This is a genomic window from Pyramidobacter piscolens W5455 (genome assembly GCF_000177335.1).
GTDB lineage: Bacteria > Synergistota > Synergistia > Synergistales > Dethiosulfovibrionaceae > Pyramidobacter > Pyramidobacter piscolens.
Genome location: NZ_ADFP01000135.1, coordinates 1 through 54844, shown reverse-complemented (window position 1 = coordinate 54844; position 54844 = coordinate 1). Strand labels below are relative to the sequence as shown.

Sequence of the window (54844 nt, the reverse complement as noted above, 5' to 3'; positions counted from 1 at the left end):
CGGTGTCGATGTTCAGTTCCTGCATGACGTGTTTGACGGCCGTCAGGGAATCGGAACGGTCGTAGATCACGAAGCTGGGGTTGTAGCCCCGGTCGCGCAGCAGCTCGCGGTTGCGGAAAAGCAGGTTCAAACCGTAGGAGTGAAACGTGCAGATCTGGGCGCCGCCCAGCGATCCGCCCAACAGTTTTTCGACGCGTTCGCTCATTTCCCGCGCCGCCTTGTTGGTAAAAGTCACCGCCAGCACGCGCCACGGTTTGACGTTCTGCGCGGCGATCAGCCAGGCGATCTTACTCGTCAGCACGCGGGTCTTGCCGCTTCCCGCCCCGGCCAGCACGAGCTGCGGCGCGCCCGTGAAGGTCACGGCTTCGCGCTGAGCCTCGTTCAGGCCTTTTAACAATTTTTCGGAATCGGTCATCTGCGTTCCTCATACATTCCCGGCCGTCCCATCATACTTCTCGACAAGACTTTTTCGCCTCGCGCCAGTCGTACAGCATCTTGATCCAGAACTCCAGGCCTTCGCCGCTGACGCTGGACAGGCGCAGGCGGCGCGCCTTGGGGTTGAGGCGCGTGACGTCGTCCCAGTAAAGCGTCTCGTCAAAATCGACGTACGGTTTCAGATCGATTTTCGTCAGCACGACGGCGCCCGCTTCGGAGAAAAGCAGCGGGTACTTGAGCGGCTTGTCGGAACCTTCGGGCAGGCTGGAGACGGCCACCTTGCAGTCTTCGCCGATATCGAACTCGGCGGGGCAGACCAGGTTGCCCACGTTTTCCACGAAGATCAGATCGAGTTCGTCGAGCGGCAGCTGTTCCAGCGTGTCGGCCACCCAATTCGCTTCCAGGTGGCAGCCGCCGTTCGTGTTGATCTGCACGCTGGGCGTGCCGGTCGCCCTGATCCGCTGCGCGTCGCGGTCGGTGGCCACGTCGCCTTCGATCACGGCGCACTTCAGATCGAGGCCGGTCAGCGTCCGCTCCAGCAGCATCGTTTTGCCGGAGCCGGGAGAACCGATCAGATTGACCATCAGGACTCCCTTTTCGGCGAGAAGCTCCCTGATTTTCTGCGCGTAGCCCAGATCCGCCGCCATAACGGCCTGCTGTACGTCAATTTTTTTTCGTGTCATCGTCTTCCACCTCGATCGAATCAATGTTCAGTTCCATGCCCTGCTCCATCTGCGCGTCGGGCGAACCGCAGAAGGGGCACAGCACGCTCATGCGTTCTTCGCCCCACTTGCGGCCGCAGCGCGGACAGCAGACGAGAATCGGAACCGCCTCGATGTCCAATTCCGCGCCCTGCAGCCGCGAATCCCGAGACGCCGCCGCAAAGGCAAATCTCATGATCTCCGGCACGACCTGACGCATGGCGCCGATGCGCAGCGTCACTTTTTCTATTCTCTTCCAGCCGTTCTCTTCCGCCAAAGACTCGACGGAATCGATGACCGCCTTCACCAGCGAGAACTCATGCATCAGTCCACCTCCCAACTTACTTATTCTACTACACGGCGGCAAAAAAATGGCGGCGCCGGCGCGTTTTGTCGCAAATCATTGTTCTCCGAAACGCGGAGGCTGATATAATAGCGTTGCTTCGCTTTCATTCCAGAACTATGCCAGAGGTCATTCACGTGCCCAAACGCCATTTCACCGCCCGCCAACTTTTTTCTTCGCAAGGCGACGCTGCGGCCGCCCCGCGGAATGCGCCCCGCCGATGAGCGCCGAAAAGTTTCATCTCGAAGCCGCCGAAGCGCTGACCGCATGGTACAATTCCCACAAGCGCGACCTGCCCTGGCGCCTCGACCGCGATCCCTACCATATCCTCGTCTCCGAAGCCATGCTCCAGCAGACCCAGGTCGAACGGGTGAAAAGCTTTTACGCGCGCTGGATGGAACGTTTTCCCACGCTGACGTCGCTCGCTTCGGCAAGCGAAGACGACGTTCTGGCCTGCTGGCAGGGGCTGGGCTATTACAGCCGCGCCCGCAACCTCCGCCGCGCCGCTCGGCTCGTCAGCGGGGCCGGACTGAAAACGCTGCCCGCCGACGAAGAATTCCTGCGCTCGCTCCCCGGACTGGGACCGTACACCGTCGGCGCCGTCTGTTCCATCGCTTTCGACTTGCCGGTCCCGGCCATCGACGGCAACGTCAGGCGCGTGTTCTCGAGGCTGCTGGACATGCCGGATGACCCCGCCAGGGCCAAAGGGACGGCGCTGATCGCCGCCCACGCCGCGGCCATTTTGAAGCTGGGCTCGCCGCATATTTTGACTCAAGCGTTCATGGAATTGGGAGCGACCGTCTGCACGCCGGGAACGACCTGCCAATGCGGCCAATGCCCCGTCAGCCGCCTGTGTGCCGCACAGGCGGCCGGCACGCAGGCGCAGCGTCCCGTCAGCACGCGCCGGAACGTTGTCGAGCGGCGCCGCGGCGCGGCGCTGCTGATCCTCGTCCCCCATGGCTGCGCCGTGCGCCGCCGCCCCGCCGGCGGTTTGTGGTCCAGATTTTACGAGATCCCATGGCTCCGCGGCGAGGCGGACGAAAGCGCCGAAAGCTGTCTTTCCCGGCTGACCGCCGAGCTGCGGCTTACCGCCCCATGTCTCGACCTTGAGCTGGAAGAGACTTTGAAGTTCACGTGCTGGCAGGTGCGCCTTCATCTGTGGAGCTGCCGCATGCTGCAGCCGCCGGCCGGGTGCGATGCGTTTTCCGCGGATGAGCTGGCCGATTTCCCCATGCCGGCCGGCTTGAAGCGCCTCGTTCAGAAAGCGCTCGGGGAATCCGGCGAGAAGCAGCTCGAACTTTTCCCGCCGGTTCGGTAAATTGCCGTTTTTGTTGAAGCGTGCCCATTTCATTCCAAGGAGGAATTTTCCATGAAAGTCATCGTCTATGGCACCATGAACTGCCCCGACACCGTCGACGCGCTGCGCGAGTACAAAGCGCGCGGCGTCGATTTCGAATTCCGCGACATCGACGCCGACATCAAGACGCTGAAAGAGTTTCTCAAACTGCGCGACACGGAAGACGTCTTCGCCGAAGCTCGTCAAGAACACTTCGTCGGCGTCCCCTGCGTGGTCAGGGAAGACGGCTCGCTCACCCTCGACTGGGAATCGCTGCTGTAAAAATTTCCGCACGCCGAAAAGTCCGCATACGAAAAGGCCCTGACGTTTTTTTGCGTCAGGGCCTTCAGTTTTCTGGCTCCTCGAGCAGGACTTGAACCTGCGACCTAGTGATTAACAGTCACCCGCTCTGCCGACTGAGCTATCGAGGAATTCATTAAGAATGGAAAGAATTATACTCTTCACGCGCTCCGTGTCAAGAGGCAGACATGAAAAAAGCAGCCCGGCGCACATGTACCGGACTGCTTTTCTGTCGAAAAAAAATTAACGCTTGCTGAACTGGAACTTCGCGCGGGCGCCCTTTTGACCGAACTTTTTGCGTTCGACCATGCGCGGGTCGCGGGTAAGGAGCCCCGCCTTCTTCAGCACGGGACGAAGATCGGGATTCATCTTCAGAAGCGCGCGGGCCAAGCCGAGGCTGATCGCGCCGGACTGGCCGGTGAGGCCGCCGCCCTGGGCGTTGACGAATACGTCGACCTTGCCCTCGAGCCCCGTCACGACCAGAGGAGACAGAGCGCCGCTCAGCCAGTTGTGGCGAGGGAAGTACTCGGCGGTCTCGCGGCCGTTGACCAGGAACTTGCCTTCGCCGGCGGCGATATGGACGCGGGCGATCGCGTTCTTGCGGCGCCCCGTACCCCAGTAATAAGAAGTAGCCATCGAATCTCCTCCTTCTTTACAGAGTGATCGTCACGGGCTTCTGGGCCGCGTGAGGATGATTGGCGCCGGCGTAGACTTTCAGCTTGCGCCCGAAGTTCAGATGATTGTGTTTGGGAAGCATTCCCTTGATGATACGCTCAAGCAGGCGCACAGAGCTGCGCTTCATCGCCTCGCCGTAGGTCATTTCCTTGAATCCGCCGGGAAAGCCGCTGTAGGAATGGACCTTGGAAGTCTCCAGTTTGTTGCCGGTCAGGCCGACCTTGTCGGCGTTGATGATGACGACGAAGTCCCCCGTATCGACGTGAGGCGTATAGATGGGCTTGTTCTTGCCCGTGAGGATCAGAGCGACGCGCGAAGCCAAACGTCCCGCGGGGACGCCGGTGGCGTCGATCAGAAACCAGTTCCGCTGAACGGTCTCTTTGCGAGCCATGAATGTCCGGTTGCCGGTCATTCGAAACACTCTCCTTTTACATTCTTGTTTTGAGATACTGCATGAGATCGGACCGCCGGGCTCTGGGGAACCCAAGATGATCCAGTGTTTGGAGCGCAACCGTCACTTCATCGATCAGAGGCCGTAGGGAAGTGTGTGACAACTCTACCAGAGCTCGAACGAGGAGGCGCGTTTCTCACAATTGGATATTATACTCTCACAAGCAGCGGATTGTCCAGTGGTCCGGGCAATCTGCCTCGTTTTGCCACGGGTTTTCCGTCAACTTCTTTGAGATCGAGCGTCATGTCGATCTGAGCGCCGTGGCAGATGTAGCTGCCCACGCCGAAAGTGTCGGCTCCGGCCTCGGAAAGGACGCGGATCCGCTCGGGCGTCAAGCCGCCCGTCGCGACGATCTTGACGTGTTTAAACCCGGCCATGTCGAGGCGGTAACGGACCTCGCGGATCAATTCGGGAGTAACGCCGCCGCGCTCGCTGGGCGTGTCCAGACGAATGGCGCCAAGATGCGGCCCAAGCGCCTGGGCGACGCGGAGCGCTTCTTCGCTCTCGTCCTTGAACGTATCGACGAGCACGACGCGCGTTTCGCCGGCCGGCGTGATCTCGTCGTACACTTTAGCCAGTTTGAGCGTGTCACCGGCCATCAGGATCGCCGCGTGAGGAATGGTGCCGGAAGGGTTCTGTCCCAGCAGTTTGGCGCCGAGGATACAGCTGGCCCCGGCGCAGCCGCCGACTTTCACGGCGATACGCTCCATCACGGGCGCGACCGCGGGATGAACGTGCCGCGCGCCGAAACAGAGTACGGGCTTGCCGTCCGCGGCTTCGACGCACTCGCGGGCCGCCGTCGCCCAGCTGGTCGAAGACGCCAGCATGCCCAGCAGCGTGGTCTCGTACATGCCGAAAGCGCCGTACGGCCCGGTCAGGCGCATCAGCGTATCTTTCGGCTTGAAAGGCGTGCCCTCGGGAACGGCGTCGATGCGGACGTTTTTCCCGCGGAGAAGGCGCGCCGTCTCCTCCGCGCCGGCGAAAATGCCGCTGCGGCGGGCGAATACCTCCGCCACGACCGGGGTGTTGAGAAGCCCCATATGGTCAAGCAGATCGCGGGTCCTGATGAAATAAATGTCCGTGGTCAGACCGTTGAGAATTTCCTCATGCGTTGCGCTGGGCAGACGGTCAGGGGAAACTTCTACCGACGCGACGTCTTTCAAAGTTTCGATGCTTGCAGTTGACATTGAACACGGATCTCTTTCGTATTTAGAGAACGATCAGAACAAGGGAATTGAGCATGAACAGAGCGCAGACGACCACGGTGATCTTGGACAGGCCGGAAAAGCGGGACCACTGGTTGGCCGTAGGATCGGCCAGCGTTGCTCCGCCGAAGATACCGCCGCGGCCCTGTTTGCGCGGCTGAAGCATGACCACGATCATCAGCACCACGCACAGGAGAATCTGGACAATCGCAAGAAAAGTTTTCACTGGAGCGCACCTCCGAAAATTTTTACTGAGTTTTTCGTATCCATCTTACCCGATGAATTCCGAATGATTCTACCACAAAATTCCGCCGGGGGAAAATCGTCCAGCGGGGCGACCTCAAGAGGCATGTCTGCGCGCCTGACTTTTCAGCTTTTCAGGCCGTGCAGCATTTCGATAAAAGCCTGCGACGCCTTGGCCCGGTGCGACAATTTCGCTTTCGTCTCCGCCGGCAGCTCGCCGAACGTCAGGTCATATCCTTCGGGAATGAAAAGCGGGTCGTAGCCGAAGCCGTTCCCGCCGCGCTTCTCCTGAATCACGCGGCCGTTGCAGTAGGCCAGCGTCCGCCAATGAACGCTTCCGTCGGGAAAGGCCAGCACGAGCGCCGCAGCGTAGCGGGCGAAACGGTCCGACTTGTCGGCCATGTTGGCGATCAGCCACTGGCGGCAGGCTTCGTCGTCTTCGCCGCCGACACGCGAAGAATAAATGCCCGGCCGCCAGTCCAGCGCGCGCACTTCGATGCCGCTGTCGTCGCTGATGGCGGGCAGCCCCGTATGTTTTGCCCAGGCGCAGGCTTTCAGCGCCGCGTTTTCCAGAAAAGTGGCGCCGGTCTCCTCCACGTTCAGCGGGCGTTCGCAACCGCCGCCGAAGATCAGCTCGATCCCGAGCGGCGCGAGAAGAGCGCAGAACTCTTCGTACTTGTGCCGGTTGCCGCTGGCGATCACCAATTTTTGCAGTGAAACGCCGTCCATCACGATCATTTACGGACCTCCTCGTCAGCCCACCGCAGCACATGCCGCTGCAGCGCCATCAGTTCGTGGATCCCCGCCGACGCCAGATCGAGCATCCCCGCCATCTCCTCGCGGGAGAAGACGCCGCCTTCGCCCGTTCCCTGCACTTCGATAAAATCGCCCTGTCCGTTCATGACGACGTTGAAATCGACCTCGGCGGTGCTGTCTTCCTCGTAACACAGATCCAGCAGCAGCTGCCCCCGCACTTTTCCGACGCTGACGGCCGCCACCGGTGATTTGAGCGGCAATTTTTCGAAAGCCCCCTGTCCGCGCAGCCAGCGCAGCGCGTCGACCAGCGCCACATAGGCGCCGGTGATCGAAGCGGTGCGCGTGCCGCCGTCCGCTTGGATCACGTCGCAGTCGAGCGTGACGCAGCGCTCGCCCAGCGCGTCAAGATCCACGGCGGCGCGCAGAGAACGGCCGATGAGGCGCTGGATTTCCTGGCTGCGTCCGTTGATCCGCCCTTTTGTGGAATCCCGCGGCACGCGCGTCATCGTCGAGCGCGGCAACAACGAATATTCGGCCGTCACCCAGCCTTTGCCCTGTCCGCGCAAAAAGGGCGGCACTTTGTCCTCCACCGTAGCCGTGCAGAGCACTCTGGTGCGCCCGCAGGAAATCACGCAGGAGCCTTCGGCGTAAACGTTCCAGTTTCGTTCCATGGTCACGGGGCGAAGCGCGTCAGCCCGTTCTCTCGTCAAAGTATGAATCTCTTTCGCCTCCATAAACGATGGACAGTTTTTCTCTGTCCTCGGCAATTTTGAAAAATACAAGATCAGCGCGCACGAGCGTTTTCTGCGCGCTGACCTCTCATTCAGCCGTTCGCGTTTTCCAATCCCCAGGGGTCGGAAAGGCGAATCGAGCCGACGTTCTGCACCCAGCGGCCTTCCTGAAGGAAATAGACCTGTTTGACCGGCAGGAAATTCTCCACGACCGTGCGCACGATTCCCGTCAGCATCAGCAAAGCGCGCTCTTCGGACATCTTTCCCAGGCCGGCGGCGAAGCCCTGCGGCAGATCAAGATAAACGGCGATGCCGTCGCGATAGACGTGTTTCGCTTCGATCACGTTGGCCCAGCTTTCCGAAGATTCCCGGAAGACCGCGTTCACGGCCTGGACGATCTCGTCTTCCTGCACTTCGGACAGGACCTTCATGCTGGCTTTCACCATGCCGTCGCGCCCGAGCGGGTATACCACAAGCTCTTTGCGCGGCCCCACGACGCTGTCGTTCGAATCCCCGGCCGCCAGGAGACGCTGCAGGTCCTCCGTATTGGAGACGATATTTTCCTGTTTGAGCACGTTCTTGCGGTCAAGCATCTTCAAAAACAGATCGGCCCCATAATAACCTGCCGCCAGAAAGATCACCATCACGCTCAGCTGCGCCAGCACGCGCAGAAAAAACGGCGCGCGCCGCCGCGGCTGATAATATTCCTCACGGTCGGGCATTCGCGGTCGGCGCGAGATTTCATCGTTCACTGTCGATCACTCCTCAAATAGGATCTCTTTCCCAAGAACTTTCGGGAATTAACGGTTGATGAAATTTATTATACCTGATGCAATCGATTCCGCCATTCGCTGCTGATACGCCGGCTGCGCCAAACGCTTCGCTTCCGACAGCTCAGTGATGAATCCCGTCTCGATCAGCACCGACGGCATGACCGCGCCGCGCAGCACCCAGAAAGGCGCCTGAGCGACCCGCTTCATGTCCAGCCGGCTCTCCTGCCCCGCTTTGAACAGCTCCTCGGCCAGGTCGGTACTTTCGTCGATCTTGGCATTCTGCTGCATGTTGCCCAAGATCGACAGCAACATTTCAGTTCTCTTGTCCGACGATCCCTTCTTGCCGGAACTGTCCTCGGCTATCTCGGCGTTTTCGATTTTCGCCAGCGTCATGGCGTCTTTGTCGGTCGGCAGAGCCATGATGTAGATCTCCACGCCTTTGGAATGGCGCCCTTTGGGCAAAGCGTTGAGGTGGATGCTGATAAACACGTCCGCTTTCCAGTCGTTCGCCATCTGCGTGCGTTCCCGCAGCGTGGGATAGGTATCCCCTTCCCGGGTCATCCGCACGGTCACCGCTCGCGAACGCAGTTCTTTCGCCACCCGCTTGGCAATCTGCAAGGCGAGGTCTTTCTCCCGATAGCCGTGCGCCATGGCGCCGGGATCCTTGCCGCCGTGTCCCGCGTCGATGACGACGAGCTTCTTGCCCTTGCGGGAGCGCGGCGCCGGAGAAGGCGGCTTTTTTTCACGGGCTTTGTCCTCTCCGCCTTTTGCGCTCAGGATCTTATCATCCTTCTGACTTCCGTCCCTCGCGGAAAATTTCTCGTCCTCGTTTCGACGCGAGGTTTTGTCGTCCAGTTTGAAATCCATGACAAGACGGTAAGGATCGCTCAATATGAAGACTTTGACCGTTCTGCCGGGAAAAGAAAAATCCAGCCGCGCCGTGGCGTCGTTTTTAACCGACAGGGTTATGTCGGAACGCGCGGATTTGAGCTCGCGCCTCCGCGAGGCATTTATCGGCGCAAGCACCACGGTCAACGTTTCATCCTGAACAGTATACGAAGGTTCGGCGGAGCCCTCGAGATCGATGACAGCCCGCGCATCGGCATGATCGCCGCCCCATCTCAGCGCCTTCAGCCGGGGAAGGTCCTGCGCCTTTTGCTGTCCCTGCCGCAGGGATTGCCGCTGTGACGCGTCGTTGGCGGGCGTTTTCTTCCGATCGACCGTTTTCCGCTCCGCCGGGGGCGTTTGCCGCTTTCCCGTTCCTGACCATTGCAGCGCCGCGTTTCGCCCGTTTCTCTTCAGAAATTGCGAGAACACGCTCAATACCGTGTCAGTATCAACCCACCAGTGCCCGTCCTCCATGCGCGCCCGTGCCGGCAGAGCGACGACGCTGTAACCAATCCACACGACCGCCGCGCCGCGCACGAAGCGCAGCCCGACGGGAGCCTGCACGACCAGTTCCTCTTTTTCCTGCCGGGTCTGATATCCAAGGCCTGACGCTATCTGATCCACCGCCGCCATGCGGAGCGAATGAAACTCCCTCACCTCCGCGCTCCCGGATACTCCGGCGCCGGTCCACTGCCACATGTTTGCGCCGGCACTCGGAACGGCCAGAAGGCAAAGGAAAACGACAAGCGCGAAGTTCAAACATTTATTTTCCAGCCACCGCAATATCGTCCACCACCATTGTGCAGCCGCCGAAACGGTCGTAGAACCGTAAATCGCCGCCTACTTCAATAATTTTATGCAGGAAATCGCACAGATTTCCGGCGATCGTCACCGCGGAGACGGGACGAAAAACGCCGTGCTTACGATACAGCCCTCGCGCCGCCAGCGAAAAATCCCCGCTGACCGAGTCAACCGTATGCAGCCCCATCAGCTCAGTGACACAGAAGCAGTCGTCGTAAACCGCCGCAAGTTCCTCCGCCGAACGCGTTCCAGGCACGACGAACAGATTGCTCACGTCGACGTCGGGCAAAGAAGAAAGCCCGCGGCTGCCGTTCCCCGTCGAAACTGTTCCGAGACGTTTTCCGTATTGCAGATTGCTCAGCCAGGAAACGAGACGGCCGTGGTCAAGCAGAACCGTCCGCTGCGTGGCAACGCACTCGGCGTCGCAGGCGGCCGTTCCCATGCCGCTATAAAGCCGCCCGTCGTCCACAAGCGTCACAACGGGGGAAGCCACCCGTTCCCCCATTTTATCGGCCAGAAGCGTCAGCCCCTTGCAGACATTCGAGGCGAAGAACAGCTCCGACAGGGCGCCCAGAAAGGAAGCGACGACCTCCGGCTCAAGGATGAGCGTATAGCGCCCCGTCGGCAAAGGCTCACCGTGCAGCGGGCGTACCGTGCGCGCGACAGCCTCGTCGACCGGCAACCGGGAAGAGAGCGCCGCCCGAGAACGCCCGTCCACACTTGTTCCGCCAATCTCGACGGCCTCGCCGTCCTCCGCCAGCAGAGTGACGCCAGTTTCGCCGGTAGCGGAGCGGCCGTGACAGGAAACGCCATAGCTGTTGATCGTCAGCGATTCTTCCCAGCCGATAAAAATACTGGCATCGCGCACCTTGCGCACGCGCCGGTCGAGAGCTCGGGCCCGACGACTCATTTCCATACAGAGTTCGATCTGTTCCCGGGGATCCCACGCGACCAAATCAGGATCATAAACGCCCAGATCAATCGCCGGAGCCGTCGGCTGCGTCCTCGCAAAAACGACGTCGTCCTCCGCGGCTCCATGCCGCGCATTGCGAAAAGCGTCTTCACACAGCGCGGCGGCGGCGTGGTCGTCGATATCATAAAGGCTTGCCACGCCCTGGCGATGCTCCCGGTCCAATATGCGCAGCCCGAGACAATCGGAAATCGAAGCATGACTTTTTTCCAGCGCCTCATCGCAGACCGAAAACGAGCGACTGCCGTAACTGCACCAGACACATTCCGCCGCCAGCGCTCCGCCGGCTTTGGCACAAGAAAGCATGCGTTCGAGCAAACGCTGGGCCCTGTTGATATCCATCCGGACGACCCCTACATCCTCAATCCCAAACGAGCCCACGGCAAAAGATCTTCGGGGACCGACACGCCGAAATGGTACCCGGGACGTCCTCTGCCATGGTAATCGGAGCCCGCCGTGACCTCGAGACCGTTCGCCGCCGCCAGCGCTTTGTAGGCCTCGCTCTGCTCCCTGCTGTGGTGCCCCGAATAACATTCAAGCCCCCAGAGTCCAAGCGATTTCAGCCAGCGCAGAACATCCGGCAGCTCCCGGATATCCGGGCACGTCTGCACCGGATGCGCCAGCACGGAAAGGCCGCCCGCACGATGAATCGCGCGGATCGTTTCTTCCGGCGACAAACTGACCTTGTGAACGTACGCCTTCCCTTCCCGTCCCAAATACTCCGAGAAGGCCGTCGGCACGTCGTGGACAACTCCCTTGCGGATCAGCGCATAGGCAAAATGCGGACGTCCGATAACGCCCTTCCCCGCCTCATCCTGGACGTCCTTCAGCGTTATCGGGATCCCCAGTTCGTTCAACTTGGCAAGAACCCGGCGATTGCGCTCCTCGCGATAATATTGGATTTTTGCCAGCGCCGCGCGGAACTCTTCGTCCTGAGGATCATAATTATAGCCCAAGATATGCAGCGTCCGCGGATATTCTGCAGAGATCTCCACTCCCGAAACAGCTCTGATGCCCAACTTGCGGCACATCGACATGAAGGCGGGAACGCCTTTCATCGTATCATGATCGGTCAGCGACATCACCGCCAGCCCGCGTTTTTTGCCAAGGCGCGCCAACGCTTCGGGAGAATCGCTCCCATCAGAGCAGAAACTGTGAAAATGCATGTCAACGCGCATCATTTATGTTCGTCCGCCTTTCGCGAACACACTTCCCGTTTCAAGATGCCCATGAACGACGGCAACCGCGCCGCAAAACATGGTATCAACTCCTTTCGTCGTCCTGCCGAAAAGCCGACAAAACGACCGACTGCGTTAACTATAACAGAATTTAAGCCATTTTGCGAAAGGGAACCGGGCGCTCCGCCATAAATTGGTATTTTCTCCTATTTTAAGCTCAGCGCGAGATTCTCTTCCCGCGAATCCCGCCGGTACCGCGCAAGAGTCGGTAAAAAGCCCCGCTTCGGCCGAAAAAGAGCAAAAAAAACCACGACTTCCGTCGTGGCGAACTGACCATGGTGGGCCGCAGAAGATTTGAACTTCTGACCTCTCGGTTATCAGCCGAGTGCTCTGACCAACTGAGCTAGCGGCCCTCTCTCTTGAATACACGAGGATTGTACCACAAAATTCTCATTTGTGAAGCCCTGAAATCTACTTTTCCTCCGAAGATAAAGCTCGTCATCATGCCCGGTCGAAAACAATCAAATCACAGGAGCAACGCGACGGCCGCAAACCCAGGAGAGCGCTCGAGACTTATGCCGATTCCAATTAAAAAGCATAACCCCAAATCGGTACCGCTTCTTCAACCCTCCCCCAATCGTCGCAAAAAGTCCCGCACGATCGTCGGACCTTGCGGGGCTTTCAAATTCTCGTCGGATCCTCGGGCGCCTTGGCTTTTCTTTCGATATTGACCGCGCGCCGTTTTTCAGATAAACCCATTTGATTCACGCGAGACAACGAATGAAATTAAGTTCACCCATTTTGTATAAAACATCAATGCGCAAACGGCCGTTTTCGTGTATTATGTGCATCATTGAGACGGGATCGTCGTATCCCGTCCGATTCTTTGCGGAGGTGAATTTTTATGGAACTGAGAAAATTGAAAAGATCTTTTATAGGCGTCATGTTGGGCGTCATGGTCGCGGGCAGCTTGCCCGCTTTTTCCGGAACGTTGCCGCCTGAAGCGCTGACCGCCGACAGTCCCGTCGCCGATCTGGTCGAGAAAGTCGGTCATGCAGTCGTCAATATCGACGTCGAAGGCACGGTCACTCGCACGGTAAACCAGGGGCTGCCCAACGATCCCTTCTTCAGGGAATTCTTCGGCGACATGTTCCGCGAGTACACGCGCCGCGTTCCCATGAAGGGAGCCGGAAGCGGCTTCGTCGTCTCCAAGGACGGGCGCATCCTCACCAACAACCACGTGATCGACGGCGCCGACAAGATCACGGTCACGTTCTTCGACGGCAAGACCATGGAAGCTTCGGTGATCGGACGCGATCCGACGTTCGACATCGCCGTGATCAAGGTTGACGGCAAAGACCTTCCCACGCTCGAGCTGGGCGACAGCGACAAGATCCGCGTCGGCGAAACCATGGTCGCCATCGGCAACACGCTGGGGCTGGGGCTGGAGCCCACCGTCACGGTGGGCGTCCTTTCGGCGCGCAACCGCAGCATTCACTTGCAGAATTTTAACTTCGACGGCTTCCTGCAGACCGACGCTTCGATCAACCCCGGCAACAGCGGCGGCCCCCTGCTTGACATGCAGGGACGAGTGATCGGCATCAACACGGCCATCATCCCCTCGGCCCAAGGGATCGGCTTCGCGATTCCCATCAACATGGCCAAGCAGGTCATGAACGACATCGTCGCCTACGGCAAAGTCCGCCGCGGCCAGATGGGCGTCTATCTGCAGCCTATCACCGAAGACATCGCGTCGGCTTTCGAGCTGAAGAACACCAAAGGCGCCCTGATCGCCGACGTGGTTCCCGACTCCCCCGCCGAAAAGGCCGGCCTGAAGCGCGGCGACGTCATCGTCAAGCTCGACGGCAAAGAAGTGGAAGACAGCGTCAAGCTGAGCACCTCGGTGCGTCAGCGCATGGCGGGCGACAAGATCAATCTCGAAGTGCTTCGCAACGGCAAGACCATGAACTTCTCGCTGACGCTTGCGGAAGTGGACACCACGGTCGCCGACGCCAGCACGGCGGAGAAAATCGGCTTCACCGTGGCAACGATCACTCCGGAACTGCGCAAAGAGCTGAAGCTCTCGGAGCGCGACAGCGGCCTGGTCGTCACCGAAGTGGAAGAAAAATCCCTGGCGGCTCGCTCCGGCCTGCGCCGCGGCGACATCATCCTCCAGGCCGGCGGCCGTGAAGTGAACAACTCCGGCGACCTGTTCAAGATTATCGGTTCCACCAAGAGAAACCGCGTCCCCCTGCTGATCCGCAGATACGGCCGCACGCAGTACCTGCCTTTGAACGTCAAATAATACTACTTCTCAATTAAAAGGCTGAACACAAGGACGCTGCGAGGGAGATTCACAAAGCGAGCTGCGCAGACTGCGTAGCAGTCGAGATAGTTCTGAGCGACTGAACTCCCTCGCAGCGCCCGGCAAACTATGTTAATGCTTTTTATCAAGAAATAGTATAAGCTTTCCGGTTCCACAAACGAACGCCGGGATGCGGCGGACTTTTTCGTCTCCTGCATCCCGGCTTTTTCTGTCGAAGCGATAGGCGCGGCAAACAAAACGATCCCCGCCACTGGACTCGTTTTTTCCGAATCCAGCGGCGGGGATCACGTCATACTTTCAATGCGCGCTCTTCAAGACAGCGCTGTAAAAGATCGTTTCTACTTTTGGGCAGGCTGAGCCGGAGCCGGTTTGTTCACCGTCACCGTGGGCAAAGCGGCGAACTTGGGAGTGCGCTTGTTCATTTCCTTCATCACCGCGCTCGTCACGTCGAGCTTGGGGACTGCGCCAAGAAGCAGCTGACGGCTCACGACCGCCTGAACCTTGGGATTTTTCTTCTGCCACGCCTCCGTTGCCGCCATCAGTTCCGACTGCAGAACCGCCAGCACGGCATTGCGCTCGACCGCCATCTGCTGCTCCAGCGCGGCCTGTCCCTGCCTGATGATCTCCTGCGCCTCGGGCGAGTTCTCCCGGCCGCGGTACAGAGCCACCAAGTCGTTGTATCCCTTCTGAAGCACTTTCTGCACCTCGTTCAGGTGCTCCTGTCCCTTCTTGCCGGGAGTCGACTGAGCCAAGATCCTCTCCGCATCCACCACCGCGATCTCCGTGGCCGGGGCCGTTCCCGCCGCCACACCCATCAGCAATACCGCCAGAAAAATCGTCATCACTCGTCTCATCGTAAACCCTCCACACAGAAAAGAATTTTAATTTTCACATCACATTGTACCACAAAGAAGAGGGCGGATCTCAACCGCCAATCCGCCCTCTTCGCCTTGAAGGTCAGTTCGTTTTTTTGCCGCTCTGCAGCAGACGCTCCAGCTTCTCCACGCGCGCGTTCACTTCGGCCATCTGCTCGGCCTGGCGCATGTTGGTCTGCCGCAGCGAGGCCACTTCGGCCTGCAGCTCGGCGTTTTCCTTCTGCATCACGTAGACGCTGCTGATCGGACCCTTACGGTAGCGCTCGGGAATCTGATCCTTGTCTTCTTTCCTGCCGATCTTCCAGGTCAGTCCGGCGTTGGCCATCGACTCGCCGTGGTGGGTGACGGACACGCCGGCATGCACCATGAAGTCTTCCTTTAGGTAGTGCGCCCAGCCGAGGGCCAGCGCGTACTCGCCTTTGTACGCTCCGAAGCCGGCCATGATCTGGCTGGGCTCGACGGGGTCGTACTGCATCGGCTTCAAAGCACTTAGCGCCGAGCCGAGCGCGCCGACGTTCTTGATGTCGCGCCGCAGGCTGCCCATCTGGTTGTAGACGTTGCCGAAGTTGTTGTAGATGTTGTTGATCTGGTTGTCTACGGCGCTCAAAGCGTCGCCGACGTTGTGATACGTGCCGCCGCGGATGATGTAGGTGGGGGCGGAAACGCTGCCGTCGTTATTGACGGTCAAGCCGTACTTCTCGCCGCCGAGGTGGGTGGCGATGCTCGACGAGACGCCCCACAGCTGCGAGCCGTTGACCGCGTCGGTACTGGTCTGAGTGACGTCTCCCTTGGCGACGTTGACGATCTTGTGGCCGGTCGCGTCGAAGCCTTTGGCGGTGACTTTGCCGGCGAAGGTGGGGGCGTCGACGACGCCGATCTTGATGGCGCCGCTGTCGTTGCTCAGATTGATGTTGCTGCCCGCTTTGAAGTTGAGGGTGTTGTCGGTCTTGTTGACGGTCTTCACTTGCGTTCCGTCGATCTGGGCGTCCCAGCTGGTCATGGCGTTGCCGGAGATGTTGGCGATCTTGTCGTCCACGGCCTTGAGCTGGTCTTCTGTAGCCGCCTGACCGGAGGTGATGTGAAGGGGATCCCAGGTCTTATTGGTCAGCCCGTTGACGGTGCCTTTGTTACCGCTGTTGATGGTGAGCTGGCCGGTGGTCGTGCCGGAAGAGTCTTTGACGTCGAATTTCAGTTCGTTCTTGAGGCCGACGGTCAGTTTGCCGCCGTTTACCTTCGTCTCGGTGTTGACGCCGTCGCCGGCGACGTGAAGTGTCTCGCCGAGTTTCTTGTTGACGGTGCTGCCGTCGTCGGCCTTGAAGGTGAGGCCTTTGTTCACCGTGGCGCCGGTCTCGGCGATCTTGGAGTCCAGCGCCTTGAGCTGCGCCACGTTCACCGCGTCGGTGTCGGCGCTGCCGGCGGCCACGTTGGCGATCTGCCGGGTCGCGTTGGCGTTCCCCACGGAAACGGCTCCGTAGGAGCCCTTCACCGTGCCGCGCACGAGCGTGTCCATTGCCGCGCTGCTACCGGCAGGCACGTAGACGTTCGACAGCATTTGGCGATCGGCCGCGCTGAAAGCCCCCAGCGCCACGCCGCCGTCGACGGAAGCGTTGGCGTTGTGTCCCAGGATGACGGCGTTCGAGGCGTTCGTCGCCGCGGCGCTGTCTAGCGAGCCGATGATGACGTTGTGGCTCTTGCCGTCCATGCGGCGCCGGTCGCCCAGGACGATATTGAACTCGCCGTTTTTGACGGTGTTCTCCGAGCCGATCACGGTGACGCGACTGACATTCTCGCCGACGTTCTTGTAGCCGTTGAGCAGGTTGAGGTCGCTCAGTTTATTGCTTGTGCCGGTCAGCGTATTGTTGACGCCCATCAGCTGGGATCGGCGCGTCCAGTCGGCCGTGTTGCCGCCGCCGATGGCCAGTGTCGCTCCGCCGCCGTTGGAATCCTTTATGGCGGTGCGGAGCTTATCCGCCAGATCTTTAGCCGAGGAACCACCGTTGGACGGAGCGGAAATGTTGGCAATGGAGTTGGTGATCTCGTTGCCGGCGCCGAATACCAGAGAACCGTTGGAATTGAAGGTTCGGTTCGCCGTACCGACGACGCTGTTCGCCACGCCGGAATACCTAGAAGACGAGGTTGCCGATTCAACGCTGTTCAAAGAACCCATGACCGTCGCGCCGAAGTTCTGTCCGGCATACGTTGACCAATTACTGCCGTTGTATCTCCCGGAAATAATCGAGTAAGCGCCGCTCACCGTGGAGAACGCTCCCTGATTGTAGCTGTTGGTCCCGACGGTCGTGGCGTTGACGTTGATTCCCGTCGCTCGCGTGTTGGCGCTGTCGATGTCCACGTCTCCCAGCTTGCCTTTATAATTGTGGGTGCCCACCATCAGGCTGCCCGTACGGGCAAAGGTATTTTCGCCGATGGCGATGCCGCCCGCTTCCTTGGACGGATCCGCAGGAATACTCGGATAACCGCTGAAGGTTGTCTGCCCGAAAGCAAACAGTCTTTCCTGGTTGCCTGCCATGTTTTCCACTCTGGCGTTCTGGCCGATAGCAATGCTGCCGCTCTGATCGACATAATTGTCGATGTATGACTTGTTGCCGATGGCGATGTCGCCGCTGCCTCGGCCGCCGTTGCTGTCCTTGATCGTCGCTTCCATACCGATGGCCACGCTGTTATGGCTCATGGTATTTGCCTTGACGCCGGCAGCCAGAGAATTGTCGCCCTTGGCTCCGTCGTTGTTGTAATTGCTGCCGTTTCCCGTCTCCGTGGATCTGACGCTGTAATAATGCGTTTTCTCCGCATCGGCGGCCGCTTTTATCTGCTTCAGCTGCGCCACGTTGACGGCGTCTGTATCTTCCGTGCCGGCCGCCACGTTCGTAATCTGGCGGGTGATCTTGGTGTTCCCTGTCGAATCGCCTACGGAAACGGCTGCCGCCGTGGATTTCCATACGCCGGTGGCGTCGGAATTGTGGTTCGCGCCCAAAGCGTCATAACCAACGGCGCCCTTGTCCACTGAAGCCACGGAACCCGCGCCGAGCCCCACGCCGCCAGCCTTTTGTACGTCTGCATTATGCCCGATGACAACAGCGTCAGAAACCTTTAATTCTTTTTCCGCATCGGCAGAACCTAAGACAATGCTGTGGTTTGCACCGGTCAGCTTGCGTTTGTCGCCCAAGAGAAGCGCCGTCTTAGTGCCGGTCACTGTGTTTTCGGAGCCGATGACGGACACGTGCTCGACGTTAGCAGCGGTGTTCTTGTAGCCGTCGAGCAGGTTGTACTTGCTGACCGCGCCGCTTGCCCCGGTCAGTTTGTTGCCGACGCCTATCATCTGGGACGACTGGGCATATTCGGCGCTATTGGCGCCGCCAACGGCAAGAACGGCGCCGCCGGCACTTTTTGCTGTTCCGTCCATCAAGGCCTTTTGCATATCGACGACTGAATCAAAATGCTTGCTGTAAGCGGAAGTGTCGAAGCTCGCGCTGGATTCTTTCACGCTGTTCCCGGCGCCGATCACAATGGCTCCATTACTGTTGGTCACCTTATTGGCGACGCCATTGATCACGTTGGACACTCCGCTGCTGGATGAACCGTTCATCGATTCGTTCGAATTCAGAGTGCCGACTATGGTAGCGAAAGCGTTTTTAGTTGCGTTTAAAAAATTTAAGGGACTAGACGCATCATATTGACTGCTTTGAACATTGTAGCTGCCGAGAGTTGTCGCAAATCCGCCCCCGGTGTAAGAATTCGTGCCCAGCGTTGTGGACGCCACGCCGAACTGTCTTATTTTGTCCGCCGTTGTGTCGCCGATCGCGATGTTCCTCGTCTCCAACGTGTGGGCGCCGATCTGGATGGAACCGGTACGGGCGTAAGAATTGGTCCCCACGGCGATCCCTTCCGGCAAATTCTTTTTGGCACCGTTGTTGGAATGAATGTTCATTCGTCCCCAAAAATCAGGGCCGGTTACCGTCTCCCCGAACGAAAGCACGGCTTCCTGCGTGCCGCCGCCGATGATGACTTTGGCGTTTTTGCCTACGGCGATGTTCGTCCCGTCGTTGGCGGGGCTGATATCGTAAGCGATCGGATTGGCGCCGTTCGAAACGATATCGTTCGCGTCCTCCGCTTTCGACGGCACGGCCTTCATCAGCATCAGGCCGAGCGCCACGGCCGCCAGCGCGCCGCCTTTTACGACGGGCGAGCGGCGTTTTTCACCAAGAGGGGCGTCCCCTCCCCCGCCATAATTCGCTTTTGCTTCAATCTTTTTTCCCATTCGTACCAACCTCCACTTTCAAGTTCAAATTAACGCAATTAAGCTGCGTTACAACCTCAACCCAACTTCATCCCAGTTTCAATCTCGATCATTTTAACAGGCAATACCTTCACAAGCAAGTATCTTCCGATATGTTGCTCATAGATTTCTCACATTCAATCTGCCATTCGTCGGCTATCATCCAGTCGATCGTTACGAAGTCGGTCCACGCCGGGCATCTTTTCATGAAAAACGCCGTTCGGTTTGTCAGATAATCTCGCCATTTTCCGACAGCTGTACGAAAAAATTTTTTTTCTAAAAAAGTGAGGGACCGCGCGCTGAAAAAATAGCGCGCGGTCCCTTGTGTTTTGCCGTGAGTTTTACATTTTCTCTTTGAAACAACCGTCGTTTTTGTCCGTCCGCTCGACGTTTCGCGCGTCAGAATGACACTTTCGGGGCCTGGGCTTCGCCGGCGTCGCCCAGTTCGAAGAAATCGGCGTGACGAAACCCGGTCAGCGCCGCCACCAGCGACGAGGGGAAGGAGCGTACGGCCACATTGTACTCGCGCACGGCGCCGTTGTAATAACGGCGCGCCAGCTGCAGGTCGTCTTCGAGGCGGCTCAGCTCGCCCATGAGGTCGCTGAAGGCACGGTCGGCCTTGATCTGGGGATAGGCTTCGGCGACGGCAACGAAGCGTCCCAAAGCGGCGGTAAGGGCGCTCTCGGCGGCGGCGATTTCGCGGGGCGAACCGCTTCCCTGCGCCGCGCGGGCCTGCGTAACGCTGAGCAGCAGTTCTTTCTCGTGCCCAGCCAGGCCCTTTGCCGACGCGACGAGATTGGGCACCAGATCGTGGCGGCGTTTCAGCTGCACGGAAACGCCGCTCCAGCCTTCGTCCCGGCGCGAACCGAAGCGCACCAGCCGGTTATAGACGGTCACGCCCCACAGCCCGACTAGGGCGGCCGCGATAACGTAAAAAACGCTTGGGTTCATCGAGAAACCTCCTTTGCAGAGATGGCGATCCTTTCAACGGAAGTATACCAAAAAAGGGCGCCGGCCGCAGCGTTTTTCCTTCCTCTCCACAAAAAAAACGGAGCGAGACAACGATCACCGTTTCTCTCGCTCCGTTTTTTTGTTCCGATCAGGCGTTCTTTTTCGGGACGCCCAAAACAACGTCCTTGTGCGAACTTACGTTCGGCTGCGAATCAGGCCTTCAATTTGCCGTCGTTGTCGAAGTCGTCCAGGGCTTTGGAAACGACCTTGGCGAGGCCGATCAGGGCGATCAAGTTGGGGAACACCATGATGCCGTTGAAGAAATCGGAAAGCTCCCAGACGAGGTCGAGCTTGAGGACGGAACCGACGACGACGAAAGCGACGACGATGAGACGGTAAGGCGTCAGCCCCTTGTTGCCGAACAGGTACTTGATGTTCTGCTCGCCGAAGAAATACCAGCCGATAATCGTCGAGAACGCGAAGAAGAGCATGCAGATGGCCACGAAGGAAAGTCCCCAGCCGCCGAGGCCGACCTTGAACGCGTTCTGCGTCAGCGAGATGCCGCTGGTCTTGCCGTCGAGGACGCCGGTGACGAAAATGACGAAGGCCGTCATGTTGAGGACGATGAACGTGTCGATGAAAACGCCCATGATCGCGGCAAGGCCCTGCTCCGCCGGGTGCTTGACCTTGGCGACGGCGTGCGCGTGAGGCGTGGAGCCCATGCCGGCCTCGTTGGAGAATAGGCCGCGGGCGACGCCGTAACGGACGGCTTCCTTGATCGTCGCGCCGATCAGGCCGCCGGTCGCGGCCTTGGGATCGAAAGCGCCGTCGATGATCATCCAGAACATATGGGGGATCCGCGCGCCGAAACGAACGAGGATGTACAATCCGCCGAGGATATACAGACCCGCCATGATGGGCACGATCTTTTCGGTCAGAGAGGCGATGCGCCCGATGCCGCCGAAGAACACGTAGGCGGAGATGGCGCCGATGACGCAGCCGACGATCAGGCGGTTCGTGCCGAAGGCGTTGCTGAACGCGTCGGCGATGGAATTGGACTGCACCATGTTGCCGATGAATCCGAGGGCGATGATGATGGCGATCGAGAAGAAGATCGCCATCGGCCGGCAATGAAGACCTTCGGTGATGTAGTACGCCGGGCCGCCGACCACGTTGCCGAGGTCGTCTTTGCCCTTGTAGGTCTGGGCCAGAACGGCTTCGGCAAAGATCGTGCCCATGCCGAAGAACGCGGCGATCCACATCCAGAAGATGGCGCCGGGGCCGCCCATGGCGATGGCCGTGGCCGCGCCGGCCAGATTGCCGGTGCCGACTTGAGCGGCAATGGCCGTAGCCAAGGCCTGGAAGGAGCTCATGCCTTCCTTGCCGGCGCGCTCGCCGAAGAGCGTCAGGCCGCCGAACACCTGTTTCCACGCCTGACCGAACTTGCGGATCTGAACGAACTTGAGCCGAAGCGTAAAGTACAGTCCTGTACCGCAAAGAAGAGGAATAAGGCAGTAAAGTCCCCAGATAAAACCGTTCGCTTTTGAAACCAGTGCCGTTAGTTGGTCCATATACGAAAGCCTCCCTAGAATTAATAAAAACAGCAAGTCACTGCAACGGAATTTCACCTGATTGAAAGCCCTGCACAAACTTTGGGCAGAAAGTTGTGAAAAGCTTACAAACCATACTGGTATTATGCGTTTTCTTTCACGAATTTACAACAGATACTTTACGGCAAAAAAATCTTTAGAATTAAAAATATATTCATGTTTTTAATGCATCCACGAAGGAAATCGCCCCGTTTTCTTCGCCCAAGGGCATCGCTCCGCTTTCGCGGATATTTAAGAAAAAAGTTCTCGGGCTGGATCCGTTCCGACGAAAAAACTGTATACGATTTTTTACTATACGGTTTTTTCCTTAGGGGCATCTTCGGGCAAAATTCATCCTCGCAAAAAATCCTGCGGCATAAAAAATGCGGATGAGGTAGAATGAAGTTTGTACGAGTCGCCGTTTTTATTTTGCACCATCACACGCAAATTTTCAAATTCATATTTTCGGAGAAGGAACCTCAAGGAGATCCCATGGAAAAGACAAAGTTCGCCGCGGCGCTGCTGCTGACCGCCGTTTTCGTCCTGCCGGCGCGCGGCGCCCCGACGGGAAAAGCGCAAACGCCGGCGGCGGTTTCGAAATCGGACAAGCGCACGGGGCAGGGACTGCGGGCCTGGTTTGGCGGGCGGGAGCGGGAAGCGGAAGAAATTTTTTCCCAAATCACGCGGGAGAACTCTTCCGATCCCGTTCCCTATCACGCCCTGGCCATTCTTCTCTCCGACCGGCAGCGGGATTACTCTCGCGTCACCGAGCTTTACAACCGTCATAAAGCGCTCTCCCCCGAGAGCGGCGACGCCTACGGCGCCATTCTGCCGATCCTCGACGAATACGCCCGCAAAGGCTGCGTGCAGGCGCAGCTGCTTCTCGCCCGCGCGCAGGACTGGGGACTGGCGGCCGCGCCGGACGGAATCCATCCCATGCTCTGGCTGCGCCGCGCGGCTGACGGGGGCTACGCGCAGGCGCAGCGGGAGCTCGGTCTCCTCTACGAGACGGGCGAAAGGCTCGAGAAGGACACCGCGCGGGCCGTCGCGCTTTACAGCGAAGCCGCGGCGCAGAACGACGCTTTTGCGATGAAGTTTCTCGCCGTGCTGTATCTGAACGGGAACAACCCCGCTTACAGGAGGACGGCTTTCGAGCTTCTCAAGCGGGCGGACCGGGCGAATCTGCCCGAAGCGCAGCTGCTCCTCGCCCAGCTTTATCAAAAAGGGATTTTCGTGAAAAAAGACGCGAAGCAGGCTGTGCGGTGGTACGAAAAAGCCGCCCGGAACGGCAGCTCGGAGGCCATGAATATCCTGGCCTGGCGCTACGAGAACGGCGAAGGCGTCACGAAGTCGCCGACGCAGGCGCTGCAATGGTACAAGGCCGCCGCCGAACGCGGGGAGCACAACGCGCTCTTTCGTCTGGGCGTTCTGTATTACACGGGCAAACACGTCGCGGCCGATCACGCGCTGGCCTTCGAATATTTCAAGAAGGCGGCGGAGCTCGGCGACGTCGCGGCATGGTACAACGTGGCCTGGCTGAACAAAACAGGCGACGGCACGGCGCAGAACTTTCGGGAGGCGAAAACCTGGTTCGAACGCGCGGCGCTGACGGGCAACAGCCGGGCGCAGGTCAATCTCGGCGTGATGTACGCCAACGGCGAAGGGTTCCCCGTCGATCTCGAGGAGGCCTGCTTCTGGTTCGAGCTGTCGAAACTCTGCGGCAACGAGGACGCGCAGCAGGGGCTGGATTTCGTCGCGCCGCAACTGGACGAGGCGGCCAAAGACCGCGCCCGGCGCCGCGCGCAGCGGACTTTCAAACGGATGCGACGGCAGCGCGACGAACAGCCGTAAGGCTCGGCTTCTCCCCCGCCGCGCCGATCGACGAGCGGGACGAAAGAGTTTTTTTCCGGCAGAAAACCTTTCGAGCCGCAGAAAGACGAAGAGCGGCCGGAAGCCGATGAAATCCAGATCATCGGTTTCCGGCCGCGCTGATTGTTCCACGTGGAACATCGCGGCACGGGGGTATTCCGCGCTCTATTCAAGGCTGACGGAACGGTTCTCGCGGTCGGCGACGACGACGCGGCACGTTCCGCCAAGACGGCGCCGCGCTTTTTCCGCCAGCGTTTCCAGCGCGCGGCGCAGATCCTCGCGGCGTTCCGGAGCAACGGATTCGATGACCAGAAAGGCGTTGACCGTGTCCTCGGTCAGCATGGTGCGCTGGCCGTCGCGCCAGTTCCAGCAGCGGCATACGGCGCCGGCGTCGTCGCGGTAGCAGACTTCGCCGGGCAGCGTCGGCTCTTCCGCCTCGTCGCCAAGCGCCAAGAAAGGATCGCCGCCGGCGCTGACGTCGAGGCGCAGGTCTCCCCGAAAGGCGTCGAGATCCTCGCCGCCGACGGGAAAGCCCCAGGCGAGCGACACGGCGTTGTAGATGTCCACCAGCGGGTTGACGCTGCCGAGTCCTTTGCCCTTCTCCACCCGCTTCAGCAGCGCTTCGATCGAGCTGCGCGCGCCCTTTTTCGTCTTGAAGAGCTTGAAGGCGTCGCGCCAGACCGCCACGACGGGGCATTGGCTGAGCGTTTCGCCGGTGAGGAATTTCCTCGACTCGTTCAGCGCGCCCTCAAGGTCCGCGGCGATGGCGGCGGCGTCTTTCACCCTGTCGGCATGGTTTTCCAGCCCGCGGGCGACGACGATGCCGATCTCGGCTTGGGGAAACAGGTTCCAAAACGGTTCCGAAGCGATAAAGCGGGGCATACGCGCATCTTCTCCTTACGTTCGCACGTTCCGTGACGCAGAGCGGCACGACTTTTTCAAGTCGTGCCGCTCTGCGCGTTCAACTTTCGCGGTAAATTTATTGGCGTTCGCAGAGCTCAAGCAGCACGCCGCCGGTCGATTTGGGATGCAGAAAGGCGATCATCGCGCCGCCCGCGCCGCGGCGGGGCTTTTCGTCGATCAGGCGAACGCCTTTTTCCTTCAATTCGGCCAGAGCCGCTTCGAGGTTCTCGACGCGGATCGCCACGTGGTGCAGGCCGCCTCTGCCGCCGTTTTTCTCCATGAACTTGGCCACCGGGCTGTCGGCGCTGGTCGGCTCGAGGAGTTCGACTTCGGTGTCCTTGATGGGCAAAAACGCCGTCTTCACTTTCTGGTCGGCGACTTCCTCCACGCCGTGGCATTTGACGCCCAGCGTGTCCTGCCAGAACGCGAGCGCTTCGTCGATGCTGGGCACGGCGACGCCGAGATGATCGACCACTGTAAGATTCATTTTCATATCCCCCTTTGAATGATCGTGGAACTTCGTTTCGCCTATGATAGCAGAAAAACGCCAAAGCTCAAGAAAGAATCCGCTTCGAGCTTCGGCGTTTTCTGCTATCCGGCGGGGCGAACGGACCGGGCGGCTATTCTTCGAAGAAGCGGATCGCCGTTCCCAGCCGCGGGCCGATCCACGGCGCCGCCCAGAGCGCGAAAAGGAGGCCGATCAGCAAAAACGGCGCCAGCGGCAGCGCGTCTTTTCGACCGACGCGCTTCGCAAGCAGCAGAACCAAGGCGGCGACGCCGCCCGAGACGATGCCGCCGTACAGAGTCAGCGCCGTCAGTTTCCAGCCCAGCAGCGCCCCCAGTCCCGCCATCAGGAACGCGTCGCCCCAGCCCATGCCGCCGCGCGTGACCAGGACGATCAGCGCCAGCGGCACGGTCCCGGCCGCCATACCCAGAAGAATTTCCTTCGCTCCGGGCAGAAAGCCGTAAGGCAGGCGCAGCGCCAGCGCCGCCGCCAGAGAAGCGGCGACGGCCCGATCGTAAATGTAGCCGTCGCTCAGGTCGGTCAGCGCGTGAAACTCGGCGAAGCACAGCGCCGCCGCGGCCAGCGGCCAGTCGCGGCGCAGCGGCCACCTCGAAACGAGCAGAGCCCAGGAAACGGCCGTCAGGACGGTGCAGCCGGCGAAGGCGCTCCGCCCGGCAAGGAGCTTTCTTTCGTCGTCCGCCGTCCGGCGCGCGCACGCGCACACGAAGGCCCCGGCGACGGCTCCGCTCAGGGCGGCCACCCAGCAGAGCGTCATCGCTTTTACTTGAACAACGGCAGCAACGCCTTGAACTCCGGCGTTCCCGACCGCCCCAGGAGCTGATAGACGACCGTTTCCACCGGCAGCACGGCGACGCCCGCCGCCAGCAGGTTGCGCATCGCCAGCTCGTGGTGACGGCGGTTGCGGCTCGTGCACGCTTCTTCGACGACGGCGACGTCGTAGCCGCGTTCCTTCAGCTCCATGGCCGTGGAAAAAACGCAGATATGGCTCTCGATGCCGAAGACGACGGCCGTCCTCCGCCCGCAGCGCGCCAGCGCCGCCGCAAAATCCGGCGCGCCGAAGCAGGAGAAGCTGGTTTTGCCCAGCGCCGCCGCGGAACCGAGCAGCTCGCGCAGCGGCGGCACCGTCGCGCCCAGCCCTTTGGGATACTGTTCGGTCGCGAGGACGGGGATCTTCAATGCCGCCGCCGACTTCAGCAGGCGCTCCGCCTCGTACAAGACCGGCTCGATCCCGCTCATCGCCGGCGCCAGTTTTTCCTGCAGATCGATCATCACAAAAACGCATTTTTCCGCGCGCAGACACACAGGTTCCATGTTATTCCTCCTCGGAGCATAAATTTTCGCGTGACTCGTGACTTATTATCCCATACATTTCACGTCGTGAGAACAAAGTCGATTTTTTGTGATATGCTTATCAGTTGAAAAGTTCTCGCCCTGCGGAGGTAAAAAAATGGACAAAAATTTTCCCGACAGCCCAACGCCCCTGACTGTCAGCTCGCTGATGCGCAGTATGCTCAATCCCGATTATCCGTCGCACATCGTCAGACTGCTCAACCAGGTCAAAGGCTGGCTGACCAAATCGTTCCGCCTGGACGGGCTGGATCTGCCCTACTGGGAGGCGATCCGCGAGGATCCCGACATGTTCTTCGGCGAACTTTCGTGGCTCGAAGCGCAGGCCGCCCTGCTGCCCGCCATAACGCCGCCGGCGCCGCGCCCCGAAGCCGCGGTGCTCTCCCTCGGCGAAGTCGATCTCACCGACGCCATGCGCCTCGCCGTCGATTACAGTCTGATCTTTTCGCGCGAGGTCTGCCGCCGCGTGTGGATCGTTTCCGACTGCTGGATCCCCTTCGACGTGCTCGAATACAGCGACCACATCAAAGCCATGGCGGAACACGGCATATCGCTGCGCTTTCTCGTCGTCACGCCCTGGGGGTGGGTCGAGCTGCCCGTCGCCGCGCTGGGCAAGGTGCAGCTGCCCGGCAGTTCGTCCTCCGACGGCGGCGCGGGGAGAAACAGACGGCGCCGCAACGACGACGATTGATCCGCCAAGATCCGTAAAATTGCATCATTGACGAAAAGGGCGCGATGTTGTACAATTCCCGTCGTGTCCGGGGTGTAGCGCAGTCTGGTTAGCGCGCCTCGTTCGGGACGAGGAGGTCGGAGGTTCGAATCCTCTCACCCCGACCATTTTCGGATACACAAGCCCCGGCTTTGGCCGGGACTTTTTTTGTCCGGTTCTTTTGAAGGGCTTCTTGACTAAAGCTGACGATCGGGTTAGAATTTGAACGCGAAGGAGTGACGGCCATGGAACCAAAGAAAGACCATGTGGTCGCGCTGAACCGCAAAGCGCGCCACGACTACTTCGTTGTCGATACCTTCGAATGCGGCGTCGTGCTGACCGGCACGGAGATCAAGTCGGTGCGCACCGGCAAAGTCAATTTGAAAGACGGCTACGCCAAGTTCGAACGCGGCGAGCTGTGGCTCATGAACGTCCACATCTCCCCGTACGAAAAGGCCAGCTGGTACCAGCACGATCCGCGCCAAAACCGCAAGCTGCTGCTCCACAAGTCGGAACTGCGGCGGCTCGGCGCCAGGGTCAAAGAAAAAGGCTTCACGCTCATCCCGCTTTCCATGTATCTGAAAGAAGGACGTATCGCGAAAGTCGCGCTGGCCCTCGCGCAGGGCAAAAACGCGCACGACCGCCGCGACGCGATCATCGAACGCGACGCCAAGCGCGCCATCGCACGGGAGCTGCGCAACCGCGGCAAAGAGTATTAGCCGATCGTTTGTCGTCCGCTGTTCCACGTTCATTGGGGGCGATCAGGTTCGACTGGTATGGTGGAAGTCTGAGAGCAGGCCGAGCGACAGGCGTTACCTGTCACAAAAAAGAAACGACAACAACTACGCACTGGCTGCTTAACCAAGCAACCGCCCGAACAACTGAGAGCGCCCGCAAGGTTGTAAGGGTCAATCACTGCGAGCGGCGTATGGTCCCGGAACGTAGAGAGGCGGCGGCTGTTTTGTCGGTCACAGTCCCGTTTCTGCGCAGTAAAGAAATCGACTAAGCCTGTAGCCGCTCATTCATACACACCATGTCAGGACCGGGGTGCGATTCCCCGCGCCTCCACCAGAAAAAAATTCCACGAAGAGTTGCATAGAGAACAAGGCCGGACGTTGTCCGGCCTTGTTGTTGTCAAACGAAAACAAGCGCAGGACGAGCGGGAAAATCTTCCTCCCGCCCGTCCTGCGCTTTGTGCCAAAGGCTCGCAAATTATGACAGTTCCGAAGTGACCTGCGCCGCGATCTCCCGCAAACGGGCCACTCCGCGCGTGACGACGTCGCCCGTCAAACGGTTGGTCGGCCCGGAGAGATTCAGCGCCGCGAGGACCTGCCCGTTTTTGTCGAAAATGGGGACGCCGATCCCCACGCTTCCCTGCCCCATTTCATCGTAGGAGACGGCGTACCCTTTTTCGCGAATTTCCCGCAGCTTCTCCGGCGAAATGCCGGGCTCGGACTTCATCACCGCCGCCTGCACCTTGGGCGGCAAAAACGCCAGCAGCGCCGTCCCGCCGCCGCCCAGCGTCAGCGGCAGTTCCTCTCCGACCAGCACGGTCTGACGCAGCGGATGCGTGCTTTCGATGCGGTCGATGCAGAGGCGCTTGAAGTTATGATAAATATACACGGAAACGTTCTCGTTGAATTCCCTGTGCGCTTTGACCAGATAGGGGTGCGCCGCAAGGCGCAGTTCCTCTTTATCGTCCACAAGCTCCCCGAGCATTTTTACCGTCATGCCGGGAAAATACTTGCGGTTCTCGGGATTCCTCGACAGGAACCCTTTTTCCGCCAGCGTCTGGATCAGCCGATAGGTGCTCGTCGTGTTGCGGCCGACCGTCCTGGCGATCTCCGTCAACGAAAGCTCCCGATGATCTTTCAGAAAGCACATGAGCACGTCGAGCCCATGTTCCAAAGTTCTCGACGTCGCCTCGCTTTTAATTGAATCCGCCATTTTTTTCCACTCCTTCGAGAATACCATCGCGCCATAATCGTTTCAACAATCACCGGCATTTTTTTCATTATATGAAACCAGGTCGTGAAAAGCAACAATGGCTGGCCCCCAAACTTTGCCGAATTCCTGTTCCGTTTCCCGGCAATTTGGACGAACACAAATCCGTCCTTGATTCTTCACCAAAAGGGCAATACAATTCTATGCTGTATGGTCTCGCCTTTAAGCCAGGCCCATGAAGTCAAGGAGGATATCACAGTGAACGAAGCGACGCGGACGGAACGGAAAAAAGTGATTCTCAGCGGCATCCAGCCGACGGGAATTTTTACGCTGGGCAATTACATAGGCGCGGTGCGCAACTGGGGCAAAATGCAGGAAGACTACGACTGCGCCTATTTCATCGCCGACCTGCACTCGCTGACGGTGCGCCAGGAGCCGGCCAAACTGCGCAAGCAGACGCTGGACGCCTTTGCGCTGCTGCTGGCCTGCGGCATCGATCCCGAAAAGAGCCTGGTTTTCATTCAGAGCCACGTACACGCTCACGCCGAACTGAGCTGGATCCTGTCCTGCTACTCCATGTTCGGCGAGCTGGCGCGCATGACCCAGTTCAAGGACAAATCGGCCAAACACGTCGACAACGTCAACGCCGGGCTGTTCACCTACCCCGCGCTGATGGCGGCCGACATCCTGCTTTACCAGGCCGATTACGTTCCCGTCGGCGAAGACCAGCGCCAGCATTTGGAGTTCACCCGCGACGTGGTGACTCGCTTCAACAACATCTACGGCGAGGTGTTCCGCATGCCCGACGCCTACATTCCCGAGGCCGGCGCGCGCATCATGTCGCTGCAGGAACCGACGAAGAAGATGTCCAAGTCGGACACGAACGTCAACGCGTTCATCTCCATCCTCGACGAGCCGAACGCCATCGTCAACAAGTTCAAGCGTGCCGTCACCGACAGCGAGACCGTCGTCTGTCACCGCGAAGGCAAGGACGGCATCAACAACCTGATGAGCATCTACTCGGTCGTCACCGGCGAAAGTTACGAACGGATCGAACGCGATTTTGCCGGCAAGGGCTACGGCGATTTCAAGCTCGCCGTCGGCGAAGCCGTCGCGGAAGAGCTGCGCCCGATCCGCGAGAAATTCGCCGCGCTGACGGCCGACAAGGCGGCGCTGGAAGCGCTTTATCGCCAGGGGGCGGAAACGGCCGCCCATATCGCCGAAAAAACTCTGGGCAAGGTCAAGAAAAAACTCGGCCTGCTGCCCCGCTGAGCCGCAAACGGCATACAAAAAATCCGCGCTCCCCGACGTGCCGGGAGCGCTGATTTTTTGTATGCCGTTTTTTCACCACCACAGGCGCGAAAGGATCAGCGCCGTGCCGACGACCGTGACCAGCAGCGAATGGATCTCGCTTTTCAGCAGGATGGAGGCGTCGTACCCGCCGGCGCCGACATGGGACAGCGCTTCGCGGGAAAAGTTTTTCGGGACGAAGCGCCCGACGCGCTTTTTGTAATCCTCGTACTCCCGACCGAACTTCCGCGCCAGGAACGCCTCTTCATGAGGCACGATCAGCACGCCGTAGAGCACGTAAAACGCCGCCGCAAAGACGAGCGTGGGGACGTTGCCCGACATCCACGCCCAGCCCAGCCCCAGCAAACCGTTGGCCACGTACAGCGGATTGCGGACCAGCGCGTAGGGCCCCCACGTCGCCAAGCGCTGCGCCTTGACTTCCTCGCCGCGGTAGAGCGTGATGCAGCCCACGCCCCAGAAGCGCAGCAGCTGCCCGAGGAGCACCAGGATCAGCCCGGGAACGATGCGCCCCGGCAGCGGGCGCGCCAGAACGAGGATCACCAGAAACAGCACCGTCCAAATGCCGCCGCGCTGTTTGAACGCCCAGGCGCGAAGTTTCTGCAAAGCGTTATTCTCCATCTTTTTGCTCCTCTTCGATCAGTTCGTCACCCGAACCGCTGATGATCTTTTCCGCCGTGCCCCAGCCGATCATGCGGATGGCGACGATACAGCCCATGAAGATGGCCAGGTATTCCGTGAAGAAACGGCAGATGACGGCCATGATCCCCGCCATGTTCTCCGGCATCAGCAGGCTGAAGATCGCGGCGCCGCCGCCCTCGGCCACGCCGCTGGCGCCGGGCGTGGGGATGAAGTAGAGGATGAACATGAACATGGCCTGAGCCAGCACGGCGTGCAGATAATGGACCGGCAGCCTCACCGCGTGCATCAGCAGCGGCAGCACGGAGAACAGCGCCACCAGATGACAGATGGAGAGCAGAAACGCGCCGAGGAAATACGGCAGCCCGGGGCCGACCATGCGCTTCACGTTTTCGGAATAGCTGTCGATCTCGGAACAGGTGACGCGGTAAGCGCGCAGCACGCGGAGCCGGCTGAACCATTTGAACTTCTTCAGCCAGAGGAACATGGCGCAGCAAAAGCGCTTGATCACGCCGGCCTTGAGGATGCTGAGGATAAAAACGACCCACATGACCACCGACAGGATCCCCACGTAAAAGAACACGCCCTTGACCAGCACGCCGCCGGCCGCCAGCTGCGGCACCGTCAGAAAAGCTACCGGCGCCGCGATGCTCAGCAGAAAGGTGCTGAACAGCGTACGGATCAGCGTAATGGCGATGCCCGAGCCGACCGGCACGCCCGACCTGTACAGCACGTAGACCTGGAACGGGCCGCCGCCGACCTGCATGGGCGTCAGCGCGCAGCCGAAATAGTGCAGCCAGGTCAGCACCAGCCCGCGGACAAAACGGATCTTATAGCCCATGGCCCGCGCCGTCAGGCAAAAACGCGAAGCGTCGCAGCTCCAGGCCAGAAAGACCAGCATCAGCACGTACAGGATGTTGATCTTCCTCATGTGCATAAACGCGTGAAGCGCGTGCTTGTCCACGCTGACGCAGATGATCAGAGCGCCGACGCCCAGCGTCAGGAACAGAAAGATCGCCAGACCTTTTCGCAAACTCATTTTTTGTCCTCCCCCGGCGTCTCGGAATCTCTGGCATCTTCCGACTCGAACCAGTCGTGAAGCTGTTTCAAATCGTCCAGAAAGGGCGGCAGAACCCCGCGCTTCCATTCATTCTCATGCCAGGCCTGAGCTTCCGCAAAACGGCCGTCGACCATAAGATCCTGAAAAGTTTCCACGCCCCGACGCAGCGGCGCGGCGTCGGGAAGCGCGCCCTCGTACTCGGGATACGCGTCGCGGAAGCCGTCCGACACCTCGCCGATCCAGTCCAGCGAAGCGTAGATCCCATCCAGCATAGAAAGCTCGAACGCTTCGGTGCCGTCGAGAATCCCCTGCAATCCTTTGAAGACTTCGAGCAGGGAATTTTTGATCTCTTCAAGGAGCTCGACTCCCAGCCCCCAGGGCGAGTTGGTCAGGACGTCCACATCGATGCCGTCCGGGACCGTCAGCAAATCTCCGTCATCCAGCGATTCGCCGTCCGAAAGCATGTCGACGATCACGCGCCCTTCGGCGGATACCTTTTCACGCAGCGCCTCGAGCTGTTCCTCTCGCGACAGCGATTCCATATGCGGAAAGGACCACTCAGTTCCATCGATCAAAAATCTCATAATATCCCCCTACAGGAATGGACTCTACATCGTAGCAATTTTAGCACACATATCAACTCCGACGGGAAAAATCAAAAAATATATGCTAGAATTTTCTGGCCTGCACAAGGGGGAGAGTTTCCATGGACGAAATCAAAGGAAAAGGTTGCTCCGGATCGCTGCGGATCAGCGCGAAAATCCGCCGGCTGACGGGAAGAGCCATTTACCGGTACGACATGATCACGCCCGGCGACCGCATCGCCGTCGGCGTTTCCGGCGGCAAGGACAGCCTGCTGCTGCTCCACATCCTCAAATTCATCAAGACCTACAGCCCGGTCAAATACGACCTGCAGGCTTTCAGCGTCGACATGACCAACGGCGCATGGGACCCCGCGCCGTTGCAAAATCTCTGCGACGCGCTGGAAGTGCCTCTGCACGTGATCCCCTACGCGATCGAACACATCCTCGACGTCAAGCGGGAAGAATCGCCCTGCAGCCTCTGCGCCAACCTGCGCCGCGGCATCCTCAACGCCGCCGCCCAAAAGGCCGGCTGCAACAAGCTGGCGCTCGGGCACAATCTCGACGACGTCGTCGAAACCGGCCTGATGAATTTGCTGCGCAACGGACGCTTCCGCAGCTTCCAGCCCAAACTCTGGCACGACCGCGCCAAGATGTGGCTGATCCGCCCCATGATCTATCTCAGCGAATTCCAGATCCGGAACGAGCTGAACCGCCTCGGCGTCGCCACCTTCCAGCACTGCTGCAAGTACGGAGCCGACACCGAGCGCTCGCGCACCAAATCGCTGATCGCCGAGCTCAAGCCGCGCTTCCCGGACCTCAAGCAGAGCATCCTCCACGCGCTGGAACACCACGCCCCCGCCGACCACTGGACGGCGACGCCGCGGCTCTACGCGGGCGTGTACGAGTCGGACCGTCCCGTTTCGGATTCGCGACAGCTGTTGGATTTTTAACAACTGTCAACAGCAGCAGACGGACCGCCGGAAAGAATTTTCCGGCGGTCCGTCTGCAATTATGGATAATGTCACTCGATCGAAAAGACCGCGCTCGTCGAGCCGGCTTCGATGTCTTCGAGCGTTTTCAGGTACGTGGCGTAATCCGCGCTGCCGCACAGTGCCAGAGCGTAATTCTTTCCTTCTTCCACGCCGGGCTGATCGAAGGGATCGACGCCGAGCGCCAGGCCGACCAGCGCCGTCACCGTTTCGAGCAGGAAGATCAGGCAGCCCAGGCAGAACTCGTCCGCCCGCTCCAGCTCGATCTCGCACAGCGGCAGCCCGTGACGTTTCAGAGAAGCGACGACGCCGCGGCGCTCGCAGTCCAAAACGCGCTCCTGCGGCACGCCGTCGAGGTAGCGAGCCTCTTCGAAAAGCTTCTCCGCCGGGATCGTCAGGCGTCCTTTCTCGCCGGGCTTTTCGCTGAGGAAGAAAAAGAACTTGTCGTCCGGCCCCGAGGTGTAGAGCTGCAGCTGCGAGTGCTGGTCGATGGAGCCCAGCGCCGCCTGCGGCGTCAGGCCGCGGCCGTTTTTGCCGAGGCTTTCGCCCCAGAGCTGTGCGAACCACTCGCTCACCGACTTGAGCCGGTCGCCGTAGGCCCAGAACACCGTCACGCTGCGGCCGGCCGCTTCGCCGCGCAGCACTTCCCGGGCGATCGCCGTCGCCGCGCCGCCGGGAGTGTCCGCCAGCAGCGCTTTTTTCATCGCCGCCGCGCCGTCCAGCAGCCGCTCCGTGTCGATGCCCAGCGCGCCGGCGGCCGCCAGCCCGCAGGCGGACAGCACCGAATAACGCCCGCCCGTGTCCGCGGGAAAATCGAGGCAGCGCGTTTTTTTCTCGGCCGCATAGGCGCGAAGGAATCCTTTCGCCGGATCCGTCACGGCGAAGATGTGCTTCTCCACGTCCGCGCCGAGCGCCGCCGACAACTTCTCCCTGAAAAACAAAAAGTTGCTCAGCGTTTCCAGCGTGCGGCCCGACTTGCTGACAACCAGCAGCGCCGCGCGCCGCGGCTCGAGCTGCGCCCAGATCGCCTCGTTGCTGCGGGCGTCGGCGTTATCGGCGACAAAAAGCTGCGGCTGCCCGCTTTTTCCGGAAAAAGGATACAGCGGATCGCAAAAAGCGTTCATCAGCATCTGCATGCCCAGAGCCGAGCCGCCTATGCCGATCAGCACGATCTGCCCGAACTGCGCCAGCTCGCGCCCCATCTCCTTCAGCGCGGAAATATCCCGCTCGGGCAGGTTCATCCAGCCGTAACCGTTTTTCTCCCGACAGGCGCCGTCAAGAAGCGTTTTCCACGCGGTTTCGAGCCCCGCCTTGAAATCCGGCAGCTCGTTTCCGACCCTTTGTGCCTCGGTAAGACGAATTTTCAGCATGACTCTGTCCTTCCTCTCGCGAATGTAGAGAGCAATCCGCCGTCATGGAGACGTTAAAAAGATGTCTCTTTTTTCTCACAAAATGCGACACTTCTGATCTTTTGCTGTGTTTTTTAGCATAATGAGGAATTGTATTTCGCTTTCGCCCCGCTTGTAAAACGTAACTGCCGTTGTATAATCTTTCACAAGGGAATAACTGTTTCAGGTCTGACACGGAGTACGTACGTTTATTTTACACATTCCGGCCTGTTTCAGCCATAGGGAAATTCCTGAAGCCATCTTGAATATTTATATCGATAGGGGGACATTACATGTTCAAGATTCTTTCCAAGAGCGCCTTTGCGGCCAACGAGTTCGACATCTGGATCGACGCGCCGCAGATCGCTCGCAACGGACACGCCGGGCAGTTCTGCGTCCTGCGCGTGAACGAGACGGGGGAACGTATTCCTTTGACTGTTGCCGAGTACGACCGCGAAGGCGGCCGCATCCGCATGATCTTCCAGACCGTCGGCAAAACCACCACGGCGCTTGGCAAGCTCAACGAGGGCGACTGCATCCACGACATCCTCGGGCCTCTGGGCACGCCCAGCGAAGTCAAGAAGTACGGCACGGTTCTCATGATCGGCGGCGGCGTCGGCATCGCGGCGCTGTTCCCCATCATCAAGGCTTTGAAGGAAGCCGGCAACAAAGTTATCACCATCCTCGGCGGACGCACCAAGGACCTCGTCATCATGATGGACGAGTGCGCCAAGTATTCCGACGAACTGATCGTCACCACCGACGACGGTTCCTACGGCGTCAAGGGCGTCGTCACCACGGCCATGGACATGCTCGCGCAGCGCGGTGAAAAGATCGACTACTGCTGGGCTATCGGACCTTCCATCATGATGAAGTTCGCTTCTCTGAAGGCGAAGGAACTGCAGATCCCCTGCTGGGTCTCGCTCAATCCCATTATGATCGACGGCACGGGCATGTGCGGCGGCTGCCGCGTTACCGTCAACGACAAGATCCGTTTCGCCTGCGTCGACGGCCCCGAGTTCGACGGCTGGGGCGTAAACTGGAACGAATTCATGACCCGTCTGCGCCAGTACAAGGATGAAGAGAAAATCTCTCTCGAAAAGTACAAAAGCGAGGTTGGTGAATAACATGGCCATTTCTCCGAAAAAGACCCCTATATCCGAGCAGGATCCAAAGGTCCGCGCCCATAACTTCAAAGAAGTCTGCCTCGGCTACACTCCCGAAGAGGCGATGCAGGAAGCCGCGCGCTGCCTGCACTGCAAGAACGCCCCCTGCATTAAGGGCTGTCCCGTCGCCATTCGTATTCCCGATTTTATCGCCGCCATCAAGGAAGGTGATTTCGAGAAGTCTTTCGACATTCTCAGCCAGTCCACCGCTCTGCCCGCCGTCTGCGGCCGCGTCTGCCCTCAGGAAAAGCAGTGCGAAGGCGTCTGCACCGTAGGGCGCATGAAGGACCGCTCTACGGGCCTGAACAACGAGCCCGTCGCCATTGGTAAACTTGAGCGTTTCGCCGCCGACTGGAAGGCCTCGCAACCGGCCGTCAAGCCCACTCCCGTTCCCTACAATGGCAAAGGCAAAGTGGCTGTCATCGGTTCCGGCCCCTCCAGCCTCACCGTGGCCGGCGATCTGGCCAAGCTTGGTTACAAGGTCACCATTTTCGAAGCCCTGCACCTGCCCGGCGGTGTTCTGATGTACGGCATCCCCGAGTTCCGTCTGCCAAAAGCGATCGTGCAGCACGAGATCGACAACATCCGGGCGCTCGGTGTCGACATCGAAGTCAACGTCGTCGCCAGCCGCACCGTCACCGTCGACGAGATCCAGAAGAATTTCGACGCCGTCTACATCGCCACCGGCGCCGGCACGCCCAAGTTCGCCGGCACGCCCGGTACCAACCTGAACGGCGTCTTCTCCGCCAGTGAATATCTGACCCGCATCAACCTGATGCACGGTTACGAATTCCCCGCCTACGACACGCCCGCCAAGAAGTCCAGGCACGTGGCCGTCATCGGCGGCGGCAACGTCGCCATGGACGCCGCCCGTTCGGCCCTGCGCCTTGGCGCCGAGAGCGTCACCGTGCTCTATCGCCGCTCCGTGGACGAACTGCCCGCCCGTATCGAAGAATATCACCACGCCGTCGAAGAAGGCGTCAAGTTCGAGTTCCTCACCGCTCCGACGGAGTATATCGCCTACAGCGGCGACGACAAAAACGAGATGGGCAAGCTGGTCGGCGTCAAGTGCCAGCGCATGGAGCTGGGCGAGCCCGACGCTTCCGGCCGCAGAAGCCCCAAACCGATTGAGGGCAGCGAGTTCACGCTCGAGATCGACACCGTGATCGAAGCCATCGGCCAGAGCTCCAACAAAGTGCTGCTGAACGCCTGGCCCGAGCTGAAGACCAACAAGCGCGGCTACATCGAAGCCAACGAAGAAACCGGCGGCGCCACCTCCATCGAGGGCGTCTACGCCGGCGGCGACATCGTCACCGGCGCGGCCACCGTCATCCTCGCCATGGGTGCCGGCAAGACGGCCGCCAGGGCGATCGACGAATACCTGACCGCCAAAGCTGCGAAGTAATTTTTCCCCGTCCCGTGCAGCGAGAGCGCTTTCCGCGCCCTCGCTGTTTTTCTCTGCAAAGGAGCCGATTCCATGAGTTGCTACGGTGAAACCGGTTACAACGCCAACGACGATCTCAAAGACTGGAAAGTTCTCCGCCAGGAGACACTTGAACTGGCGCGCTCGAAAAACGACCCCGCGTTCTTGGATTACGTCGACGGCGTCAGCGACAAAGCCTGGGCGCACATCCTCGAAGAAAACTTCTTCACCCCCGAAAAGGCGATGGAACGCCTGTGGGGCTTCTACCGCACCGACATTCTGCCCTATCGACACAAAGATCAGTAGCAAGAGCGGGACTTTCACCCGAACCGGTGAAAGTCCCGCTCTTGCTACTGATCTTTGCGGACATTGATTTGTTTCATCGTTCATTTCCAATCATTCTTATACTATTTCTCAATTAAAAGGATGAACGCAAGGGCGCTGCGAGGAAGTTCAGTCGCTCAGGACTACCTCGACCGCTGCGCGGTCTGCGCAGCCCGCTTTGTGAATCTCCCTCGCAGCGCCCTGCAAACTCTGTTAATGCTTTTTATCAAGAAATAGTATGAGGCTCTTGGCGTTCATTTTCGGTTTCGTTCTTACGCATGACCAATGCAGCAAAATCCTTCATAAAGTACCCCGGTCCCCTGTATTCCGGGTCAACTTTCTTAAAGAAGCAGGTCGGGATCTTGACCTGCGCAAGATTTTTGGCGATACACGGCTCGCACCCTCTGCTGTGGTTGTTAGGATGGTTCGGGAATTTCACGTCCGTACACGTGCAAAACAGAACCCGATTTTGCGTTTTCTCGTCCCCGTTGATCATATGCTCATCTTCATTGCGCCCAGGACGTGCGGTCAGTCAAAACCATTTCGCCTCTTCGTCGGGAAAGACCGGTTTTTCTCCGTTTCGATAAGGATCGTAACGTTTTTTGTTGCAGCCGAACTCCTTCAAAAAAGCGATTTTGTTCCCCGGCGACCACTCGATGAGAGACATTCCCTCAAATTCTTCGACCGTGCCGCCGGCCATTTCATCCTTAAAGTCCCATTCGACGACCGTTGTGGCACCGCTGTGGAAATATCGCCTGATATCCCACCGCAGGACTCGCCCGCGCGTGTTCCACTCGCGGAACCATTTTCCGATCTTTTCGAGGCCTTCATACTGAGGCCCCCAGCTTTCGATGTAAAGGGCGTCTTCCTCGAATACCGCGCCGATCCCGGAACCGTCCTTGCGAAGCCACATGGCAAACCAGCGTTCGACTGTTTTTTCCCTTTGGTCCGTTATGTTCATGAGGCACCTCCGTTAAGTTTTTTATGGTATCGATGATGACGGAAATATTCTTCTTGAGCTGGCCGAAACGGGCCGTATCATAAGTGCACATCTCACATACAATTATTGGATCCGCGGATATCCTCCGGCGTCCCCTCGGCAATGATCCTTCCTCCGGAAAGTCCGCCTCCCGGCCCCATGTCGATAATGTAATCAGCATTCCGAATGACATCAAGATCATGCTCAATCACGATCACAGCAGCGCCAAGATCGATCAGGCTGAGGGAATATCCCTCTTCGACCTGCATGCGCGTCGAGACGCGGACATAGCCGAAGGCCTTGAGCTTCTTTTGTTTTTCCATAGTTTTTGTCTCTGTTTAAGTTTATGTTTTATTTAGCAACACGATACCATGGTAGACATCGGGCAATGCTCGCATCAAGAGCAATCAGTCAATCAATAGCCACGATACTCATATAGCATGTCGGACAATTCCTCATTCATGTGTATAAAACGTATCATGTACTCCTCAGTGATATAAAACTGCCTGCCGCTGCTGCGTTCCTTTGTTGCAATCACCTGCTCACTTTCAGGCGATGTGCAGCGAAACCCGTGGATAATGCGATTCCGCATTTCAACAATCTCCGCGAACTTGTCGGCAATATCTGAGCCGACTTTCTGCGTAATTGTCTTCGCTATGTAGGGCTTCAAGTGCCCGATTCCTTGTCAATCAGCTTGAACCATGAATACGAATCATCCGTATGCAAGATGTTCTCAATCACAAAGCTATTGTTTGAACTGAACACGCTAAGCGCCGTCCCTAGAAGTAAACGGTATCGCTCCGTAGGTAATGACATTCGCGTGAGTGACGTATCGTACATACCATCACCTCCTATTCAAAGGCTTGCTCAAGCTGTTCAATACGGGATTCTGATGTTACAAGGATTTTCGGCATCATATAGTAACTGAAGCGTTCTCCGTCCCTGTTATAAAAATAAACAAATTCCACTTTTGCACCTCCTCTCTTTTATTTTTGGGCATAGAAAAAGACGATAGATGGTTAAATTTCTATCGTTTTAAATCTTTGATATTCAGTTTTGCTTGCTCTACAAACCTATGAATTATTTATTTCTTTTTTTGCATAGGTAACGGCAAGTCATCATACATAGCATCAAACAAACCAATTAGAAACTCTTTATTATCAACATCATCTACTAGAAGCATTTCTTTTGCTCCATCATACGGCAACTCATACACTGCATTTGGCATATAATTTATCGCAGATTGCACAGGTTTAACAAGTAATCTATCATCATATATTCCACCAATAATTTTTCCATTGTAATAAATAATAAATTCTCCCATCATGGCTTTATAACTAATACTATCTAATTCAGATACTTGTTCTAAAATAAAATCTAAGTATTCTTTGCTTGAAGCCATTTTTATATCTTCTTCAATTATTAGAATTTCAATAGTCCATTTTCATCAAACTTAAAATTTGAACCCCATGCAACTTCCCAGTAATATCCATCTAGATCAGAAAAATATGCATGATAACCACCCCAAAAGGTGTTTTGTGGTTCTTTTACAATTCTTCCACCAGCATTTCGCACTAATTCTATTACACTATCAACATCTTCTTTGTGTTCAACATTGTAAGCTAATGTAATTCCGGAAAATCCATTTCCCTTTGGTGGATTATTCTCATCAATATCTTTTGCTAATTGTTCCAGAGGAAATAGTTCAAATTTTGTTCCTGGAGTATCGAAAAAACATATTGGCGGATTATTTTCTTTACAGTTAGTCTTATATCCTAAACCATCTCTGTAAAACTTTATTGACCTTGCCATATCTCTAACACCTAAACAAATACAGGTAATCTTATTCATTACTACCTCCATAATTTCTAATTAACTTTCATCTAAATAAACTGGGATTTGTCTTTCTCATCTGGCTTTCGCGGGTTTCTTTTCCGGAAGTTCAGCATACATACCATCCAGAAGTTCCAGAATTAGAGCCTTATCATCAAAACTATCAAATACATGCATCAGGGTCTTTGAACCTTCATACGGATAACGCAGTTCGGAATCTGCAAGCAGTCTGTCCGATGTCGGCGTTCTCTTTAAAAACAGTTCATTATTGCAAATGTCACCTATCAGCTTACCATTAAAATATACAAGGTATCCGCCCATCATAGATTTTATGACAATATCGCCGGATTCAGAAAAACTATCGCGAACATATTCATTAATTTCATTCACCTTGATTGTCCCCCTCCAAATTCCAGTTTGTCTATCCCAATCCTCAAAATCCCTGATATTTCAAGGAAGTTCGCTGTTCCAACGCTCCGATTTCGACTACTTTCCCTTGTTTTTGCCCTTATCCGGCAAAACAAGGGAAAGCTTTTCTTTTTTACTCGCCGACCACTTTATCCAGCAGTCTTGCGGAGGTGCGTTTTGCTTCCTTTGTCACGTGTGCGTAGATATTCATTGTGGTACTCACATCCGCATGTCCTAGAAGCTCCTGTACGTCCTTCGGCTGTGCGCCATTTGACAGCAGGTTGCTCGTGAACGTGTGTCTGAGTGTATGGAAATGGAAGTCCTCAAGGCCCAGAACTTTTTCCTGCGCTTTCCGGCACATAGTGCTGACCGTACTTGCGGATTCATAAGCCCCGTCTGGACGGAGGTAGACAAAAGAGAACTCCTTGTAGTCCTCCGGTACTTCTTCCGTCATCCCCAGTGTGTACAGCTCGTAGTAGCTGCGGCCCTTTTCCTGTACCTCTTTGCAGTAGTTCAGACTGTAAAGCTCCCCGTACTGAAAACGGTTTTTGTGCTGTTCAGTCCTGGCCCTTTTCAGAATTTCCGCCAACGCGTCACAGAAGTCCACTGTGCGTATCTTGCTCCGCTTGGTGGGACCGATCTCCGTCTTGTGTCTTGCCCCGTTGTAGCGCATACTGCGCCGCACTGTGATGACCTGTTCTTTCAAATCAATGTCCTGCCAGGTCAGCGCACATACTTCTCCGATCCGAAGTCCGGTGAAGTAGGCGATCTGAATGGGCAGAAGCGCCGGATTGTTTTTCTTTTTGAGCCAGTCCGTCAGAGCAACATACTGCCCGTAGGTGATGGTGGGAACCGCCAGCTCGTCACTGTTGTCATCCGAGAACAGTTCGCAGCTTTCCTGCTTCTTCCGCATGACCACATACTGCATGGGATTGTAGCTTAAGAGCCGCTTGGGGAATACCGCGAACCGAAATGCGCCTTGCAGCACCGCCGAGAACAGCCGCATATAGCCTTTGCTGATGGGTTGTACCTCTTTTCCGTTCGCATCGTTCCCTCCGAAGGAGAGCAGATCAAGGAACGATTGCAGATGCTCCGGGGTAACGGTTTTCAGCTTTCTCTCTCCGCTGGGAAACTGCTTGATGCGTTCCACCGTTTCCTGATACGCAGATACCGTTCCGTTGCTTAAGCTGCCGGGTTTCAGTTCTTCCTCTACCTAGCATCAGCTGGCTTCTCTGTACCGGCTGGTATTAACCAAGTCTTTCCCTTCTTAATTGCACCATCTATACGTCCTTCAGAACAAAGGACACCAATTCTTCTGGATGTAATATCCCAGATTTTTGACATTTCTACGGTTGTCATGTACTCCATAGCATGTTCTCCTATTTTCTCTCTTTCGACTTTTCTTTCCTATATCTTTCTCTCATCGTAAAAAGAAATTTAGAATTCTTTTCTATATTAGCAATCATATAGTTCATAAAAAGCTCTGAATATCTAATAACAACTGGTTTCTTTAATCTGTATACATATCTCTGGTTGTCATTTAAGTGGTTCACAGTTGTAACACACATAAGATCATGCGCCTGTAATTTGCCTTTTAATGGGAATACAGAATAATCAAACTTTTCTTGAAGCCGGTGATTCACATCTGCAAATACATATGGATGTGTCTTATCTACATCTTTAGGTGTGTCAACAAATAGCAAATGTGTCCTCTTATCTCCCTCTTTTCCAAACAGCATATCTGCATCATTTGGATTCTTTACAATTGCAGCTTTATATTCAACTGGGACGTACATTCGAGCCTTTGTGTTATCAATATCTGATTTTCTAATCTCTCTATCTAGGGTTTGCTGTTCTACTACAAAATCAATAACATTCTTATCGTACTTACCCTTTAATGTTTTTACATCAACTATCTTATCTACAGTCAGAGTAAATAAAGATAAAATCGGGAAATCAAATTCTTTATTAATATCTATAGCAAACCACTCTTCAAGACATCCACTGTAATTGATTGCCGACGATTGAAAATATGAGATATATATGCTTTCTAGTTCTGAAATCATGAAATGCACAGCTTCATTTCTCAATTCAGAAATCCACTCTATATTTCTTCTAACAGGATCTATTTCATTCTGAAAAACATATTTAATGCATTCATCTATGCTCTTCGTGTCTTGTCGATTTCCATGTTTAGTTTTACTGTAAATACATTTCACATCGCCAGATAGTTGTATCATTCTTGCTTTAAGAATAAGCTCCCAAGCATTAGTCATGTAAAAAACAAAACCTTCAATTCTACAAACAGATCCAATTCTGTTATATGTATCAATTGCTGAAATATATGATTTTTTACTATGCTCAAGTAACTGTTTTATACATCTTGCCCCACGCATATGTCTTCTCCTCCCATTGTTTTTATTATATTCTTTTATCGGAATAATAATACGAGTACATCATCCCAATTTAGTCATTTCCCTTCCAAATAACTAAATTGAATTATCTATAACCAAATTATAATCCACCAGCTCACTTCTACAACATCATCAAAATGTCATATCCACGACCCGGGGGATCCATCATATTCATTTTTCCGTTCCAAATGCATTTCTGACGCCGAAAAAGCCAGTGTTCATGCGAGTTTCAGAACAAATTTTCCTAATGTGCCGTGACAAATTATAATAGACCACTATATCATCTGAAAAGCCTTCAAAGCCTCCACAATAGCATCTTCCTTCTCCTTAGGACACTGTGGATGTTTTGCATCCTCCGACTTTGGCAGATTAAAGTTCTCTACAAGTTCTAATCCACACTTCCTCTTCACCTGCGCTATATAAAGACTACTTACCTTCATCCCTTCATTATGCTCAGCCACATACTCCTTAATCTCCTCGTAAGTAGCCTTGCTTTCTGCAGAAGTGATATCTATCTCATCCATATCCAATGTCACACTCACATGATGCTTCGCCTCGTGGAGTTTGGACAATAAACATACCGTCTCCACATGACAGGTCTGCGGGAACATGTCGAAGACTTTGAGGCTGTCCATGTCGAGGACGTAGCCGGCGTCGCGCAGGAGGGCGGCGTCGCGGGCGAGGGTGGCGGGGTTGCAGGAGATGTAGAGGACGCGCGGCACGCGGCTGGCGGCGATGGTCTCGATCAGGCTTTTGTCGCAGCCGGCGCGGGGCGGATCGACGACGACGCAGTCGATGCCTTCGAGATCGGCGGGGGCAACGACGTTTTCCGCCGCGCCCTGAAGCACGGTCAGCCCTTCGATCCGGTTGGACTCGCCGTTTTCCCGGGCCAGCGCGACGGCGGAGGCCCATACTTCCACCGCCCTGATGGTCTTCGCTTTCCGAGACAGGAACGCCGTCAGCGCGCCGACGCCGCAGTAGAGTTCGAGCAGGTTCTGTCCTTCCGCCAGGCTGGCGGCATACGCAAAGAGCTGTTCCGCCTGCCCCGGGTTCGCCTGAAAGAACGACGTGCCGTCGTAATCCAGTCTGAAATTTCCCAGCCGCTCCGTCAGGCGGTCTTCGCCTTTGACGAGCACGGACTCTGCGCCGATGATGACGTTGCCCTCGTCGGGATTGACGTTGACGACAAGCCCGCGCAGTTCCGGAAAGCGCTCTTTGAGATGATCGTAGAGCCGTTCGAGCGACTCGAGCGCGCCGCCCTCGGGCCGGGCGGCGGCGACGAGGATCAGCAGGAGTTCCTCGCCGTCGCGGGCGCTGCGGATGACGACGTGCCGCAGCCAGCCGCTGTTGCTCTTTTCGTCGTAGCAGCAGAAGCGGCCGTAATTGATCATGTTCTTGACGACGGCGTACAGTTTGTTCGCGCGGTCGCAGATGACCGGGCAGCGGTCGACGGGAACGATCTCGTGCGAGCCGCGTTTGAAAAAGCCGACGTCGCCGGCACGTCCGCGAGCGCGCACGGGGAAGGAGGCTTTGTTGCGGTAACGCCATTCGTTCCGTGAGGGCACGCAGGGGATCTCGCCGTCGATCTCGAAGCCGCCGATGCGGCGCAGGGCGTCGGCGGCCAGCATCGCTTTGATCTGACACTGCAACGTATATTCGGCGTGCTGGAGCTGGCAGCCGCCGCAACTGCGGTACCAGCGGCAGGACGGTTCGCGGCGCTCCGGGTTGGCTTCCACGACGCGCTCGACGCGCGCCTGAATGTAGCTTTTCTTTTCCTGCCGCACGGCGATGACCGCCGTTTCCCCCGGCAGCGCTCCCTCCACGAACACGGTCCGCCCGTCGGCGGCCCGGCCGATCCCCTGACCGGCGGAGTTCATTCTGTCGATATAAAGTTGTTCCATGTGGGACCTCCCTTGTTCTCTTTTCTTTCGCCCATTATACCCGTTCCGTCGGGAATATTCTCCCGGCCGATGCGCGCACGGCACAAAAAATCCTCCGCCCGAAACAGAGCGGAGGATTTTCTATTTCTGCGCCCGGAACTTACTGCATATGGGCGGGAGCGTCCTTGAACATGCTGTAGCCTTCGTCGAAGGCCTTGGAATTCAATTCTTCCGTGCCCTTGGGAACGCGGTCGAGCATGGCCTTGCGGACGGCTTCGGGTTTCATCATGCCCTCGAGCTCAAGCACGCGGGCGATCATGCCGAGAGCGACCATGTTGGTGACGATCTCGCGGCCGATCTTGTCGCGGGCCGTCTGGATGATGGGAAGCTGATAGATGTTCGCATCCACCACCGGCACCTCTTCGACGGCAAAGCTGTCGAGAATCAAACGGCCGCCGTGCTTCACGTCGCCGGCGTACTTGTCGGCGGCGCCGCCGGTCAAACAGATCATCAGATCGGGATTGATAGGCTTGGGGTAATCGATAGGCTCGTCGGAGATCACGACTTCGGCTTTCGCCGAGCCGCCGCGGGCCGCGGGGCCGTAGCTCTGCGTCTGCACGGCGTAAAGGCCGTCGCAGAAAATGGACGCGGCTTCACCGGCCATGATGGCCGCGGTGATGACGCCCTGGCCGCCGGAACCGGCCAGACAGATTTCAAAACGTTTGGACATGGAAGCGCCTCCTACTTAGCCATAACGCGCTCAAGAAGAGCCTTGTACTGATCGGTGTACTCGGCGCGCTCGGTATCGACGAACACGCCCGTCACGATCTTGCCCTGGAGTTCTTCGGGCGACATCTCGGCGGCCTTCTTGGCGGGAACGAGATGCTGCTTGAGATACTCGATGTTGACGATGGGAGTTTTCAGTTTGTTGTAGCGGCCGTACTGGGTATGGCAAAAACCGGCCACTTCGACCACGGAGAAGCCGTGATGTTTCACGGCCAGCGTGATCGTCTTTTCGACGTCGCGCGGATTGGCCACGCAGGTGCGGGCCACAAATGTGGCTCCGGCGCCGGCCGCCAGCTTGCAGATGTCGAAGGAGGGATCGGTAACGCCATAGGGAGCCGTCTTGGCGATGGCGCCGATCGGCGTCGTCGGCGACATTTGGCCGCCGGTCATGCCGTAGATGTTGTTGTTCATGACGATGGCGGTGATGTCGATGTTGCGGCGGCAGGCGTGGATAAAGTGGTTCCCGCCGATGGCGCTGCAGTCGCCGTCGCCCATGACGTCGATCACGGCAAGCTGAGGCTTGGCCATCTTGATGCCGGTGGCGTAGGCCAGCGAACGGCCGTGAGTGGTGTGCAGCGTGCAGGCGTTGACGTAGCCGGGCAGGCGACTGGAACAGCCGATGCCGGACGCGAAAACGGTCTGGGTAGGATCAAGCTTCAGATCGACGACGGCCCGCAGAAGCGCGTTGAGAATGATCCCGTGGCCGCAGCCGGGGCACCACATATGAGGGAAAAAGCGAGGGCGCATCCATTCGAAGACTTCTTTGCTGGGCATCTTATTTGGCCTCCTCGACGATCTTGTTGAAAATTTCGGTGGGCTGGAAGAGCTCGCCGTCCACACGATTCAGCGGCACGACACGGGCCTTGCCGTGAACGGCGCGCTCGACTTCAAGCGCCATTTGGCCGCAGTTCAGTTCGGGCACGATGATGGTCTTGACGCGGCGGGCCAAGCGCTCCAATTCCTTATCGGCGAAAGGCCACAGGGTGATGGGACGGAAATGCCCGACTTTGACGCCTTGCGCGCGAGCGTCGCGCACGGCGCGGATGCTGGAACGGGAAACGCTGCCGTAGGAGACTACCAGGATTTCGGCGTCTTCCGCCTCGACGGTATCGAATTTGACGATGTCGTCGCGGAAACGTTCGATCTTGCGCATCAGACGGCGCATTTTCTTGTCGATGTCGCCGGGATCGGTCGTGGGGAATCCCCAATCGTTATGGGTCAGCCCCGTCACATGCCAACGGTACCCGTCGCCAAAGCCGGCCATGGGCGGAACGTCGTCTTCGGGATCGGCCTGATAGGGCACGAAGTGCTCCGCATCGACAGAAGGTCTCTTGCGATCGACGACCCTCAGACTTTCGGGATCGGGGACGACGAACTTTTCCCTCATGTGGCCGATTTCGGCGTCGCTCATGATAAGAACGGGCTGGCGAAAACGCTCCGCCAGGTTGAACGCCTCGACCGTCAACGTATAGCACTCTTCCACTGAAGCGGGCGCCAGGGCGATCGTGCCGTGATCGCCATGCGTACCCCAGCGGGCCTGCATGACGTCCTGCTGGGCGCCCTGCGTGGGAAGTCCCGTGGAAGGGCCGCCGCGCATGACGTCGACGACAACCAGGGGAATTTCGGCTTCATACGCCAGGCCCAGGTTTTCCTGTTTCAGCGTGAAGCCCGGGCCGGAACTGGCCGTCATCGACTTGACGCCGGCAATGGAAGCGCCGATAGCGCAGCCGCAGGCGCCAAGCTCGTCTTCCATCTGCTGGAAGACGCCGCCGACCTTGGGCAGTTCGACAGCCATCGTCTCCATGACTTCCGTCGAGGGAGTAATCGGATACCCCGCGTAGAATTTGCATCCTGCCGCCAGCGCGCCAAACGCGACGGCCTCGTTGCCCTGCCAGAATTTGATCTCAGCCATTATTTCGTCCCATCCTCTCGCACAGTGATCGCAAGATCGGGGCAGATATTTTCGCACGATCTGCAACCGATGCACTCTTCCGGATGTACAGCCTCGGACTTCACTCTGTCGTTCAGGGCAAGAACTTTCTTGGGGCAAACGGAAACGCACAAACCGCATCCCTTGCACCAAGTTTTGTTGATAGATACATCAAACTTCTTGGCCAACACCTTCACCTCCAGAAAAAATAAAAAAGCTTCCCCCGTTTACAACAAAAAACAAAATCTATAAAGAACGGCCGAGGCCGGGTTCGCGCAGATAGCGAGCCCGCAGCTCGTCCGGCTTTATACTTGTATGAAGACGCTCCAACGCCAGCGCGGCTTGCGCCGCGCCGCTCGGGTTTGCAATGTGCTGTACGCCCTCACAGGATGATGTGGCAAACAAGCGCGCATCTTTTACCGACCACATCTCAAAATCACACGAAATCTCATGCAGTTCCGATAAAAGTTCCTCGTATGCGCGTTCTTTTTCAACCAGCACAGGGCGACCGTCCCTATAAGCGCTCGAAAAAGCCAGCTCGCGCGACGCGGCGATCAACGGCGCCTTCACGCCGCGATCCCAACCCGGGCAGGAACGGAGCACCGCCTCCAAGCTGCTCAGCGGCACCACTTCGATGCCAAGGGCGAAGGCCAGGCCGGCAGCGTAAGCCATGCCGATGCGGATGCCGGTAAAATAACCGGGACCGACCGTCGCCGCGACGCACGTCACGTTCCGTACGTTCAGCCCGCACCCGGCCAGCAGTTCCGCCACCAGAAGAGGCAGACGGGCCGCCTGCGCGCGGCCAAGGTCGAGATTGCGCTCGCCGGCAATCTTTCCGTCAACGGCCAGTCCCAGACAGGACCAGCGGTTGGAACAATCTATGGATAAGATGACGTCGCTCATAAACACGCCTTCTCCAGTTGCGCCAAAGCGTTCCGCGCCGTCTCGCCTACAGCAGCGACGCGGAAGCGGCGTTTTTCGCCCGCGGCAGACACAGACATCTCGCAACGCCAGACGTTTTCGAAATCGGCGTGGGCAAGGCGCTCGGGCCACTCGATAATCAGCACCCAGCCGTTGTCAAGATACTCGTCGAAGCCAAGGTCCCGGCCGTCGACATGCTCAAGACGGTACAGGTCGGCATGCGCGACCGGGATCCGCGCCCGCGCGTACTCGTTGACCAACGCGAAAGACGGGCTGCAGGTCCGCTTCCAGCCCAGCGCGCGGCACAGTTCGCGCACCAGCGTCGTCTTGCCGGCGCCCAGCTCCCCTCTCATCAACAGCGTCATGCCGGGGCGCAGGACGGCGGCGATTTTTTCTCCCAACGCCCGCGTGTCGTCAAGCCCGTCGAGCGAAAAACAGCTTCGTCCGTCCGGCTCTTTTTTTATCGTCAGCACGCTCCGTTCAGCTCCTTCAAAATCGCCGGCAGATGATCGGACACTTCGTGAGCCAGCACGCCGTCTTGCCCTTTCATACGGCCCAGAGCCTCTCCGGCCGCGCCGTGGCACCATGCGCCCAACGCCAGCGCCTTTTCCGCGGGAACTCCCGCGGCCAGCAGGGCCGCGCAAGCGCCCGCAAGCACGTCGCCCGACCCCGGCACGGACAAGGTTCGGTCCCCGCGCGACACGATCCACGGCGTTTGCTCCGGGCCGGCGACGAGCGAGCGGTACCCTTTCAAAAGTACGGGACCATATTGCCGCGCCACATCACCGGCTGCCTCGAAGCGGTTCCGCACGGGCAATCGCTCGCCGAGGAGCGCCGCCGCTTCGCCCTCGTGAGGCGTCAGACAGCATCGCGCGGGTTTTATATCATCTTTGCCCAGCCAGTACAGGCCGTCGCCGTCCCACAGGGACGGGCCGTCCCATTGCGCGCCAATCCGGCACAGCTCGCGGGCGCGGTCGTCGCGGTCAAGCCCCGAACCGATCAAAAGCGTTGCGCAGCGGGGACGCCATTTCCGCATGACCGCCTCAAGAGAGCCCGGAGTGTCCAGCGGTTCGGCGATCGCTTCCGGAAGCGACGCGGCGAGAACATCCAGAACTTCCGGAACCGAGGCCAGCACCACCAGCCCCGCACCGGCGCGCAAAGCGCCGCGCGCCGCCAGAAGCGCTGCGCCGCGATAGCGCTTCGAGCCGGCGACGAGCAGCACGCCGCCGCGGCGGCCTTTGTGATCGTCGCTCCGGCGACGGGGAAGAAAACTTCGCACGTCGCCCTCTTCCAGCTCCAGCGCGTCGGGAACTCCCAGCAGCGGCGCGGAATTCTCGCCCAACGGGATCAGAACCGTCTCTCCCGCCAGCGCCGCGCCGTACCCTGTCGCCATCGGCAGCTTCCGGCCGCCGGCCGTGCAGGTCCACTGCGCTTCGATGCCCTCGCCGCCTTCCGTGCCGCTGGGAATGTCCACCGCCAGCACATGACGGCCAAAGCGATGCCGGTTGACCGCCGCGATCAAACGGGCCGTTTCGCCGCGAGGCGCGCCCGCCGCGCCGGTGCCCAAAAGCGCGTCGATCACAAGATCGTGCGAATCCAAAAGCTCTGTTAACGCCGCTTCGTCAAGGGTACGACTTTCAACGACCGGCACCGGCATCTTCCCGAGCTTCGTCAGATTGACGGCAGCGTCGCCTTGGGAACGGGCGGCTTCATGACTGAGAAGCACCGTCACTTTCCAGCCGCCTTCCATCAGAAGCCGGGCGATCACGAAACCGTCGCCGCCGTTGTTTCCGGCGCCCGCCAAAATCAGCGCCGAACGAGCGAGCGGCTGCTTCAGGATAAAATCGACAACGCCGCGGCCGACGCGCTCCATCAGTTCCAGGCCCGGCACGCCGGATTCGATCAGCCGCGCGTCAAGGGCTCTCACTTTTTCGTTCGCGTACCACGGGATCACGGCCATCAGACTCCTTCCGTCTCGTAGATCACCACGGCGGCGGCGATGCCGCGGTCATGGCTGAGCGAAAGATGAAAACGCGCCCGGCGATACGGCTCCAGCGCCGGCGCCTGCGGATCGAGAACGAGAAAAGGGCGACCGTTCCCGTCATGACGGACGCTCACGCTGTGAAGCCCCAGCTTCGCCAATCCCAAACCGGTCGCTTTGGCAAAGGCCTCCTTCGCCGCGTACGCCGCGGCAAGATGACAGGCGCGCGATTTTTTTCCCGCCGCGTAAGACAATTCCGCTTCGGTAAAAACTCTTCGACAAAAAGCTTCGCTCTCGCAGGCCTTCCGCATGCGCTCCACACCGCACAGATCCATTCCGACACCGGCAATCATGTTTTCACCGCCTTATACTATACCGCTCCGCACTATTTTACAACAGTTTCAACTTTAAAAAAATCAATTTGGAACTGTATTAGAATCATCAAGACAGAAATTCAATCTATATTTTTCTCTACAAAAAAAGAGCACCTTGAAAAGATGCTCTCGAAGCCATGGTGGGTGATACAAGAATCGAACTTGTGACCTCTTCCGTGTCAGGGAAGCGCTCTTCCTCTGAGCTAATCACCCTTTATCGGGGGCGTATGAAGAACACATGGTGGGTGATACAAGAATCGAACTTGTGACCTCTTCCGTGTCAGGGAAGCGCTCTTCCTCTGAGCTAATCACCCGATAACGCCGAACATGAGGAATTCTACTCTCTCCGCCCGCTTCTGTCAACCCTGAAAAGTGCGTCACCTGCGAGCTCGGACATTCCCGGGACATTAAAGTATAATAGTCTCAACACAAAGATCGGCGCCCGCATGAAGCGAAAGGCGAACGCGCTGACATCGGATGGGAGGAACTCATGAAAAGAACGATTCTCGTAGTGCTGACGGCGTTGTTTTCGGCCATGCTCTTGCCCCGGACAAGCGGCGTCCGGGCGGAAACTCTTGTGACGAAAAACGAAGGAGAGGACATGAAAAATCTGAAAGAAATATATTTTGCGGGCGGCTGTTTTTGGGGTGTTGAAGAATATTTTTCGCGCATTCCCGGCGTGCGCGACGCCGTGTCCGGATACGCCAACGGCCACACGGAAAACCCGACGTACCGTGAAGTCTGCTCGGGGCTCACGGGGCACGCCGAGGCCGTGCGCGTCAGTTACGACCCGCGGCTCGTCAGTCTGGAAACGCTGACGGAACAGTTTTTCCACATCATCGACCCGACCGTTCGGGACCGGCAGGGAAACGACGCCGGCCGGCAGTACCGCACGGGCGTGTACTACGCCGACGCGGCCGAGCGCGAACCTCTCGAGCGGATCTTCGCCGCCGAGCAGAAAAAGTATAAACAGAAGATCGTCACGGAACTGGCGCCGCTGGAAAACTTCTTCGCGGCCGAGGAGTACCATCAGGACTATCTGAAGAAGAACCCGGGCGGTTACTGCCACGTCGACTTCAGCGCGCTCGACGGGCTGAAAGCGAAGGCGCCTCCCGCCCCCGAAAGGAAATACGCCAAGCCGTCCGCCGCCGAGCTCAGAAAAAAGCTGACGCCGACTCAGTACGCCGTCACGCAGGAAGCCGCCACGGAGCGCCCGTTTGCCAACGAATATTTCGACAACCGCGAGCCGGGGCTGTACGTCGACGTCGCCACCGGCGCGCCGCTGTTCTCGTCTGAGGCGAAGTTCGATTCCGGCTGCGGCTGGCCCAGCTTTTCAAAGCCGATCGATCCGGCAGCCGTCGCCGAACGTCACGACGACAGCTACGGCATGAGCCGGACCGAGGTGCGCAGTCAGACCGGCGACAGCCATCTGGGGCACGTTTTCGACGACGGGCCGCGCGACAAAGGCGGTCTGCGCTACTGCATCAACAGCGCGGCGCTGCGCTTCATCCCCTACGACAAGCTGGACGAAGAGGGCTACGGGGAGTTCAAGCATCTCTGCGAAAGCTACGACAAGCGCTGATTCGCGGCGCCCGGAGAACTATGTTAACACTTTCTATCAAGAATTAGTATAAAAGCGACGCCGCGGAGAACATCGTCTGCTCTCCGCGGCGTCGCTTTTATCACAGATTCTTATCGAGGCGTTTTTTCGAAAGCGGCGGCGCCTGCCTGGGCTTTTTCCGCGGTGGCGACCAACGCTTCGACAAAGGCGCTGCGAAAGCCCGCCTTTTGCAGCGCGCGCAGTCCGGCGATGGTCGTGCCGCCGGGCGTGCAGACGGCGTCTTTCAGTACGGCAGGATGAACGTTCTTCTGCCGCACCAGCTCGGCCGCCCCGACCAGTGTAGCCACGCCGGCGCGCAGCGACAGGTCGCCTTTCATGCCCACGGCCAGGCCGCCCTGGATAAAGCCTTCCAGCAGCTCCAGCACGTAGGCGAGCGCCGAGCCGGAAAGGCAGACGACGCCGTCCAGGTCCTTTTCGGACACTGCCACCGCGTCGCCGAAAAGCGCGCAGAGCCCGCGCACTTCCTCAAATTCCGCCTCGGTCCAGCCGCCGCGAACGATGCCGGTAAATCCGGCTCCCACGGCCGAAGCGATGTTCGGCATCACGCGGCCCCAGCGGGCGTTCGGCGCCGCTTTTTCCAACAGTTCAAGGCTGACCAGCGCCGCGCAGGAAGCCAGCGCGCGCCCGGCCAGCAGCGCCGCGTTTTCCGCGCAGTAGCTTTCGACCAGCCACGGTTTCAGCGCGATGAAAACGGGACCGCTGCCCCGCGGCGCGGCTTCGGCCAGAGTAGCGACCGTTTCGACGCCGTCGCCGGCAAGCGCGTCGAATTTCGCGCCCCGATGCTGGACCACCACGGGCCTGACGCCGGCGCGGAACAGCCCGCGCGCCACAGCGCCGCCCAGATTGCCGCCGCCGATAATGATCGGGCGAAGCTCTTTCACGTTCATGACACACGCCTCCCAGCGAATTTTATTCAGACGCTTTCGCGCCGCAGCCGTACAAACGTACCCATTCGAACATGCCCAGCGCCGCCGCGACGCTGGCGTTGAGGTTGCCGGTGCGCCCCGCCATGGGGAACTTGACGAGCATGTCGCATTTTTTCGCCGTCAGCGCCGAAATGCCTTCGCCTTCGGAACCGACGACAAGCGCCAGCCGTTCCGGCAGCGCGCTGCTCCACACGGTCTCGTCGGTGCGGTGATCCAAGCCCACGACCCAGAAACCTTTTCGCTTAAGGCGCTCCACGGCGCGGCCGACGTTGACCACCTGCGCCACGGGCAAACGGAACGCCGCCCCGGCGCTGGTCTTGACGACCGTGCCGTTGACGGTGGCGGAACGATCGTTCTGGCAGACGACGCAGGCGGCACCGGCCACTTCGGCCGTGCGGATCACCGCGCCGAGATTGTGGGGATCCTGGCAATGGTCGAGCAGAACGATCAGCGCCGGCGCCTGGGGATCCAGCGCGTCGACGACGCCGTCGAGATCGGCCGGCGGGATCGGCGCCACGCGGGCGGCCACGCCCTGATGGACCGCGCCGCCGCTCAGCCGTTCCAATTCTTCCCGCTCGACAAAATCCAGCGGGATGCGGCCGTCGGCGCAGAGGCGCGCCACCGTGTCGCGGAACTCGTCCTGCGCGCCCGCCAGCAAAAAGACTTTGCGGCACAGCTCGGGCCGGTGCTCCAGCAGCGTCAGCACGGGATTGCGCCCCCAGCAGAGATCGTCGGACGCCGCCGGCGCGGCGCGCTTCGGCCGGGGACGGCGCTCGGGGAACGGGCGGCCGCCG

Annotated in this window: 59 protein-coding genes, 5 tRNA genes and 1 other RNA gene (1 of these 65 cut by a window edge); 14 read left to right on the top strand and 51 right to left on the bottom strand. The window is 58.3% G+C overall.

The window, feature by feature from the left end; all coding sequences use genetic code 11:
* The 3 genes in view from HMPREF7215_RS11820 to hypA are tightly spaced (at most 31 nt apart) and all read right to left on the bottom strand, a layout consistent with a single transcriptional unit that may run on beyond the window.
* Positions 1 to 415, bottom strand: the beginning of a protein-coding gene (locus tag HMPREF7215_RS11820) for an ATP-dependent helicase (protein WP_009166153.1). The gene continues 1562 nt to the left of window position 1, outside the view; 415 of the gene's 1977 nt are visible here — the first part of the coding sequence; the start codon lies at positions 413 to 415; its stop codon lies beyond the left edge, outside the window.
* 31 nt (positions 416 to 446) lie between these two features.
* Positions 447 to 1118: a hydrogenase nickel incorporation protein HypB gene (gene hypB, locus HMPREF7215_RS11815; protein ID WP_156797555.1), complete on the bottom strand. Its 672-nt coding sequence runs from the start codon at positions 1116 to 1118 to the stop codon at positions 447 to 449.
* On the bottom strand, positions 1099 to 1461 hold the full coding sequence (hypA, locus tag HMPREF7215_RS11810) for a hydrogenase maturation nickel metallochaperone HypA (RefSeq protein ID WP_009166151.1): 363 nt from the start codon (positions 1459 to 1461) through the stop codon (positions 1099 to 1101). Before hypA ends, hypB begins: the two co-directional genes overlap by 20 nt.
* 238 nt (positions 1462 to 1699) lie before the next feature.
* Here hypA and HMPREF7215_RS11805 point away from each other — a divergent pair, with 238 nt between their 5' ends.
* Positions 1700 to 2797, top strand: coding sequence for an A/G-specific adenine glycosylase (locus tag HMPREF7215_RS11805; RefSeq protein ID WP_009166150.1), 1098 nt, complete (start codon positions 1700 to 1702; stop codon positions 2795 to 2797).
* Positions 2798 to 2848: 51 nt separating this feature from the next.
* Positions 2849 to 3097, top strand: coding sequence for a hypothetical protein (locus tag HMPREF7215_RS11800; RefSeq protein WP_009166149.1), 249 nt, complete (start codon positions 2849 to 2851; stop codon positions 3095 to 3097).
* Between the two features lie 73 nt (positions 3098 to 3170).
* Here HMPREF7215_RS11800 and HMPREF7215_RS11795 read toward each other — a convergent pair.
* The 12 genes from HMPREF7215_RS11795 to HMPREF7215_RS11740 all read right to left on the bottom strand — a co-directional run bounded on the left by HMPREF7215_RS11795 (position 3171) and on the right by HMPREF7215_RS11740 (position 12199).
* Positions 3171 to 3246: transfer RNA gene (locus tag HMPREF7215_RS11795), tRNA-Asn, on the bottom strand.
* Between the two features lie 112 nt (positions 3247 to 3358).
* A complete protein-coding gene (gene rpsI, locus HMPREF7215_RS11790; RefSeq protein ID WP_009166148.1) occupies positions 3359 to 3751 on the bottom strand; it encodes a 30S ribosomal protein S9 in 393 nt (130 codons plus the stop codon).
* A 16-nt stretch (positions 3752 to 3767) separates the two neighbouring features.
* Positions 3768 to 4202: a 50S ribosomal protein L13 gene (gene rplM, locus HMPREF7215_RS11785; RefSeq protein WP_009166147.1), complete on the bottom strand. Its 435-nt coding sequence runs from the start codon at positions 4200 to 4202 to the stop codon at positions 3768 to 3770.
* A 188-nt stretch (positions 4203 to 4390) separates the two neighbouring features.
* The gene (locus HMPREF7215_RS11780; protein ID WP_009166146.1) at positions 4391 to 5428 is read right to left on the bottom strand and encodes a nicotinate phosphoribosyltransferase; all 1038 of its coding nucleotides are present in this window, start codon (positions 5426 to 5428) and stop codon (positions 4391 to 4393) included.
* Between the two features lie 22 nt (positions 5429 to 5450).
* On the bottom strand, positions 5451 to 5672 hold the full coding sequence (gene secG / locus HMPREF7215_RS11775; protein ID WP_009166145.1) for a preprotein translocase subunit SecG: 222 nt from the start codon (positions 5670 to 5672) through the stop codon (positions 5451 to 5453).
* A gap of 143 nt (positions 5673 to 5815) precedes the next feature.
* Positions 5816 to 6427: an RdgB/HAM1 family non-canonical purine NTP pyrophosphatase gene (gene rdgB, locus HMPREF7215_RS11770; RefSeq protein ID WP_009166144.1), complete on the bottom strand. Its 612-nt coding sequence runs from the start codon at positions 6425 to 6427 to the stop codon at positions 5816 to 5818.
* Positions 6424 to 7179 carry a ribonuclease PH gene (gene rph / locus HMPREF7215_RS11765; protein ID WP_009166143.1) on the bottom strand — a complete coding sequence of 252 codons (756 nt, stop codon included), beginning with the start codon at positions 7177 to 7179 and terminating at the stop codon, positions 6424 to 6426. Before rph ends, rdgB begins: the two co-directional genes overlap by 4 nt.
* 89 nt (positions 7180 to 7268) lie before the next feature.
* Positions 7269 to 7928: a GerMN domain-containing protein gene (locus tag HMPREF7215_RS11760; RefSeq protein ID WP_009166142.1), complete on the bottom strand. Its 660-nt coding sequence runs from the start codon at positions 7926 to 7928 to the stop codon at positions 7269 to 7271.
* A 48-nt stretch (positions 7929 to 7976) separates the two neighbouring features.
* A complete protein-coding gene (locus tag HMPREF7215_RS11755) occupies positions 7977 to 9494 on the bottom strand; it encodes an N-acetylmuramoyl-L-alanine amidase family protein (protein WP_198004615.1) in 1518 nt (505 codons plus the stop codon).
* A gap of 106 nt (positions 9495 to 9600) precedes the next feature.
* Positions 9601 to 10950, bottom strand: a complete 1350-nt coding sequence (locus HMPREF7215_RS11750; protein WP_009166140.1) for a TldD/PmbA family protein — start codon at positions 10948 to 10950, stop codon at positions 9601 to 9603.
* Positions 10951 to 10961: 11 nt separating this feature from the next.
* Positions 10962 to 11789 carry a PHP domain-containing protein gene (locus HMPREF7215_RS11745; protein WP_009166139.1) on the bottom strand — a complete coding sequence of 276 codons (828 nt, stop codon included), beginning with the start codon at positions 11787 to 11789 and terminating at the stop codon, positions 10962 to 10964.
* Between the two features lie 333 nt (positions 11790 to 12122).
* A tRNA-Ile gene (locus HMPREF7215_RS11740) sits at positions 12123 to 12199 on the bottom strand.
* Between the two features lie 491 nt (positions 12200 to 12690).
* On the opposite strand from HMPREF7215_RS11740, the gene HMPREF7215_RS11735 reads away from it, so the two are divergent.
* On the top strand, positions 12691 to 14091 hold the full coding sequence (locus HMPREF7215_RS11735; RefSeq protein ID WP_009166137.1) for a Do family serine endopeptidase: 1401 nt from the start codon (positions 12691 to 12693) through the stop codon (positions 14089 to 14091).
* Between the two features lie 359 nt (positions 14092 to 14450).
* Here the strand turns inward: HMPREF7215_RS11735 and HMPREF7215_RS11725 are convergent, their stop codons facing one another.
* The 4 genes from HMPREF7215_RS11725 to HMPREF7215_RS11710 all read right to left on the bottom strand — a co-directional run bounded on the left by HMPREF7215_RS11725 (position 14451) and on the right by HMPREF7215_RS11710 (position 21800).
* On the bottom strand, positions 14451 to 14966 hold the full coding sequence (locus tag HMPREF7215_RS11725; RefSeq protein WP_040551191.1) for an OmpH/Skp family outer membrane protein: 516 nt from the start codon (positions 14964 to 14966) through the stop codon (positions 14451 to 14453).
* A 103-nt stretch (positions 14967 to 15069) separates the two neighbouring features.
* Positions 15070 to 19260 carry a YadA-like family protein gene (locus tag HMPREF7215_RS12605; protein ID WP_009166134.1) on the bottom strand — a complete coding sequence of 1397 codons (4191 nt, stop codon included), beginning with the start codon at positions 19258 to 19260 and terminating at the stop codon, positions 15070 to 15072.
* Between the two features lie 417 nt (positions 19261 to 19677).
* Positions 19678 to 20229, bottom strand: a complete 552-nt coding sequence (locus tag HMPREF7215_RS11715) for a LemA family protein (protein WP_009166133.1) — start codon at positions 20227 to 20229, stop codon at positions 19678 to 19680.
* Between the two features lie 212 nt (positions 20230 to 20441).
* Positions 20442 to 21800 carry an alanine/glycine:cation symporter family protein gene (locus tag HMPREF7215_RS11710; protein ID WP_009166132.1) on the bottom strand — a complete coding sequence of 453 codons (1359 nt, stop codon included), beginning with the start codon at positions 21798 to 21800 and terminating at the stop codon, positions 20442 to 20444.
* A gap of 510 nt (positions 21801 to 22310) precedes the next feature.
* Between HMPREF7215_RS11710 and HMPREF7215_RS12600 the strand changes: the two genes are divergently transcribed.
* Positions 22311 to 23669, top strand: a complete 1359-nt coding sequence (locus HMPREF7215_RS12600) for an SEL1-like repeat protein (RefSeq protein WP_009166129.1) — start codon at positions 22311 to 22313, stop codon at positions 23667 to 23669.
* Positions 23670 to 23852: 183 nt separating this feature from the next.
* Here HMPREF7215_RS12600 and HMPREF7215_RS11700 read toward each other — a convergent pair whose 3' ends face one another.
* From HMPREF7215_RS11700 to HMPREF7215_RS11685, 4 genes are all read right to left on the bottom strand, one after another.
* Positions 23853 to 24569 (bottom strand): B3/B4 domain-containing protein, encoded by a 717-nt coding sequence (locus tag HMPREF7215_RS11700; RefSeq protein ID WP_009166128.1) that lies wholly within the window; start codon positions 24567 to 24569, stop codon positions 23853 to 23855.
* Positions 24570 to 24666: 97 nt separating this feature from the next.
* Positions 24667 to 25077: a methylmalonyl-CoA epimerase gene (mce, locus tag HMPREF7215_RS11695; protein ID WP_040551190.1), complete on the bottom strand. Its 411-nt coding sequence runs from the start codon at positions 25075 to 25077 to the stop codon at positions 24667 to 24669.
* Between the two features lie 133 nt (positions 25078 to 25210).
* Positions 25211 to 25870 (bottom strand): prepilin peptidase, encoded by a 660-nt coding sequence (locus HMPREF7215_RS12595; RefSeq protein ID WP_009166126.1) that lies wholly within the window; start codon positions 25868 to 25870, stop codon positions 25211 to 25213.
* Positions 25871 to 25875: 5 nt separating this feature from the next.
* On the bottom strand, positions 25876 to 26427 hold the full coding sequence (locus HMPREF7215_RS11685) for an isochorismatase family protein (protein ID WP_009166125.1): 552 nt from the start codon (positions 26425 to 26427) through the stop codon (positions 25876 to 25878).
* Positions 26428 to 26563: 136 nt separating this feature from the next.
* Between HMPREF7215_RS11685 and HMPREF7215_RS11680 the strand changes: the two genes are divergently transcribed.
* From HMPREF7215_RS11680 to ssrA, 4 genes are all read left to right on the top strand, one after another.
* Complete coding sequence (locus tag HMPREF7215_RS11680; RefSeq protein WP_009166124.1) at positions 26564 to 27154, top strand: hypothetical protein; 591 nt, start codon at positions 26564 to 26566, stop codon at positions 27152 to 27154.
* 68 nt (positions 27155 to 27222) lie between these two features.
* A tRNA-Pro gene (locus HMPREF7215_RS11675) sits at positions 27223 to 27300 on the top strand.
* Positions 27301 to 27417: 117 nt separating this feature from the next.
* Positions 27418 to 27891, top strand: coding sequence for an SsrA-binding protein SmpB (gene smpB, locus HMPREF7215_RS11670; protein WP_009166123.1), 474 nt, complete (start codon positions 27418 to 27420; stop codon positions 27889 to 27891).
* A 34-nt stretch (positions 27892 to 27925) separates the two neighbouring features.
* Positions 27926 to 28243: a transfer-messenger RNA gene (gene ssrA / locus HMPREF7215_RS12970) on the top strand.
* A gap of 141 nt (positions 28244 to 28384) precedes the next feature.
* Here ssrA and HMPREF7215_RS11665 read toward each other — a convergent pair.
* Positions 28385 to 29119, bottom strand: a complete 735-nt coding sequence (locus HMPREF7215_RS11665) for an IclR family transcriptional regulator (RefSeq protein ID WP_009166121.1) — start codon at positions 29117 to 29119, stop codon at positions 28385 to 28387.
* A gap of 255 nt (positions 29120 to 29374) precedes the next feature.
* On the opposite strand from HMPREF7215_RS11665, the gene trpS reads away from it, so the two are divergent.
* Entirely contained in the window at positions 29375 to 30388 is a 1014-nt protein-coding gene (trpS, locus tag HMPREF7215_RS11660; RefSeq protein ID WP_009166120.1) for a tryptophan--tRNA ligase, read from the top strand.
* 72 nt (positions 30389 to 30460) lie between these two features.
* Here trpS and HMPREF7215_RS11655 read toward each other — a convergent pair whose 3' ends face one another.
* The 3 genes from HMPREF7215_RS11655 to HMPREF7215_RS12590 are packed head-to-tail and all read right to left on the bottom strand — an operon-like array spanning position 30461 to position 32707.
* A complete protein-coding gene (locus HMPREF7215_RS11655; RefSeq protein ID WP_009166119.1) occupies positions 30461 to 31045 on the bottom strand; it encodes a methyltransferase family protein in 585 nt (194 codons plus the stop codon).
* On the bottom strand, positions 31035 to 32102 hold the full coding sequence (locus tag HMPREF7215_RS11650; protein ID WP_009166118.1) for a lysylphosphatidylglycerol synthase transmembrane domain-containing protein: 1068 nt from the start codon (positions 32100 to 32102) through the stop codon (positions 31035 to 31037). Before HMPREF7215_RS11650 ends, HMPREF7215_RS11655 begins: the two co-directional genes overlap by 11 nt.
* Complete coding sequence (locus HMPREF7215_RS12590; protein WP_050768924.1) at positions 32099 to 32707, bottom strand: hypothetical protein; 609 nt, start codon at positions 32705 to 32707, stop codon at positions 32099 to 32101. Before HMPREF7215_RS12590 ends, HMPREF7215_RS11650 begins: the two co-directional genes overlap by 4 nt.
* Positions 32708 to 32829: 122 nt before the next feature.
* On the opposite strand from HMPREF7215_RS12590, the gene HMPREF7215_RS11640 reads away from it, so the two are divergent.
* The gene (locus tag HMPREF7215_RS11640) at positions 32830 to 33657 is read left to right on the top strand and encodes a tRNA 2-thiocytidine(32) synthetase TtcA (RefSeq protein WP_009166116.1); all 828 of its coding nucleotides are present in this window, start codon (positions 32830 to 32832) and stop codon (positions 33655 to 33657) included.
* A 71-nt stretch (positions 33658 to 33728) separates the two neighbouring features.
* Here HMPREF7215_RS11640 and HMPREF7215_RS11635 read toward each other — a convergent pair whose 3' ends face one another.
* Positions 33729 to 35066 carry a hypothetical protein gene (locus HMPREF7215_RS11635; protein ID WP_009166115.1) on the bottom strand — a complete coding sequence of 446 codons (1338 nt, stop codon included), beginning with the start codon at positions 35064 to 35066 and terminating at the stop codon, positions 33729 to 33731.
* Positions 35067 to 35377: 311 nt separating this feature from the next.
* On the opposite strand from HMPREF7215_RS11635, the gene HMPREF7215_RS11630 reads away from it, so the two are divergent.
* From HMPREF7215_RS11630 to HMPREF7215_RS11620, 3 genes are all read left to right on the top strand, one after another.
* Positions 35378 to 36211: a sulfide/dihydroorotate dehydrogenase-like FAD/NAD-binding protein gene (locus HMPREF7215_RS11630; RefSeq protein WP_009166114.1), complete on the top strand. Its 834-nt coding sequence runs from the start codon at positions 35378 to 35380 to the stop codon at positions 36209 to 36211.
* Position 36212: 1 nt separating this feature from the next.
* Entirely contained in the window at positions 36213 to 37655 is a 1443-nt protein-coding gene (gene gltA / locus HMPREF7215_RS11625; protein ID WP_009166113.1) for an NADPH-dependent glutamate synthase, read from the top strand.
* A 72-nt stretch (positions 37656 to 37727) separates the two neighbouring features.
* Positions 37728 to 37979, top strand: a complete 252-nt coding sequence (locus HMPREF7215_RS11620; RefSeq protein ID WP_009166112.1) for a DUF255 domain-containing protein — start codon at positions 37728 to 37730, stop codon at positions 37977 to 37979.
* Positions 37980 to 38223: 244 nt separating this feature from the next.
* On the opposite strand, the gene HMPREF7215_RS14095 is transcribed toward HMPREF7215_RS11620, so the two are convergent.
* The 21 genes from HMPREF7215_RS14095 to HMPREF7215_RS11535 all read right to left on the bottom strand — a co-directional run bounded on the left by HMPREF7215_RS14095 (position 38224) and on the right by HMPREF7215_RS11535 (position 51817).
* Entirely contained in the window at positions 38224 to 38493 is a 270-nt protein-coding gene (locus tag HMPREF7215_RS14095; protein ID WP_009166110.1) for a DUF6485 family protein, read from the bottom strand.
* Between the two features lie 36 nt (positions 38494 to 38529).
* Entirely contained in the window at positions 38530 to 38958 is a 429-nt protein-coding gene (locus tag HMPREF7215_RS11610; protein WP_009166109.1) for a nuclear transport factor 2 family protein, read from the bottom strand.
* A gap of 92 nt (positions 38959 to 39050) precedes the next feature.
* Positions 39051 to 39299: an excinuclease ABC, A subunit gene (locus HMPREF7215_RS11605; RefSeq protein WP_009166108.1), complete on the bottom strand. Its 249-nt coding sequence runs from the start codon at positions 39297 to 39299 to the stop codon at positions 39051 to 39053.
* 92 nt (positions 39300 to 39391) lie between these two features.
* Complete coding sequence (locus HMPREF7215_RS13730) at positions 39392 to 39646, bottom strand: hypothetical protein (RefSeq protein ID WP_198004614.1); 255 nt, start codon at positions 39644 to 39646, stop codon at positions 39392 to 39394.
* 414 nt (positions 39647 to 40060) lie between these two features.
* Positions 40061 to 40378, bottom strand: a complete 318-nt coding sequence (locus HMPREF7215_RS11595; protein ID WP_040551189.1) for a TfoX/Sxy family protein — start codon at positions 40376 to 40378, stop codon at positions 40061 to 40063.
* Positions 40379 to 40398: 20 nt separating this feature from the next.
* Entirely contained in the window at positions 40399 to 40827 is a 429-nt protein-coding gene (locus tag HMPREF7215_RS12965) for a VOC family protein (protein WP_083798344.1), read from the bottom strand.
* A 57-nt stretch (positions 40828 to 40884) separates the two neighbouring features.
* Positions 40885 to 41199, bottom strand: a complete 315-nt coding sequence (locus tag HMPREF7215_RS11590) for a TfoX/Sxy family protein (protein WP_009166104.1) — start codon at positions 41197 to 41199, stop codon at positions 40885 to 40887.
* A 151-nt stretch (positions 41200 to 41350) separates the two neighbouring features.
* Positions 41351 to 42367, bottom strand: a complete 1017-nt coding sequence (locus HMPREF7215_RS11585; protein ID WP_009166103.1) for a tyrosine-type recombinase/integrase — start codon at positions 42365 to 42367, stop codon at positions 41351 to 41353.
* A 59-nt stretch (positions 42368 to 42426) separates the two neighbouring features.
* Complete coding sequence (locus tag HMPREF7215_RS12960; RefSeq protein WP_083798343.1) at positions 42427 to 42585, bottom strand: helix-turn-helix domain-containing protein; 159 nt, start codon at positions 42583 to 42585, stop codon at positions 42427 to 42429.
* Between the two features lie 11 nt (positions 42586 to 42596).
* Positions 42597 to 43613 carry a DUF3644 domain-containing protein gene (locus tag HMPREF7215_RS12955; protein WP_009166102.1) on the bottom strand — a complete coding sequence of 339 codons (1017 nt, stop codon included), beginning with the start codon at positions 43611 to 43613 and terminating at the stop codon, positions 42597 to 42599.
* 293 nt (positions 43614 to 43906) lie between these two features.
* Complete coding sequence (rlmD, locus tag HMPREF7215_RS11580; protein WP_009166101.1) at positions 43907 to 45532, bottom strand: 23S rRNA (uracil(1939)-C(5))-methyltransferase RlmD; 1626 nt, start codon at positions 45530 to 45532, stop codon at positions 43907 to 43909.
* Positions 45533 to 45671: 139 nt separating this feature from the next.
* Entirely contained in the window at positions 45672 to 46241 is a 570-nt protein-coding gene (locus tag HMPREF7215_RS11575; protein WP_009166099.1) for a 2-oxoacid:acceptor oxidoreductase family protein, read from the bottom strand.
* An 11-nt stretch (positions 46242 to 46252) separates the two neighbouring features.
* Complete coding sequence (locus HMPREF7215_RS11570; RefSeq protein WP_009166098.1) at positions 46253 to 47071, bottom strand: 2-oxoacid:ferredoxin oxidoreductase subunit beta; 819 nt, start codon at positions 47069 to 47071, stop codon at positions 46253 to 46255.
* A 1-nt stretch (position 47072) separates the two neighbouring features.
* A complete protein-coding gene (locus HMPREF7215_RS11565) occupies positions 47073 to 48209 on the bottom strand; it encodes a 2-oxoacid:acceptor oxidoreductase subunit alpha (RefSeq protein WP_009166097.1) in 1137 nt (378 codons plus the stop codon).
* Entirely contained in the window at positions 48209 to 48415 is a 207-nt protein-coding gene (locus tag HMPREF7215_RS12950) for a 4Fe-4S binding protein (RefSeq protein ID WP_083798342.1), read from the bottom strand. The genes HMPREF7215_RS11565 and HMPREF7215_RS12950 overlap by 1 nt, the downstream gene beginning before the upstream one ends.
* Positions 48416 to 48473: 58 nt before the next feature.
* A complete protein-coding gene (gene tsaB / locus HMPREF7215_RS11560) occupies positions 48474 to 49130 on the bottom strand; it encodes a tRNA (adenosine(37)-N6)-threonylcarbamoyltransferase complex dimerization subunit type 1 TsaB (protein ID WP_009166095.1) in 657 nt (218 codons plus the stop codon).
* Positions 49127 to 49621 carry a tRNA (adenosine(37)-N6)-threonylcarbamoyltransferase complex ATPase subunit type 1 TsaE gene (gene tsaE / locus HMPREF7215_RS11555; RefSeq protein ID WP_009166094.1) on the bottom strand — a complete coding sequence of 165 codons (495 nt, stop codon included), beginning with the start codon at positions 49619 to 49621 and terminating at the stop codon, positions 49127 to 49129. The genes tsaB and tsaE overlap by 4 nt, the downstream gene beginning before the upstream one ends.
* Positions 49615 to 51108 carry a bifunctional ADP-dependent NAD(P)H-hydrate dehydratase/NAD(P)H-hydrate epimerase gene (locus HMPREF7215_RS11550; RefSeq protein ID WP_009166093.1) on the bottom strand — a complete coding sequence of 498 codons (1494 nt, stop codon included), beginning with the start codon at positions 51106 to 51108 and terminating at the stop codon, positions 49615 to 49617. Before HMPREF7215_RS11550 ends, tsaE begins: the two co-directional genes overlap by 7 nt.
* Complete coding sequence (gene acpS, locus HMPREF7215_RS11545; RefSeq protein ID WP_009166092.1) at positions 51108 to 51482, bottom strand: holo-ACP synthase; 375 nt, start codon at positions 51480 to 51482, stop codon at positions 51108 to 51110. The genes HMPREF7215_RS11550 and acpS overlap by 1 nt, the downstream gene beginning before the upstream one ends.
* Positions 51483 to 51641: 159 nt before the next feature.
* Positions 51642 to 51716: transfer RNA gene (locus HMPREF7215_RS11540), tRNA-Val, on the bottom strand.
* Positions 51717 to 51742: 26 nt separating this feature from the next.
* Positions 51743 to 51817 (bottom strand) — tRNA-Val (locus HMPREF7215_RS11535).
* A 176-nt stretch (positions 51818 to 51993) separates the two neighbouring features.
* Between HMPREF7215_RS11535 and msrA the strand changes: the two genes are divergently transcribed.
* Positions 51994 to 53085 (top strand): peptide-methionine (S)-S-oxide reductase MsrA, encoded by a 1092-nt coding sequence (msrA, locus tag HMPREF7215_RS13990; RefSeq protein ID WP_009166091.1) that lies wholly within the window; start codon positions 51994 to 51996, stop codon positions 53083 to 53085.
* Positions 53086 to 53195: 110 nt separating this feature from the next.
* Here the strand turns inward: msrA and HMPREF7215_RS11525 are convergent, their stop codons facing one another.
* Positions 53196 to 54011 carry a pyrroline-5-carboxylate reductase family protein gene (locus HMPREF7215_RS11525; protein ID WP_009166090.1) on the bottom strand — a complete coding sequence of 272 codons (816 nt, stop codon included), beginning with the start codon at positions 54009 to 54011 and terminating at the stop codon, positions 53196 to 53198.
* A gap of 22 nt (positions 54012 to 54033) precedes the next feature.
* A partial coding sequence (gene rlmB / locus HMPREF7215_RS11520) for a 23S rRNA (guanosine(2251)-2'-O)-methyltransferase RlmB (protein ID WP_009166089.1) occupies positions 54034 to 54844 on the bottom strand: 811 nt, incomplete at its 5' end.

Coding starts and splice junctions, on each gene's coding strand:
- hypB (WP_156797555.1), bottom strand. CDS start 1,118: ATGACACGAAAAAAAATTGACGTACAGCAGGCCGTTATGGCGGCGGAT.
- hypA (WP_009166151.1), bottom strand. CDS start 1,461: ATGCATGAGTTCTCGCTGGTGAAGGCGGTCATCGATTCCGTCGAGTCT.
- HMPREF7215_RS11805 (WP_009166150.1), top strand. CDS start 1,700: ATGAGCGCCGAAAAGTTTCATCTCGAAGCCGCCGAAGCGCTGACCGCA.
- HMPREF7215_RS11800 (WP_009166149.1), top strand. CDS start 2,849: ATGAAAGTCATCGTCTATGGCACCATGAACTGCCCCGACACCGTCGAC.
- rpsI (WP_009166148.1), bottom strand. CDS start 3,751: ATGGCTACTTCTTATTACTGGGGTACGGGGCGCCGCAAGAACGCGATC.
- rplM (WP_009166147.1), bottom strand. CDS start 4,202: ATGACCGGCAACCGGACATTCATGGCTCGCAAAGAGACCGTTCAGCGG.
- HMPREF7215_RS11780 (WP_009166146.1), bottom strand. CDS start 5,428: ATGTCAACTGCAAGCATCGAAACTTTGAAAGACGTCGCGTCGGTAGAA.
- rdgB (WP_009166144.1), bottom strand. CDS start 6,427: ATGATCGTGATGGACGGCGTTTCACTGCAAAAATTGGTGATCGCCAGC.
- rph (WP_009166143.1), bottom strand. CDS start 7,179: ATGGAGGCGAAAGAGATTCATACTTTGACGAGAGAACGGGCTGACGCG.
- HMPREF7215_RS11750 (WP_009166140.1), bottom strand. CDS start 10,950: ATGGATATCAACAGGGCCCAGCGTTTGCTCGAACGCATGCTTTCTTGT.
- HMPREF7215_RS11745 (WP_009166139.1), bottom strand. CDS start 11,789: ATGATGCGCGTTGACATGCATTTTCACAGTTTCTGCTCTGATGGGAGC.
- HMPREF7215_RS11735 (WP_009166137.1), top strand. CDS start 12,691: ATGGAACTGAGAAAATTGAAAAGATCTTTTATAGGCGTCATGTTGGGC.
- HMPREF7215_RS11725 (WP_040551191.1), bottom strand. CDS start 14,966: ATGAGACGAGTGATGACGATTTTTCTGGCGGTATTGCTGATGGGTGTG.
- HMPREF7215_RS12605 (WP_009166134.1), bottom strand. CDS start 19,260: ATGGGAAAAAAGATTGAAGCAAAAGCGAATTATGGCGGGGGAGGGGAC.
- HMPREF7215_RS11715 (WP_009166133.1), bottom strand. CDS start 20,229: ATGAACCCAAGCGTTTTTTACGTTATCGCGGCCGCCCTAGTCGGGCTG.
- HMPREF7215_RS11710 (WP_009166132.1), bottom strand. CDS start 21,800: ATGGACCAACTAACGGCACTGGTTTCAAAAGCGAACGGTTTTATCTGG.
- HMPREF7215_RS12600 (WP_009166129.1), top strand. CDS start 22,311: ATGGAAAAGACAAAGTTCGCCGCGGCGCTGCTGCTGACCGCCGTTTTC.
- HMPREF7215_RS11700 (WP_009166128.1), bottom strand. CDS start 24,569: ATGCCCCGCTTTATCGCTTCGGAACCGTTTTGGAACCTGTTTCCCCAA.
- mce (WP_040551190.1), bottom strand. CDS start 25,077: ATGAATCTTACAGTGGTCGATCATCTCGGCGTCGCCGTGCCCAGCATC.
- HMPREF7215_RS12595 (WP_009166126.1), bottom strand. CDS start 25,870: ATGACGCTCTGCTGGGTGGCCGCCCTGAGCGGAGCCGTCGCCGGGGCC.
- HMPREF7215_RS11685 (WP_009166125.1), bottom strand. CDS start 26,427: ATGGAACCTGTGTGTCTGCGCGCGGAAAAATGCGTTTTTGTGATGATC.
- HMPREF7215_RS11680 (WP_009166124.1), top strand. CDS start 26,564: ATGGACAAAAATTTTCCCGACAGCCCAACGCCCCTGACTGTCAGCTCG.
- smpB (WP_009166123.1), top strand. CDS start 27,418: ATGGAACCAAAGAAAGACCATGTGGTCGCGCTGAACCGCAAAGCGCGC.
- HMPREF7215_RS11665 (WP_009166121.1), bottom strand. CDS start 29,119: ATGGCGGATTCAATTAAAAGCGAGGCGACGTCGAGAACTTTGGAACAT.
- HMPREF7215_RS11655 (WP_009166119.1), bottom strand. CDS start 31,045: ATGGAGAATAACGCTTTGCAGAAACTTCGCGCCTGGGCGTTCAAACAG.
- HMPREF7215_RS11650 (WP_009166118.1), bottom strand. CDS start 32,102: ATGAGTTTGCGAAAAGGTCTGGCGATCTTTCTGTTCCTGACGCTGGGC.
- HMPREF7215_RS12590 (WP_050768924.1), bottom strand. CDS start 32,707: ATGAGATTTTTGATCGATGGAACTGAGTGGTCCTTTCCGCATATGGAA.
- HMPREF7215_RS11640 (WP_009166116.1), top strand. CDS start 32,830: ATGGACGAAATCAAAGGAAAAGGTTGCTCCGGATCGCTGCGGATCAGC.
- HMPREF7215_RS11635 (WP_009166115.1), bottom strand. CDS start 35,066: ATGCTGAAAATTCGTCTTACCGAGGCACAAAGGGTCGGAAACGAGCTG.
- HMPREF7215_RS11630 (WP_009166114.1), top strand. CDS start 35,378: ATGTTCAAGATTCTTTCCAAGAGCGCCTTTGCGGCCAACGAGTTCGAC.
- gltA (WP_009166113.1), top strand. CDS start 36,213: ATGGCCATTTCTCCGAAAAAGACCCCTATATCCGAGCAGGATCCAAAG.
- HMPREF7215_RS11620 (WP_009166112.1), top strand. CDS start 37,728: ATGAGTTGCTACGGTGAAACCGGTTACAACGCCAACGACGATCTCAAA.
- HMPREF7215_RS14095 (WP_009166110.1), bottom strand. CDS start 38,493: ATGATCAACGGGGACGAGAAAACGCAAAATCGGGTTCTGTTTTGCACG.
- HMPREF7215_RS11610 (WP_009166109.1), bottom strand. CDS start 38,958: ATGAACATAACGGACCAAAGGGAAAAAACAGTCGAACGCTGGTTTGCC.
- HMPREF7215_RS11605 (WP_009166108.1), bottom strand. CDS start 39,299: ATGGAAAAACAAAAGAAGCTCAAGGCCTTCGGCTATGTCCGCGTCTCG.
- HMPREF7215_RS11595 (WP_040551189.1), bottom strand. CDS start 40,378: ATGGCTTCAAGCAAAGAATACTTAGATTTTATTTTAGAACAAGTATCT.
- HMPREF7215_RS12965 (WP_083798344.1), bottom strand. CDS start 40,827: ATGAATAAGATTACCTGTATTTGTTTAGGTGTTAGAGATATGGCAAGG.
- HMPREF7215_RS12960 (WP_083798343.1), bottom strand. CDS start 42,585: ATGGAGTACATGACAACCGTAGAAATGTCAAAAATCTGGGATATTACA.
- HMPREF7215_RS12955 (WP_009166102.1), bottom strand. CDS start 43,613: ATGCGTGGGGCAAGATGTATAAAACAGTTACTTGAGCATAGTAAAAAA.
- rlmD (WP_009166101.1), bottom strand. CDS start 45,532: ATGGAACAACTTTATATCGACAGAATGAACTCCGCCGGTCAGGGGATC.
- HMPREF7215_RS11575 (WP_009166099.1), bottom strand. CDS start 46,241: ATGTCCAAACGTTTTGAAATCTGTCTGGCCGGTTCCGGCGGCCAGGGC.
- HMPREF7215_RS11570 (WP_009166098.1), bottom strand. CDS start 47,071: ATGCCCAGCAAAGAAGTCTTCGAATGGATGCGCCCTCGCTTTTTCCCT.
- HMPREF7215_RS11565 (WP_009166097.1), bottom strand. CDS start 48,209: ATGGCTGAGATCAAATTCTGGCAGGGCAACGAGGCCGTCGCGTTTGGC.
- tsaB (WP_009166095.1), bottom strand. CDS start 49,130: ATGAGCGACGTCATCTTATCCATAGATTGTTCCAACCGCTGGTCCTGT.
- HMPREF7215_RS11550 (WP_009166093.1), bottom strand. CDS start 51,108: ATGGCCGTGATCCCGTGGTACGCGAACGAAAAAGTGAGAGCCCTTGAC.
- acpS (WP_009166092.1), bottom strand. CDS start 51,482: ATGATTGCCGGTGTCGGAATGGATCTGTGCGGTGTGGAGCGCATGCGG.
- msrA (WP_009166091.1), top strand. CDS start 51,994: ATGAAAAGAACGATTCTCGTAGTGCTGACGGCGTTGTTTTCGGCCATG.
- HMPREF7215_RS11525 (WP_009166090.1), bottom strand. CDS start 54,011: ATGAACGTGAAAGAGCTTCGCCCGATCATTATCGGCGGCGGCAATCTG.